Annotated in this window: 56 protein-coding genes and 1 pseudogene (1 of these 57 running past the window's edge); 28 read left to right on the top strand and 29 right to left on the bottom strand. The window is 58.8% G+C overall.

Going from position 1 to position 55118, the window contains the following annotated elements; translation table 11 throughout:
• A protein-coding gene (locus BK667_RS15345; protein WP_123598123.1) for a tyrosine-type recombinase/integrase crosses the window boundary here: on the bottom strand, positions 1-1005 show its 5' portion. Its footprint begins 366 nt before the window's first position; 1005 of the gene's 1371 nt are visible here — the first part of the coding sequence; its start codon is at positions 1003-1005; its stop codon lies beyond the left edge, outside the window.
• Positions 1006-1349: 344 nt separating this feature from the next.
• Between BK667_RS15345 and BK667_RS15340 the strand changes: the two genes are divergently transcribed.
• Positions 1350-2180, top strand: a complete 831-nt coding sequence (locus BK667_RS15340) for a hypothetical protein (RefSeq protein ID WP_123598122.1) — start codon at positions 1350-1352, stop codon at positions 2178-2180.
• A gap of 214 nt (positions 2181-2394) precedes the next feature.
• Here BK667_RS15340 and BK667_RS15335 read toward each other — a convergent pair whose 3' ends face one another.
• Genes BK667_RS15335 through BK667_RS15325 form a run of 3 tightly spaced genes read right to left on the bottom strand, consistent with a single transcriptional unit; the run spans position 2395 to position 4023 of the window.
• Positions 2395-3105 (bottom strand): SDR family NAD(P)-dependent oxidoreductase, encoded by a 711-nt coding sequence (locus BK667_RS15335; RefSeq protein ID WP_123598121.1) that lies wholly within the window; start codon positions 3103-3105, stop codon positions 2395-2397.
• A 43-nt stretch (positions 3106-3148) separates the two neighbouring features.
• Positions 3149-3805, bottom strand: coding sequence for a DsbA family oxidoreductase (locus BK667_RS15330; RefSeq protein ID WP_123598120.1), 657 nt, complete (start codon positions 3803-3805; stop codon positions 3149-3151).
• Positions 3802-4023 carry a tautomerase family protein gene (locus BK667_RS15325; protein ID WP_123598119.1) on the bottom strand — a complete coding sequence of 74 codons (222 nt, stop codon included), beginning with the start codon at positions 4021-4023 and terminating at the stop codon, positions 3802-3804. The genes BK667_RS15330 and BK667_RS15325 overlap by 4 nt, the downstream gene beginning before the upstream one ends.
• A 216-nt stretch (positions 4024-4239) precedes the next feature.
• Between BK667_RS15325 and BK667_RS15320 the strand changes: the two genes are divergently transcribed.
• Positions 4240-4437, top strand: a complete 198-nt coding sequence (locus tag BK667_RS15320; RefSeq protein WP_123598118.1) for a hypothetical protein — start codon at positions 4240-4242, stop codon at positions 4435-4437.
• 84 nt (positions 4438-4521) lie between these two features.
• On the opposite strand, the gene BK667_RS33265 is transcribed toward BK667_RS15320, so the two are convergent.
• The gene (locus BK667_RS33265; RefSeq protein WP_185058222.1) at positions 4522-4689 is read right to left on the bottom strand and encodes a hypothetical protein; all 168 of its coding nucleotides are present in this window, start codon (positions 4687-4689) and stop codon (positions 4522-4524) included.
• 494 nt (positions 4690-5183) lie between these two features.
• On the opposite strand from BK667_RS33265, the gene BK667_RS15315 reads away from it, so the two are divergent.
• Positions 5184-5468, top strand: a complete 285-nt coding sequence (locus BK667_RS15315; protein WP_123598117.1) for a DUF3077 domain-containing protein — start codon at positions 5184-5186, stop codon at positions 5466-5468.
• A gap of 190 nt (positions 5469-5658) precedes the next feature.
• Here the strand turns inward: BK667_RS15315 and BK667_RS15310 are convergent, their stop codons facing one another.
• The gene (locus BK667_RS15310) at positions 5659-6336 is read right to left on the bottom strand and encodes an RES family NAD+ phosphorylase (RefSeq protein WP_123598116.1); all 678 of its coding nucleotides are present in this window, start codon (positions 6334-6336) and stop codon (positions 5659-5661) included.
• Entirely contained in the window at positions 6336-6746 is a 411-nt protein-coding gene (locus BK667_RS15305) for an MbcA/ParS/Xre antitoxin family protein (RefSeq protein ID WP_123598115.1), read from the bottom strand. The genes BK667_RS15310 and BK667_RS15305 overlap by 1 nt, the downstream gene beginning before the upstream one ends.
• A 318-nt stretch (positions 6747-7064) precedes the next feature.
• Here BK667_RS15305 and BK667_RS15300 point away from each other — a divergent pair, with 318 nt between their 5' ends.
• On the top strand, positions 7065-7991 hold the full coding sequence (locus BK667_RS15300; protein ID WP_123511301.1) for a LysR family transcriptional regulator: 927 nt from the start codon (positions 7065-7067) through the stop codon (positions 7989-7991).
• Here the strand turns inward: BK667_RS15300 and BK667_RS15295 are convergent.
• From BK667_RS15295 to BK667_RS15250, 10 genes are all read right to left on the bottom strand, one after another.
• Positions 7908-8225 carry a branched-chain amino acid transport AzlD family protein gene (locus tag BK667_RS15295; protein ID WP_123598114.1) on the bottom strand — a complete coding sequence of 106 codons (318 nt, stop codon included), beginning with the start codon at positions 8223-8225 and terminating at the stop codon, positions 7908-7910. The two genes, BK667_RS15300 and BK667_RS15295, sit on opposite strands and share 84 nt — an antisense overlap.
• The gene (locus tag BK667_RS15290) at positions 8204-8920 is read right to left on the bottom strand and encodes an AzlC family ABC transporter permease (protein ID WP_123511303.1); all 717 of its coding nucleotides are present in this window, start codon (positions 8918-8920) and stop codon (positions 8204-8206) included. Before BK667_RS15290 ends, BK667_RS15295 begins: the two co-directional genes overlap by 22 nt.
• Positions 8917-9354 (bottom strand): GNAT family N-acetyltransferase, encoded by a 438-nt coding sequence (locus BK667_RS15285; RefSeq protein WP_185058221.1) that lies wholly within the window; start codon positions 9352-9354, stop codon positions 8917-8919. Before BK667_RS15285 ends, BK667_RS15290 begins: the two co-directional genes overlap by 4 nt.
• A gap of 13 nt (positions 9355-9367) precedes the next feature.
• Positions 9368-10114 (bottom strand): 2OG-Fe dioxygenase family protein, encoded by a 747-nt coding sequence (locus tag BK667_RS15280; RefSeq protein WP_123511305.1) that lies wholly within the window; start codon positions 10112-10114, stop codon positions 9368-9370.
• Positions 10115-10345: 231 nt separating this feature from the next.
• Positions 10346-11632, bottom strand: coding sequence for an OprD family porin (locus BK667_RS15275; protein ID WP_123598113.1), 1287 nt, complete (start codon positions 11630-11632; stop codon positions 10346-10348).
• Between the two features lie 277 nt (positions 11633-11909).
• Complete coding sequence (locus tag BK667_RS15270; protein WP_123598112.1) at positions 11910-12581, bottom strand: DsbA family protein; 672 nt, start codon at positions 12579-12581, stop codon at positions 11910-11912.
• A gap of 337 nt (positions 12582-12918) precedes the next feature.
• Complete coding sequence (locus BK667_RS15265; RefSeq protein WP_123598111.1) at positions 12919-13131, bottom strand: hypothetical protein; 213 nt, start codon at positions 13129-13131, stop codon at positions 12919-12921.
• 244 nt (positions 13132-13375) lie between these two features.
• On the bottom strand, positions 13376-14482 hold the full coding sequence (gene aguA / locus BK667_RS15260) for an agmatine deiminase (RefSeq protein WP_123598110.1): 1107 nt from the start codon (positions 14480-14482) through the stop codon (positions 13376-13378).
• A 4-nt stretch (positions 14483-14486) separates the two neighbouring features.
• Positions 14487-15365 (bottom strand): N-carbamoylputrescine amidase, encoded by an 879-nt coding sequence (gene aguB, locus BK667_RS15255; protein WP_123598109.1) that lies wholly within the window; start codon positions 15363-15365, stop codon positions 14487-14489.
• 255 nt (positions 15366-15620) lie between these two features.
• Positions 15621-18533 (bottom strand): aminotransferase, encoded by a 2913-nt coding sequence (locus tag BK667_RS15250; RefSeq protein WP_123598108.1) that lies wholly within the window; start codon positions 18531-18533, stop codon positions 15621-15623.
• A 228-nt stretch (positions 18534-18761) separates the two neighbouring features.
• Here BK667_RS15250 and rfbB point away from each other — a divergent pair, with 228 nt between their 5' ends.
• From rfbB to BK667_RS15215, 7 genes are read left to right on the top strand one after another with little or no spacing between them, the layout of a single operon-like run.
• Positions 18762-19844 (top strand): dTDP-glucose 4,6-dehydratase, encoded by a 1083-nt coding sequence (rfbB, locus tag BK667_RS15245; RefSeq protein WP_123598107.1) that lies wholly within the window; start codon positions 18762-18764, stop codon positions 19842-19844.
• Positions 19841-20716 (top strand): glucose-1-phosphate thymidylyltransferase RfbA, encoded by an 876-nt coding sequence (gene rfbA / locus BK667_RS15240; protein ID WP_123598106.1) that lies wholly within the window; start codon positions 19841-19843, stop codon positions 20714-20716. Before rfbB ends, rfbA begins: the two co-directional genes overlap by 4 nt.
• A complete protein-coding gene (gene rfbC, locus BK667_RS15235; RefSeq protein WP_123598105.1) occupies positions 20713-21258 on the top strand; it encodes a dTDP-4-dehydrorhamnose 3,5-epimerase in 546 nt (181 codons plus the stop codon). Before rfbA ends, rfbC begins: the two co-directional genes overlap by 4 nt.
• The gene (gene rfbD, locus BK667_RS15230) at positions 21255-22124 is read left to right on the top strand and encodes a dTDP-4-dehydrorhamnose reductase (protein WP_123598104.1); all 870 of its coding nucleotides are present in this window, start codon (positions 21255-21257) and stop codon (positions 22122-22124) included. The genes rfbC and rfbD overlap by 4 nt, the downstream gene beginning before the upstream one ends.
• A gap of 36 nt (positions 22125-22160) precedes the next feature.
• Positions 22161-23969, top strand: coding sequence for a sensor histidine kinase (locus BK667_RS15225; protein WP_123598103.1), 1809 nt, complete (start codon positions 22161-22163; stop codon positions 23967-23969).
• Positions 23966-25360: a sigma-54-dependent transcriptional regulator gene (locus BK667_RS15220; RefSeq protein ID WP_123598102.1), complete on the top strand. Its 1395-nt coding sequence runs from the start codon at positions 23966-23968 to the stop codon at positions 25358-25360. The genes BK667_RS15225 and BK667_RS15220 overlap by 4 nt, the downstream gene beginning before the upstream one ends.
• Before the next feature lie 40 nt (positions 25361-25400).
• Positions 25401-25856 (top strand): YiiD C-terminal domain-containing protein, encoded by a 456-nt coding sequence (locus BK667_RS15215; protein WP_123598101.1) that lies wholly within the window; start codon positions 25401-25403, stop codon positions 25854-25856.
• Positions 25857-25966: 110 nt separating this feature from the next.
• Here BK667_RS15215 and cysQ read toward each other — a convergent pair whose 3' ends face one another.
• On the bottom strand, positions 25967-26794 hold the full coding sequence (gene cysQ / locus BK667_RS15210) for a 3'(2'),5'-bisphosphate nucleotidase CysQ (protein WP_123598100.1): 828 nt from the start codon (positions 26792-26794) through the stop codon (positions 25967-25969).
• A complete protein-coding gene (gene nudE / locus BK667_RS15205) occupies positions 26791-27357 on the bottom strand; it encodes an ADP compounds hydrolase NudE (RefSeq protein ID WP_054047735.1) in 567 nt (188 codons plus the stop codon). The genes cysQ and nudE overlap by 4 nt, the downstream gene beginning before the upstream one ends.
• A 90-nt stretch (positions 27358-27447) precedes the next feature.
• Here nudE and yrfG point away from each other — a divergent pair, with 90 nt between their 5' ends.
• A complete protein-coding gene (gene yrfG, locus BK667_RS15200; protein ID WP_123402663.1) occupies positions 27448-28110 on the top strand; it encodes a GMP/IMP nucleotidase in 663 nt (220 codons plus the stop codon).
• Between the two features lie 146 nt (positions 28111-28256).
• Here the strand turns inward: yrfG and lysM are convergent, their stop codons facing one another.
• Positions 28257-28706, bottom strand: a complete 450-nt coding sequence (lysM, locus tag BK667_RS15195; RefSeq protein ID WP_123511337.1) for a peptidoglycan-binding protein LysM — start codon at positions 28704-28706, stop codon at positions 28257-28259.
• Positions 28707-28842: 136 nt separating this feature from the next.
• On the opposite strand from lysM, the gene BK667_RS15190 reads away from it, so the two are divergent.
• The 4 genes from BK667_RS15190 (at position 28843) to BK667_RS15175 (ending at position 33850) form a co-directional block, all read left to right on the top strand.
• Positions 28843-29730, top strand: a complete 888-nt coding sequence (locus BK667_RS15190) for a LysR family transcriptional regulator (protein ID WP_123511339.1) — start codon at positions 28843-28845, stop codon at positions 29728-29730.
• Positions 29731-29822: 92 nt separating this feature from the next.
• Positions 29823-30662, top strand: a complete 840-nt coding sequence (fdhD, locus tag BK667_RS15185; protein WP_123511341.1) for a formate dehydrogenase accessory sulfurtransferase FdhD — start codon at positions 29823-29825, stop codon at positions 30660-30662.
• Positions 30659-33007, top strand: a complete 2349-nt coding sequence (locus BK667_RS15180; protein WP_123598099.1) for an FdhF/YdeP family oxidoreductase — start codon at positions 30659-30661, stop codon at positions 33005-33007. Before fdhD ends, BK667_RS15180 begins: the two co-directional genes overlap by 4 nt.
• Before the next feature lie 357 nt (positions 33008-33364).
• On the top strand, positions 33365-33850 hold the full coding sequence (locus tag BK667_RS15175; protein WP_123511345.1) for a glycine zipper domain-containing protein: 486 nt from the start codon (positions 33365-33367) through the stop codon (positions 33848-33850).
• A gap of 121 nt (positions 33851-33971) precedes the next feature.
• On the opposite strand, the gene BK667_RS15170 is transcribed toward BK667_RS15175, so the two are convergent.
• The 3 genes from BK667_RS15170 to BK667_RS15155 form a co-directional block, all read right to left on the bottom strand.
• The gene (locus BK667_RS15170) at positions 33972-34391 is read right to left on the bottom strand and encodes an acyl-CoA thioesterase (protein WP_123511347.1); all 420 of its coding nucleotides are present in this window, start codon (positions 34389-34391) and stop codon (positions 33972-33974) included.
• A 136-nt stretch (positions 34392-34527) separates the two neighbouring features.
• Positions 34528-35754, bottom strand: a complete 1227-nt coding sequence (locus BK667_RS15165; protein ID WP_123598098.1) for a 3-hydroxyacyl-CoA dehydrogenase — start codon at positions 35752-35754, stop codon at positions 34528-34530.
• Between the two features lie 231 nt (positions 35755-35985).
• A complete protein-coding gene (locus BK667_RS15155) occupies positions 35986-37920 on the bottom strand; it encodes a RecQ family ATP-dependent DNA helicase (RefSeq protein ID WP_123598096.1) in 1935 nt (644 codons plus the stop codon).
• A 267-nt stretch (positions 37921-38187) separates the two neighbouring features.
• Here BK667_RS15155 and BK667_RS15150 point away from each other — a divergent pair, with 267 nt between their 5' ends.
• Entirely contained in the window at positions 38188-39240 is a 1053-nt protein-coding gene (locus BK667_RS15150; protein ID WP_259698042.1) for a S8 family peptidase, read from the top strand.
• Between the two features lie 10 nt (positions 39241-39250).
• On the opposite strand, the gene BK667_RS15145 is transcribed toward BK667_RS15150, so the two are convergent.
• A complete protein-coding gene (locus BK667_RS15145) occupies positions 39251-39754 on the bottom strand; it encodes a polysaccharide deacetylase (protein WP_123511371.1) in 504 nt (167 codons plus the stop codon).
• 297 nt (positions 39755-40051) lie between these two features.
• Here BK667_RS15145 and BK667_RS15140 point away from each other — a divergent pair, with 297 nt between their 5' ends.
• The 5 genes and pseudogenes from BK667_RS15140 to BK667_RS15115 all read left to right on the top strand — a co-directional run bounded on the left by BK667_RS15140 (position 40052) and on the right by BK667_RS15115 (position 42989).
• The gene (locus BK667_RS15140) at positions 40052-40333 is read left to right on the top strand and encodes a hypothetical protein (RefSeq protein ID WP_123511373.1); all 282 of its coding nucleotides are present in this window, start codon (positions 40052-40054) and stop codon (positions 40331-40333) included.
• A gap of 86 nt (positions 40334-40419) precedes the next feature.
• Positions 40420-41550, top strand: a complete 1131-nt coding sequence (locus tag BK667_RS15135) for a hypothetical protein (protein ID WP_123598094.1) — start codon at positions 40420-40422, stop codon at positions 41548-41550.
• Between the two features lie 192 nt (positions 41551-41742).
• A complete protein-coding gene (locus BK667_RS15130; RefSeq protein ID WP_123598093.1) occupies positions 41743-42039 on the top strand; it encodes a hypothetical protein in 297 nt (98 codons plus the stop codon).
• Positions 42040-42390: 351 nt separating this feature from the next.
• Positions 42391-42546 (top strand): annotated as a pseudogene (locus BK667_RS33840) (YhfG family protein); the annotation flags it as partial.
• Positions 42547-42635: 89 nt separating this feature from the next.
• Positions 42636-42989 (top strand): DUF1493 family protein, encoded by a 354-nt coding sequence (locus tag BK667_RS15115; RefSeq protein WP_123598092.1) that lies wholly within the window; start codon positions 42636-42638, stop codon positions 42987-42989.
• 142 nt (positions 42990-43131) lie between these two features.
• Here the strand turns inward: BK667_RS15115 and BK667_RS15110 are convergent, their stop codons facing one another.
• Both BK667_RS15110 and hslO read right to left on the bottom strand, forming a co-directional pair.
• Positions 43132-44673 (bottom strand): phosphoenolpyruvate carboxykinase, encoded by a 1542-nt coding sequence (locus tag BK667_RS15110; protein ID WP_123515850.1) that lies wholly within the window; start codon positions 44671-44673, stop codon positions 43132-43134.
• Between the two features lie 182 nt (positions 44674-44855).
• Positions 44856-45758 carry an Hsp33 family molecular chaperone HslO gene (gene hslO, locus BK667_RS15105; protein WP_123598091.1) on the bottom strand — a complete coding sequence of 301 codons (903 nt, stop codon included), beginning with the start codon at positions 45756-45758 and terminating at the stop codon, positions 44856-44858.
• A gap of 103 nt (positions 45759-45861) precedes the next feature.
• Here hslO and BK667_RS15100 point away from each other — a divergent pair, with 103 nt between their 5' ends.
• Positions 45862-46665 carry a phosphatase PAP2 family protein gene (locus BK667_RS15100; RefSeq protein ID WP_123598090.1) on the top strand — a complete coding sequence of 268 codons (804 nt, stop codon included), beginning with the start codon at positions 45862-45864 and terminating at the stop codon, positions 46663-46665.
• A gap of 117 nt (positions 46666-46782) precedes the next feature.
• Here BK667_RS15100 and BK667_RS15095 read toward each other — a convergent pair whose 3' ends face one another.
• Complete coding sequence (locus BK667_RS15095) at positions 46783-47190, bottom strand: Hsp15 family ribosome-associated heat shock protein (protein ID WP_123402683.1); 408 nt, start codon at positions 47188-47190, stop codon at positions 46783-46785.
• Between the two features lie 118 nt (positions 47191-47308).
• Here BK667_RS15095 and rimA point away from each other — a divergent pair, with 118 nt between their 5' ends.
• The 3 genes from rimA to rimK are packed head-to-tail and all read left to right on the top strand — an operon-like array spanning position 47309 to position 49487.
• Positions 47309-48088, top strand: a complete 780-nt coding sequence (gene rimA / locus BK667_RS15090) for a S6 modification regulatory phosphodiesterase RimA (protein ID WP_123515856.1) — start codon at positions 47309-47311, stop codon at positions 48086-48088.
• Positions 48089-48105: 17 nt separating this feature from the next.
• Positions 48106-48585, top strand: coding sequence for a retropepsin-like aspartic endopeptidase RimB (gene rimB / locus BK667_RS15085; RefSeq protein WP_054047776.1), 480 nt, complete (start codon positions 48106-48108; stop codon positions 48583-48585).
• Positions 48582-49487 (top strand): 30S ribosomal protein S6--L-glutamate ligase, encoded by a 906-nt coding sequence (gene rimK, locus BK667_RS15080; protein WP_054047778.1) that lies wholly within the window; start codon positions 48582-48584, stop codon positions 49485-49487. The genes rimB and rimK overlap by 4 nt, the downstream gene beginning before the upstream one ends.
• Before the next feature lie 120 nt (positions 49488-49607).
• Here rimK and BK667_RS15075 read toward each other — a convergent pair whose 3' ends face one another.
• Both BK667_RS15075 and ompR read right to left on the bottom strand, forming a co-directional pair.
• On the bottom strand, positions 49608-50921 hold the full coding sequence (locus BK667_RS15075; protein ID WP_123515858.1) for an ATP-binding protein: 1314 nt from the start codon (positions 50919-50921) through the stop codon (positions 49608-49610).
• Between the two features lie 102 nt (positions 50922-51023).
• Positions 51024-51764 carry an osmolarity response regulator transcription factor OmpR gene (gene ompR / locus BK667_RS15070; RefSeq protein WP_064675389.1) on the bottom strand — a complete coding sequence of 247 codons (741 nt, stop codon included), beginning with the start codon at positions 51762-51764 and terminating at the stop codon, positions 51024-51026.
• Between the two features lie 361 nt (positions 51765-52125).
• Between ompR and BK667_RS15065 the strand changes: the two genes are divergently transcribed.
• Together BK667_RS15065 and BK667_RS15060 are read left to right on the top strand one after the other, a co-directional pair.
• Positions 52126-54450, top strand: coding sequence for a Tex family protein (locus BK667_RS15065; protein ID WP_123598089.1), 2325 nt, complete (start codon positions 52126-52128; stop codon positions 54448-54450).
• Positions 54450-54833: a PaaI family thioesterase gene (locus BK667_RS15060; RefSeq protein ID WP_123402688.1), complete on the top strand. Its 384-nt coding sequence runs from the start codon at positions 54450-54452 to the stop codon at positions 54831-54833. The genes BK667_RS15065 and BK667_RS15060 overlap by 1 nt, the downstream gene beginning before the upstream one ends.
• Positions 54834-55118 lie beyond the last annotated feature (285 nt).

Below are 55118 nucleotides of genomic sequence, written 5' to 3'. Positions count from 1 at the left end.
CTTGCCGAGTCCGCCCAGATGATCGAGTAGGCGGCGCAGACTTGCGCGCAGCAGGACAGCGGCCCATGCCTTCTTCGGCTCCACCAGATGGCCAGTCTTACCCTCGCCGGGAAACACGAAAGGAGAAGTGCCAGTCGTGAGTTTGCGGGCCTTGAGTGCGGCCACAGCTTCAGGCGATAAAGTGACGTTCTGCGGTGTGCCGTTCTTGGTCATCTCGATACGCCAGACGCGTGCCATCAGGTCGAGGTCGCGCCAGGCCATTGCTTGTACGTTCGAGCGGCGCGCACCAGTGAGCAGCGCCAGCAGAAAGAAGTCGCTCAAACTCGACTCGCCGATGGCGGCGAACAAATAGGGCAGCTCGGTGGCCTGCGCGAAGCGGTCACGCGACACCACCATGTTTTTCTGAATGCGGATAGCCGGGTTGGTGCCGCTGAAATGTTCATGGTCGGTTGCGTAATTGAAGACCGACGAAATGATGGCGACGGCTTTGTCAGCTTGGCGTGCGCTTTTCTTGCTCACCTTGCTATGAATCGCCTTCACCTCGGATCGGTTGATATGCGACAGCTTGCTATTAGCGATGGCCACCATGTGAAGACGTGCGTTGTCGAGGTAGTCCTTTTTCGTGCGCTCGCTGATTGGAGAGCCGTCACGCTTTTTCTTCTTCTCCAGCATCTCGGCCAACATCTCGGCAAAGATCGGCTCTTCGCGGATGGCCCGGCGAACGGCAGCCGGATTAGCCCCGGCCTCAATCTCGGCATTGATGACAGTGGCCTGCTTGCGTGCTTGTTCGACCGTCATAGTAGGGAAGCGGCCAAGCGTGACGCGCTCGGGCTGGCCCCCTTTCATGCGGCGATAGACGGAAAAGGTTTTGACGCCGGTGAACGACACTCGAAGCTGTAGCCCCTGAATCTTGGTGTCGTGATAAGTGGCGCGCTTTCCGGCCTCCGGCGTCGGCAATGCGGTCAGTCGTTCCTTGCTGAATGAGATATGGCTTTCGCTGCTCATGTCTTCCTCGCCGGGTACGGGGTTACGCCGGGGTTACGCTAGAGATCGAAAATGGTAAATTTTCGTGTAACCCCATAAAGACAAGAATAGGCTGAACGCCCTGCTGTGTATAGGCTTATAGAGTTTCGTAAATCAGTGGGTATCATAGAACCCTCTGACTTGTAATCAGTAGGTCCCGGGTTCGACTCCTGGTGCCGGCACCATACAAAACAAAGGCTCGCAGCTATGCGGGCCTTTTTTTTTTGCCGTATACGTCATAACAGACGTAATAAGGCTTGCTGTACACCCTGGTCGAGGGTGGACGTCGAACGCGCAATGATGTTCATTCGGAAAAGGAGCTACCTGTGACTTGGAAGACTTGGGACTGGAAGTTTGTGGCCACTATAGCGATCACGATCGCCAGCCTCGTCATTCCCTTGTTCATCTGGCAGGTTGATTTATCATCCCGCTCGATTACCGTGAGATTGGTCTCAACGTCTCCGTTGCAGCCCGCTGCGAACATCCAAAATCTTCAGATTTCAATAAACGGCCAAAATATTGAATCGCCGTATCTCTCTACGTTGGAGCTGGAAAATACCGGTTCGAAGCCCATTCTGACTGCCGAGTTCGATACTCCACTTGAGATTTTCGTGAAAGGTGGGGCTAAATTTATCAGCGCTGAAATTGCGAATACGGCCCCGAAAAATATCCCGGTTAAGATCAGTAGCCTTGGGCAGGAAGCTTCCATTTCGCCGTTCCTGGCGAACCCTAAAGATAAAATAACCATTTCCGTTATTACGTCAGGCCCCGCCCCTGAGTTCGAACCCCGTGCACGGATTGCAGGCATTAACGAAGTGGGCTACGAGGACACCTCGCTCAAGAAGACAAGCTATTGGAGAGATGCCTATAACATCGCCATCTCATGCTCGCTGCTCTTCATCTACTTCATCTATTTGCCGAATGGTTTACGAAGTGGCGGACTCAAAGTTTCTCGCGGCTTCGCAATCTTCACCGCGATGGCAAGCGCGTTCGCTGCTCTTGCTTTGACAAAGCCCGCATTCGAATTCCTGAACTCCTTGCCATACGCAGGATTATTGAAATTCTTAGCTACAGTGGCGTTGACCATTTTTGTTGCCTTTATTGCACTCCGATACAACAGGGCCCTGAGAAGGAAGAACCTTTCCGCCCCTAGTTAGATTCCCCCCTCCCAAGCTGATAACGAGGGTTCGAGTCCCTTCACCCGCTCCACTGTTTTCAAAGCCTCCAGCGGTGCATGTACATGCATTCGGCCAGTAAAGGGGACGGATTTATTTTTCGTTCAAGTTCGATTCCTGGTTTCGGCACCAGACAAAAAAAGCCCTCGCATTTCTGCGAGGGCTTTGTTGTTTCTGCAGTTTGTAAAATCAGATCTTAGTGACCCGCACTCTGCCCACCATCCACATGCAGAATTTCACCAGTAACAAAATTCGCAGTATCGAGATAGACAATCGCCTGTGTAATGTCGTGAACTTCGCCCATGTGCCCGACCGGATGCAGTGCACCAAGGGCCGCGTGAGTTTCCTCACTGTGCATCGGCGTTTTAATGATGCCCGGCGAAACAGCATTCACCCGAATCCCACGTTTGGCGTACTCAATCGCCAGTGACTTGGTCGCCGCATTCAAGCCACCCTTGGTCAACGAAGCCAGTACCGAAGGCACACCATCAATCGCATGGTCCACCAAACTGGTGGTGATGCTGACCACATGACCGCTGCCCTGCTTTTCCATCTCGGTAATTGCAAGTTGGGTGATGTAGAAGAAGCCATTCAAATTCACCGACAGTACCGCGGCGTAATCTTCTGGGGTGTAAGCGGTGAATGGCTTGGCGACGAAGATCCCGGCATTGTTGACCAGCGTATCTACACGACCAAAACGCTCAATCGCTTCACGGATAACGCGCTGGGCAACCGCGGGATCACCGATGTCGCCGGCAACTGTGTGAATGTCCGGGTCAGTGGACGGTTTGATCGAACGCGAAGTGGCGACGACTTTGTAATCCAGTTCACGAAACGCCTTGACCATGCCAGCGCCGAGACCTTGGGAAGCGCCAGTGATAACGATGACTTTCTTCGAATTGCTCATGATGAACCTCAACTAATAAATGATGGTTTGAAAAAGTGATGAATCAGGCTTCAACAGGCGCCTGCGCCATTTGTCGCAACATCTGTTCGTAGTACTCGACCGACTGTGAACCGGACACCAGGTGACGACCGTTCAGCACCATGGCCGGGACCGAGTTGATGCCGCGCTCGCGGTAAAACTCCTCAAGATCACGCACTTCCGTGGCGAACGCCCCGGACGCCAGCACCTCGCGGGCTGCAGCCGCATCCAGCCCCACTTCCGCCGCCAGTCGAACCAGCGTCTCGCGATCACTCAGGTTCTGGCCGTCAGAGAAATAACCACGCAGCAAGGCTTTCTTCAGTGCGACCTGCCGCCCTTCCCGCAACGCCCACGTCAGCAACCGGTGCGCATCAAAGGTGTTGTAGAAGTGGCTGCGTTTCTCCAGATCGAACTTGAACCCGATGGCCTCACCGCGAGCGATCTGCATCGCTTTGCCAGCAGCGACGTCTTCGGCGGTGCGTCCATATTTGCGCATCAAGTGCTCGACAGCGTTTTCGCCGACTGCCGGCATGTCCGGGTTCAACTCGAAAGGCTTGTAAGTCAGCTCGACCGAGACTTCACCGGCCACGTTCTCAATCGCTTGCTCCAGCGCCGTCGCACCTAACGCACACCACGGGCACACCACGTCGGAGATGAAATCGATAGAAACGGACGCGGTCACGATTTGCCCTCCGCGTCAGCCAGTTGCTTGCGGTACTGGGTGGTGGTAATCCCGGCGTAACCCCAGTTATCGGTGTCGACTTCTTCGATCACGATGTGGGTCAGGTGCGGATCCTTCTTGAGGACGCGCTGCAGGGTTTCAGTGATTTCGGCGATCACCTGAGCTTTCTGCTCCGAGGTAACGCCATCGCGGGTGATGCGAACGCTTACGAAAGGCATGAGGAATCTCCAGTGACCTGCCCCGTCGGGATGATGGGGAGGCGTTGGAGATAAATGTAGGAGGTTGGGTCAGGGGGATAAAGGTGGGGGCGGGTACTTCATTAGTTACTTGGTGTAATGATTACGCCAGCGGCAGGCGCTAAAACTGTTTGCGTCAAAAATGTTGAATCGGCCAATCTCCATTTTTTCGCAATCATTAGATATAGGAAAATGCTCATGACAATTCAATACTTCTACAGTCCTTTCCATGTCACGCATGACGGGGAAGTCGCTAGCATAATCGCGGGGGAAATGGAGCTTTCAATACTCGCCGATTGCATCAACAACCCGGACGTAAAAGAGGATGAAGGTGCAGCTGGATTAGACGTGATCGATTCGCGTGCTTCCGAGCTCGCAACGGGTAAGATCGAGTAATTGCGATCGATGCAGGGGCGTTAACAGTCGACACCGACTGTGGGGCTCATCTCCGTTTCATGTAATCCGCTAGGTTACGTGTCGCTATTTCTCAGCTTTTTCGACGCGTTCTGGCGACGTGTCTCTGCGCGATTCGAACCGTTTCTCACCGTTTAAGTCTTCTTTCTCAGCGGCAGGAAGGACTTGTCTCGTTTTCATCTGACGCACAGATTCCAGAAAATCCTTCTGAAACTGATTCAGTTCTACATCCATTGCTGATGCTCCTCGAGCAAATCGACAACCCTATTGGTAGGTCATCCAAATTATCAAAATTATGCCCGGCCAATAATTATTGCTCAGCCATAAAAAACACTAAACCGTTCACCCCACGCCACCACCTCGCCACGATTGCGCATCCTCCCGCCTCAAGCTACCTTCAAGCCGTCGCTGCCGATTCAGCGACCGGGCCTGAGAACCCGGGTAATATGTAGGCGCACGAGCGCCACCAAATCACGATTGTCGGCGTTTTTTTGTGCCTGCATTTCCGTGTTATGGCGGCTGTGCGTGGGAGGCCTTCGGGTCTGCCGGTTTCCTACATTTCCGGTTCTCAGCCTGCGCACAGCTGTCACCCATTCGCCTGAGAACGAACGTGGCAGCTCTCACTTATATGTAGGAGTTTTGCTAATGCTTGCCATCAGTCCGTCCAAAGTTTGCGCCACTGCTGCACCGGTCATAACCCACCACCGCCCAAAAACCGGAGGTGCCCAATGACCATCCCTCAAGACCTGAAAACCATCGGCCTCACCCCGTTCTCCTACCACGCCAACGAAGCGCTGTTTCGCATCAACTCCGGTGTCCCGGTGATCGAAGCCCTTTCCCACGCTTCCAACCTGCTCCACGTCGCCAAACTGCTCGCCTCTGACGCTGCTATGGTTCGCGAAACCGACCGGCATGCCTGGGCGTCGTATTATTTGCAGGAAATGAGCAAGGCGATCATTGATGACGTGGTGAAGGTTCTCGACGCACCGTGTAACAACCGCCGTCCAACGTAGTCGCGCACGCATAAAAAAGCCCCGAACCAATCGGGGCTTTTTGCTTGTCGGAAATCGTTAAGAATTTGAGCTCCGTGCATAAAATCGACTCTCCCTGCATAAAAACGATCATAAAACCGACCTTTTGCATAAAAACGATTAGAAATCGGCCAAAATCGTCGCAATTTCTAACAATTTTGGGACTCACTGCTCATACTTCACTCACCTCAAACACAAACGAAATCCGCCGACTGCTCGCACTCCAAACATACCGAATGTGCTTCCCCTGCTTCGGAATCGACACCGCCGGCGGGCGAAACGCCGCAACACATTCATGCCCAGGCAACCGAACGCTGTTGTAGAGCAATCCCCACGACATAGCTTCACGCAACTGCCGAGCAAAAGCCTGGGACGGGCCGTAAGCAGTCGGGTCTGGATCATGAAGCTGCGGATAGTTTTGGCGAATGTCATGCAACGGTTTGACGACTTTGTTGACGTAAGTCCGCATGGTCAACTCAAGGTCTGGCTCATTGGTCGCAGCGAGAAATCGTTCCTGGTGATAACTCGTCTCGGCGATAGCCGCAGCCTGGCTGCTAGCGGCGTAGTAGACGCCAAACGTGCCATCGGTGAAGCGACTGGTTTTGCCGATGTGAGTGAACGCTGCCATCACCGGAGTAGAACCAGGCCCGGAGATTCGGTCTTCGGGCCGCACGCGAGAAAGCACGCCGGCCTCTTCCATCAACCGATCATTGGTCAATGCTTCCAGCGCATAAGCGGTGGGCAAGTCTTCCGGATCGAGCACATCTTCAAACAACGAGATCGGCGGGAAACAACTGTTAACGATCCGATAGGCCCGCGGCCACTGCGGATCGGCCAGTTCCGGCGCCATCAACCGCGTACTCCGTCGAGGTAGCGGCGTACATCAGCGATGTCTACGACGCGGCCGACCAGCATGTAGTCCAGCGCGGTTTGGCCATTGAACGGCGCGGCGGTGTTCGGGCTGCTGACCCATTTGTAGGCGCGCTCGCGGCTGTTGCTGAAGATGATGCTCAGCGCTTTGTGGATGCCCATCAGGTAGGAAATGCGCTCCAGAGTGTCGTGGGGCAAACGCACGTTGGGTGGCAGATGTTTGTACTTGTAGAACGTGGTGTTGCCGACTTTGCCCAGCAGCGTGCGTTGTTGCTCGGCGCTGCAACCCCAGCGTTCCATGAGGTTGAAGAAGAACTTAAGCGCGACGCGGCCGGCTTCTGGGGAGTCGAGTTGTTGCTGTGGGCTGAGGGCGGGGGATGAGATAGACATGGGATCGCCTCCGTAGCAATGTCTGGATTCAGACTAGTACAGATACGGATGAATATGTGAATTTAATCCATAAGCGAATAAAGAGCCTTCATTCACCCAACCGAAAAGTCGCACACCTCCCGCGTTTTTTTGATCCCAATCACCTCACCACCACCAAAAACCCCGATCCTGTGTAAGCCTCCAGCCATCGGCTGCGGAATCAATTCGCTACTAAACCCGCGACAACTATGCTCAGGTGCAGGAATATAGCCGGCATAGGCGCAGGATCGGCCGCTAAGTACACAACAATTGCCAGCCCACTTTAGAGGGCATTACCCCATGGATAGCAGAACCTTACGCAACCTCATGCGCATTGTGCAGACCGGCTCGTTGTCGGCGGCGGCAGAGCATTCCTGTTTGACGGTGCAGGCGTTGGCCGCGCAGTTGAACAAGGTCGAAGAGCAGTTTGGTTTTCGCCTGTTTCGACGTTCCAACAAGGGCCTGACCCTGACGGCGCAGGGCACCGAGCTCACGCCGTATATGGACAAAGTCCTGGTCGCCACGCGGCAGATGGAAGAGAAAGTCGCTGCATTGAAGGTGCCCGGTCAGCGCACGCTGAAGGTGGCGTTGAATACCACGCTGTCGGAAGACTTCAATCGGCGCATGATCGGACGCCTGTTTGAGGTGTTTCCTGATCATCAACTGGAGTTCTCCTACGCAGAGTCGATGGAAAACCTCAGCAAGCTGAAGAATGAAGATTTCGACCTGGCCGTGTTGATCGGCCCGCAAAAGCCAGGGCTGCCGAGCATTTTGCTGCCGGATGTGCACGTTCAGGTGGTCGGTGCGCATTGCGGCCAGGAGAACGATCCGCTGGTGTTGCTGGGCGACAAGCTTCAGGTGCGTCCGGCAGACGATTGTCCGTACTCCAACAGCTTCCTGCGCTTTCTCGACGCGGGACTGGGTAATTACGAAACCGGCCAACGGACGATTTACTCATGCAGCGAGACCCTGACCTTGTCGCTGATCCCGCAAATGGACGGCATCGGCATGGTGTCCCGCGACGCCGCCCAGCGTAACGGCTTGACCATTTTCCCGGATTTCGAGGACTTCCTCGAAGTGCGGCTGGCGGTCAATAACCCCGAGTTGTCGGGCCAGGCGTTGAGCGACGTGGTCGACCTGCGCCTACATGAACGAGCCGAGCGCAATGTACGCAGCCGTCCCAACCGCCACACTGAGAAAGAGGTTTTTGCTGAAATACGCACATAACAACGTCGGAATCGCGGCATAGAATTCCGGGCGATCGAGCTGCACATGCTGGTCCTTGATCAACAAGGGCGTAAGGCTGATCGCAGCGACGATCGCCACCGGCAAGTATTCCAGCGCCCTGGCGACGAAGGGCGGCCAGTGGTCGGTGTTGACTTGCAGCGGGAGTGCGCGCGGCAGGAAGGTCACGGTCATCATCAGCACAACGACCAGAATCAGGAACGTTTGGTCAGGCATACACCCACCCCGCAACCCACGAATGTGGCGATAAACACGTTGAACGGCGAGCTGCCGACCAGGCTCAAGGCGCCCATGCAGGCGACCGCGGCCATGGCGGCGATCAGCTTATTGCGGGTGTTGCACAGCGACACCAGCACGTAGAGCATCATCGCGGTCAGAGCGTAATCGAGTTGGTATTTGATCAGGTGCGAGGCGTACTGCGCGCAAATCGCCCCCAGCAAACCGCCAATCACCCACGAGGTGTGGCAAAACAGGTTGAAGCCGATCAGGTAACGCACGTTGACCGGCGCGCCGCTGCCCAGTTTCACGCTGTGGAAGGCGAACGATTCATCGGTCAGTCCGCCGGCATAACACCAACGTTCAAAACGACTGAGCCCCAACGCCCGCAAGGCCTTGGCCATGTAGACCGACATCAGCATGTGCCGCGCGTTGATCAGGAAGGTGGTGAGGATAATCGTGGTCAGCGAAGCGCCGCTGGAGATCAACGCCAACGCGGCGAACTGCGAAGCGCCGGCATACACAAACAGGCACATCGCGACCGGCAGCCACACGGGCAACCCGGCGTTGACGGCCATCAAACCAAACACAAACGACACCGTGAAGTAACCGGCCACCACCGGGCTGGCTTCTGCAAAGGTGCGCGAAGGCTGCGGCTCGACCATCAGCGGCTGGCTGCTGGACGTCTCATTCATAGGTCCCTCTCAAAGGTCGTTTCGCCACGCGGCTCGCAAAAACCCTGGGCAGTCCAAAAACGTTTGCCGGCAAGGTTAGCATCGTCGACAAACAGGAACATCCGCAGTACACCGACGCGTTTCATGTCCGCCGAAGCGGCTTCCACCAAACGCTGGCCCACGCCCTGGGCGCGATACAGCGGGCTTACCGCCAGATGGTTGATGGTGCCGCGACTGCCGAGCATGCCGCCCAGCACCGCGCCGACCACTTCACCACTGAGGTCGAGCGCCAGGTACGCGGTGGTGGTCTTCTGTACCAACACGCCGCGCAGGCATTTGGCGTCCTGCCAGTCGCAGAACGACACTTCGTCGAACTGCCGGAAAAAGCGCTCCAGGCGCAGCGCATCCTTGGCATTGGCCCGCCACAGCATCACTGATGCCGAGGCGCTGTCCATGGGGTCAAGCTGTTCAGCGAACAATGTCGAAAGCGGTCCCGGGCCGCGAGAATGAAATCGCCAGGATTTGCCGGTACGCCATGTCGTGGGAATGGACATTGCGCGCCGGGGTCACGTAGTGGCGCATATCGCGATCGAGGAAGAAGGTGGTGTCGAGGATTTCCTGATAGGTCGTCGAGGCCAACTGTTCTTCATGGGTACTGTAAAGACGACTCTCGGCACCCTCCACATTGTTGCGTCCCCAGAAGTGCACACCGCTGAACGGGTAGCCATCGCAATGGATGCCTTCAGGGGTGATTTCCAGCTGCTTGCCCGGTTTGATCTCGATGCGGATCTGATGGATCTGGCATTGCCAGATCTCGTCGTGCAACTCCGGCGGCAGGACGTTTTTGTACACTTCAAAGTCGATGTCGATGAGGCTGCGCATCACCGGCGAATTAATCACTTCTTCGGAGAAATCCTGGAAGTGACGAATCATGCCGCCGACGTAGCTGTTGTTGGCCTTGGACTGAACATAGGCGCGGTGTTCCAGCTGCGTCAGTTCGCGGGTCACCGGGTTGTATTCAAAATCGCTGTAGCGACGGAAGCGCATACCGGATTCGGCCTGGCCGTAGTAGCTGTCCGGCTCCATGTTCTCCCAACTTTTGGTCAGTCTGACGAAGTCGGCGAAATGACCGTAGAGATTGAAGTCACCACCCTGGACGTTGACAAATTTGTCGCGCCTTAGCGATTCGCCAACTTCTCTGTTTAAAACGATCATTACTAGTCTCCGCTGCATTTAGCGGCTCAATCTAGTAGCTGTAGGATTTTTGGCCCATGAGAAAGAATTTCAGGCATATCAAGCGTTGCTTGAAGCGCCATAAAAATATCTTTTGAATCGACGTTTTTATGCCAAAAAAAGCGCTTTTAGAACGTTTTAACCAAAATTCAGCCAAAAAAAACCCCGAACCAGTCGGGGTTTTTTAGTGAGTTTTATCAACTCAAGCGATCATCAGAAGATGTTGATCGGGTAATCCACGAACACACGCACTTCGTTGCCGCTGACGTTGTACTCGCTGGATTTCTGCGACACCCGCAGGATCGAGCTGCGCAATTTCACGCTCAGGTCTTTGGCCGGGCCACTTTGCACGACGTACTTGAACTGGTTGAAGATCTCGCGCTCGGTGCCGCCTTCGCTGGTGGACGTGGTGATGTTGTCACCGCGTACATAGGCGAAGTTATAGCTCAGACCCGGAACGCCGAAGGTGCTGAAGTCCAGGCCATAGCCCAGCTGCCAGCTGCGTTCGTCTTCAGCGTTGAAGTCAGACCAGTAGGAGTTGGCCAGGTAGATGGTGTTGCCGCCGTCGCCGACACGGTTTTGGTCGCGCTGATAGCCGCCGTAGGCGTAGCCCAAGTTGCTGTCGCCGGTGCTGCGTTGGTGAGCGAGGGTGAACGAGTGCGGGCCGGTGGCGAACGTCGCTGCCAGGCTCCAGATCTTGTTGTCGTCGCCGGTGATACCGTTTTCGCGGACGTAGGAATTGTCCAGCTTGGTGCGATAGCCGTTGAAGTCCAGGGTCAGGGACTGATCCTTGTCGATCGGGAACACGTAGTTGGCGTTCACGTATTGCTTCTTCAGCACGTCTTCGACGTCGGAGGCGTAGACCGCAGCCTTGAACTGTTCGGTGAACTGGTAGCTGCCGCCCAAGACGTTGATCGACTTCAAGCCACCGCTGTCACGGCCTTCAGCGCTTTTACGCGATTCGGCGGTGAAACGACCGGCGTTCAGGACCAGGCCTTTGATCTCTTTGGAGGTGATCAAAGTGCCGGTGTAGCTTTCCGGCAGCAGGCGCGAGTTGTCGTAGTTCAGCACCGGCAATTCCGGCATCTGGTCGCCGTAGGTCAGCGTGGTGCTGGACAGACGGAATTTGACGGCGGCGCCGCCCTTGGACAGGTCATTGGCCGGGTTGCCGCTGTTGCCCTTCTTGAAGAAGTCGATGCCTTGGGCACCGCTGCGGTCTTCACTGCGCTCAAGATTGAGTGCGTACAGACCGAAAGCGTCGACGCCGACACCGACGGTGCCTTGGGTGAAACCGGACGAGAACGTACCGATGGCCGCTTGGCCCCACTCGGATTTGTCCGGGTTGCCGTCCTTGTAGTCACGATTGATGTAGGCATTGCGCAGCAGCACTTTGAGGCTGCTGTCTTCAACAAATCCCTTGGCTTCGGCCTGGTCGTTAGCCATGGCCTGTGTAGCGCTCAACATCCCCAGAGCGATCAGGCTGATTCGCTTATTCAACATTTTGTTTTCCTTATTACCGGTTGATACGCGCTGTGCCGAACGGCTGAAACGGCGCTGTTGCGCTCTTTTTTCACCCTGAAACAAAAAGGCCCGCCCACGAGAAATCGCGGCGGGCCTTTTATTGTTTTGTGAGTCGTGGCGGTTGGCCACAGGCGTTGGCGCGAATCCTATCCGCGCCCTCAAGGTTATGTCAATTTCATGAATCGTCTGAGATTAGGCAAAAATCATCTAAGAAATCAGTTATCGCTTAGCGTCAGTTGCAGGAATTCGCGGGAATTCAGTGGATGCAGCCATCGAGGCCACAGGCTTGAAATTCGGTCGCCGAGGCTTGGGCCGGCAGCGATTGACTCAACCAGGCGGCGAAGGCTTCTGGTTTGCCCAGCCACGGGCCGATGTCGATCAAGGTGAATTGGCCGTTGTGTTCCAGGGCGAAGGTCGGGAAGCCTTGGCCGCCTACATTGGCCAGGAGTGCACGGCTTGCCTTGATGTGGCGCTCGGTGTCGGCTTCTTGAAAAGCGCTTTGGAAAACTTGCTGTTCGAGACCGATGGCGTTCGCCAGCTCCAGCAGAACCGCTTCGTCAGCAATGCGGCGCCCTTCCAGGTAATGAGCCGTCTGCAAACGCCCCAGCAATTCCAGTCCACGGCCGGCGATCTGCTCGGCAGCCAGCACCGCTGCAATCGGTGGTGTGGAATCGAAGACAGCGGTTTCGTCGCGCAACAAACCTTCGAAATATGCCTCGCCAAACGGCTGGCCGGTGAATTCAGCGATGCGCCGGTCGTGGGGCATCACGTAGTTACGCAGTTGTGGCGAAACGGTCTGGCGGTTGGCGCCGGTCATCATGCCGCCGCCATGGGCGATCACCGGCAGTATGGCTTGGGCGGCTAGCACCAGCGGTTTGGCGCCGTAGCACCAGCCGCACAACGGGTCGTAAATGTAGTGAAGGTTCATGGGAAGACTCCGGCGAAGAGGTGGGCAAAATCGATGCCGGCAGACTAGCCCTCAGACCGTTTCGGAAAAACGCTGGAATGGCTTTCAGTCTGTTTCATGAATCGGTCGAATGCGTTGGCTTGGCCAAAATGTTCACTGCCAGACACCATAAAAACCCTGTGGGAGCGGGCTTGCTCGCGAAAGCGGTGTGCCAGTCAACAACATTGCTGAATGACACACCCCATTCGCGAGCAAGCCCGCTCCCACATTTTTAATCTCCACGGGTCGCAAAAAAGTGTCGCCCATAAAAAAGCGCCGCCCTCCCGGCAGCGCTTTTATCAATCCGTTGTTTTTCTTCTTATCCTTCCATCACATCCCACAACGCTTCCAGTTCCGCTTCGCTGAATAAACCAGCGGGGTAGCGCTCGATCATCATCCGGCGCGGATCAGGTTCCCTGATCTGACGCGTTCCATTGGATTTCAACCAGTGCGCAAGGATCTGCAGCGATTCGCTATTGACTGCCAGGGGATGCAATGTCCGCTCGCTCACTACATTCACTTCGGCGTTCATTTCGGCGCTCTCTCCCGGTTTGTGAGCGGCTAACTTATCCAAGGTTTATGACAGAACATCGCAGTTCTCCCCTCCCTGTTTTGCCCCATGACAGATACAAGAGCTGTGCCAATGTTTCCGACCTGTCGATGAGCGGATACAAAAAAGCCCGCAGTCCTGACGGGCTGCGGGCTTTCTCTCAAGCGCTATGGGGCAAACGCTGCTGAGTTGAATAAGCAATCAACTCAAGCTGTTACAACCCCACTCACTCATTGTGCGGCGCGGGCTGTTGTTGAGTAAGGCAGTGGATATTACCGCCGCCCAGTAACAGTTCACGGCCTGGCACCATCACCACTTCGTGCTGCGGGAACAGGCTTTGCAAAATCTCTTTGGCCGGGCCGTCCAGCGGATCGTCGAAGCTCGGCGCGATGATGCCGCCGTTGACGATCAGGAAATTCACGTAGGAACCGGCCAGACGAACGGTAGGATTACGCTCCTGGGTGCCGTCCACCGGATCGACACCGGCACACTCTTCTTCAGTCGCATACAGCGGCCCCGGAATCGGCATCTTGTGCACCGTGAATGGGCGACCTTTTGCGTCGGTGCTGCTTTCCAGCACTTTCATCGCCGCCTGGCAACGTGGGTAGTTCGGGTCCTGTGGGTCATCGGTCCAGGCCAGCAATACTTCGCCCGGGCGCACGTAGCAGCAGAAGTTATCCACATGGCCGTCGGTTTCGTCGTTGAACAAACCGTCCGGCAGCCAGATGATCTTATCCACAGCCAGATTCGCGCTGAGCACCGCTTCGATATCGGCACGCTTGAGGTGCGGATTGCGATTGCGGTTGAGCAGGCATTCTTCGGTGGTGATAAGGGTGCCTTCACCATCGACATGAATCGAACCGCCTTCGAGCACGAAGCCCTCGGTGCGGTAGCGTTGGCTGCGTTCGATCTCGAGGATCTTGCCGCCGACCTGGGAATCACGGTTCCACGGCGAGTACAAACCACCGTCAAAACCGCCCCAGGAGTTGAAGTCCCAGTTCACGCCACGGAATTCGCCGCTGTTATTGATCACGAAGGTCGGGCCGGTGTCGCGAACCCAGGCGTCATCGCTGGACATCTCGACTACGCGGATATTCGGCACGTCGAGACGGGCACGGGCGTTTTCGTACTGGCCGGCGGAAACTGCCACGGTCACCGGTTCGAAACGGGCAATGGCCTTGGCCACCGCGACGTGCGCAGCTTGCGCCGGTTTGCCGCCCAGACGCCAGTTGTCCGGGCGCTCGGGCCAGATCATCCAGGTCTGGGTTTGCGGCGCCCACTCGGCGGGCATGTAGAAGCCGTCGGCGCGCGGGGTGCTGTTTAAAGTGGTCATGCGATCAGGACTCCAGGGAACCGTCGAGGGTTTTGAGCGCATTGTATAGGTTCGGACGACGATCACGGAACGAGCCCCATGCACTGCGAATGTGCTCCAGCTCATCAAGGTCAAAACTCTGGACCAGCACGCCTTCTTCCGTCTGGTTGAGTTCCTGAACCTTCTCGCCGAACTGGTTGGCGATGAACGACGAGCCATAGAAGGTAATGTCGTAGCCGTCCTGCTCTTCGTTGCCAATACGGTTGCTGGCGATCAGCGGCATCAGGTTGGCGCCGGCATGACCCTGTTGCACGCGCTGCCAGTGGTCGCGGGACGAGATGGTCTTGTCGTGGGGCTCGCTGCCGATGGCGGTCGGGTAAAACAGGATTTCCGCGCCGAGCAGCGCCATGCTGCGGGCGCATTCCGGGAACCACTGGTCCCAACAAATGCCCACGCCGATTTTCGCGTAACGGGTGTTCCAGACTTTGAAGCCGGTATCGCCCGGGTTGAAGTAATACTTTTCGTGGTAGCCCGGGCCGTCCGGGATGTGGCTTTTCCGATAAATCCCGAGGTTGGAGCCGTCGGCATCGATGATCGCAATGCTGTTGAAACGCGCACGGCCGGCCAGTTCGTAGAAGCTGATCGGCAGTACCACTTGCAGTTCCCTGGCGACTTTCTGGAAGTGCTTGATCGCGACGTTGTCTTCAACGGTCGTGGCCAGTTGCAGGTATTGCGGGTTTGGTTTCTGGCAGAAGTACGGCGCCTCGAACAATTCCTGGATCAGGATGATCTGCGCACCTTTGGCCGCGGCCTCACGGACCAGTTTCTCAGCGATCTCGATGTTGGCTTCGAGATCCCAGGAACAAGCCATCTGGGTGGCGGCGACGGTAACGATACGGCTCATGAATCATCTCCTGGATCTTTTTATTGGTAGGCAATGGCGACTTTATAGCCGATAAATATCGGCTTTAAAAGTCACACAAACGCCATCCATCTAAAAAAACCCAGAAAATACCGATAACAATCGATATTTTGCATCGCACTCGAAGACGCCTTCGCGGGCAAGCCTCGCTCCTACAGGGGCGGTGTCGTTCGCGAAAAATGAGTGCGACATAAGACCTGTAGGAGCAAGGCTTGCCCGCGAAAGCGATCTAAAGTCCTACAAACCTTCACCCAACACCTTCGAAAGCATGTCCACAAAGAAATCCACGCTCCGGCGCGTGGTCACCATTGGCGGTTTAATCTTGAGCACGTTCAGATAATCCCCCGTCGGTTGCATGAAGATCCCCAGTTCGCGCAAGCGATCACACAGCGCCGTGGTTTCTTCGGTCGCCGGCTCGAGGGTTTCGCGGTCGCGGATCAACTCGACGCCCAGGTAGAAACCGGAACCATGCACCGCGCCCACCAGCGGATGACGATCGATCAGCGCCTCAAGCCGTTTCTTGAAATAGCCGCCCACGATCTGCGCGTTTTCCCAGAGTTTTTCTTCCTCCATGACATCCAGCACCGCCATGCCGATCTGGCAACTCACCGGACTGCCGCCCGCCGACGAGAAGAAGTAACCCTCCGCCTCCAGCGCTTCGGCGATTTCCCGGCGGGTGATCACGGCGCCCAAGGGTTGGCCATTGCCCATGCCCTTGGCCATGGTGATGATGTCCGGCACCACACCCTGCTCTTCAAAGCCCCAGAAGAAGTGGCCCATGCGCCCGTAACCGACCTGCACTTCGTCGGCGATGCACACGCCGCCCTGGGCGCGGACCCGTGCATACACCTGCTGCAAATACCCCGGCGGCAGGGAGATACCGCCGGCATTGCCGTACACCGGCTCACAGATAAAACCGGCCAACTGGCGTTTCTGTTCAGCGATTTTCGCCAGGTTGTGCTCGACGCTGCGCACGTAGTCCGGCGCACTGTCCGGGCCGCGGAATTCGCCGCGATAGGTGTTCGGCGCGATCACCGGATGCACCCAGTCCGGGCGGCTGCTCAAGGCCTTGGGGTTGTCGGCAATCGAAGTCGACACCGCGTCCGCGCCCACCGTCCAGCCGTGATACGCCTCAAGCACGCTGAGCATGTCGCGCCCGCCGCTGTAGGCCCACGCCAGGCGTATCGCCAGGTCGTTGGCCTCGCTACCGCTGTTGACCAGGAACACCCGGTCCATGGAGTCCGGTGCCAACTTCAACAACCGCTCGGAAAACTCGGCCACCGCCGCGTAGTTAAACCGAGAGTTGGTATTGAGCAGCGACCATTGGCGACTGGCGACGGCGGCCATGCGCGGATGACCGTGACCGAGCACCGCAACGTTGTTGAGCATGTCGAGGTAAGAGCGGCCCTGCATGTCGATCAGGTGATTGCGCCAGCCGCGCTCGATGCGGGGCGGATCGACGTAATAGTGTTTTTGCGTGCGAGCGAAACTCGCATCGCGACGCGCCAGCAGGGTCTGGGCATCGAGTTCTTTTTCAGCGTCACACGCCAGTCCCAGCAGCACCGCCGGCGACGGGCACAACGCTTGCCAGGCCAATGCGCGGGACGGCGTGCAAAACAACGGCGCATTCAAAGAAGCGCCTCGACACAACTGCACCACCAGCGGCCCGTTGACCGAACCCAGCACCTGGCCTTTGACCAGCGCCGCACCGGTGTGCAGCGATGGGGTCACGCCCCACAGACGCACACTCAGTTGCGGACCGTCGAGTTGCAACACCCCCGCCGACAGCTGGTGAACAACGCCGGCAAACGGCGACTCAACAGCGGTGCCGTGGGGCACACGCAACTCCACGTGCAAGGGGTAGGTGTCCGGTTCCGTGGCCATGTCCGGGCGGGTCCGGGACAAACGGTATTGGCCATAACGACTGGCCGCCAGACCGTGGGCCGCAGCGGCTTGCGTCAGCAGACGCTGATCGATCCCTTCCTGCTCCCAGTTACCAGCCTCGAAATGCGGGCTGAGTATGCCCAGGTCGATCAAGGCAAACTCACGCCCGACCAGGCTTGGCAGCAACGGCGCGAAACCTTCACCGCCAATACTTGGCAGGTTCTGTCCGACGGCGGTCAGGATTGCCGCTTCCATCAGCTCCAGCGGCACCGAGGTGGCGACGCGGAAAATTTCCCACTCGTGGGTCAGGTTGTCGCGGCTGTATTCGTTGCCCGGATCAATGCTGACCTGCTGTTCACCACTGAGCACCAGCACCGCCGCCCGGGCCACGATCAGCGGCCACAGCGCCTGCAACTCTTCAGGCTGCAACGGATTGACCGCGTGATAGGCCTGGACCGCGGGCAAGATGTAGAACGGATCACCATCGGCGTGATGCAACAATGCCGCGCAGGTCACCGACAGATCGGTAATGCGCCAGGTTCGGATCAGGTCGCCAAAATCGATCACACCTTGCAACTGCCACTGGCGTTGCGAATCCCGCCGCCAGACCACGTTGTCGTCGGTGATGTCCATGTGAATTGCCTGTATTGGCAGCTTCGCCACCAACGGCAGCAAGCGTCGCTCGGCCTTTTCGGCGGCTTCGGCAATCAACCCGCGTTGCTGGTCATCTTCGATAACGGGCAGCAAATGGGCGATCAATGCATTGGCGTGGCGGGCATCCCATTGCAGCGTACGTTCAAGCCCAACATGGTCGAAACCGGCCAGGGCCAGGTCCATTTCACCGCAGAGCCGACCGAAACCGGCGACCACTGAACCCGGCAAATGATCGAGGTGGGTCAGCGACTGGCCTTCGATGTAATCCAGCAGGCGCACATGCACGGCCTGACCGCCGACTTCCAGCGACAGCAAGTCTTCGCCATTACGCGCCGGGATCACCCGAGGCACCTGCACGTCGCCCTGTTTGGCCAGATGCTTGAGCCCGGCGTGCTGGGCCTGCAATTCCGGGACAGCGTAGTCACCCCGGCAGATTTTCAGGACAAAACGGCCGCGCTCACTGTCGACGCGAAAGTTGAGGTCTTGCTGGCTGCCCAGGGACTGCAATGACCCGCTCAACCCGTAATGTGCCTGCAACAGCTCTAGCGCTTGCTCCGCAGACACTTGCGGGCTGGGCAGACTGGCGCGGTGAATCAACGTGGCGAGCGGCATACAACGACCCCTGAGATTTTATTAGGCGCTTATATCGCCACTGCATCGGTTGATAATCAACCCCCGGGGATCAGTGGCCCTCGCCGTTGGCCGGTCCGCGGGTCGATTACTTGCTGATAAAGGGCTGCAAAACCTAAATACGACCAACAACCCTCTTGCACCACGTCCCGCCTGCCGACAAGCTATGCTCCACTCGCTTTATCGTCTTACGGAAAAAGGCCAACGAACATGCGTATTCTCATCACCGGCGGCGCCGGATTCATAGGCTCTGCTCTGGTCCGTCACTTGATTCGGAACACCGAACATGAAGTGCTCAACTTGGACAAGCTGACCTATGCTGGCAATCTTGAGTCGCTGACCAGCATTGCCAGCGACACTCGCTACGAGTTCGTTCAGGCCGACATCGTCGATCAAGCCGCGATGAGCGCGGTACTGACTCGTTTCCAGCCTCACGCAATCATGCACTTGGCTGCTGAATCCCACGTAGACCGCTCCATTGACGGTCCGTCGGATTTCATCCAGACCAATATTGTCGGCACCTACAGCTTGCTGGAAGCCACCCGCGCCTACTGGCAAACCCTGGCCGAGCCTGAAAAAAGTGCCTTCCGCTTCCATCACATTTCCACAGATGAGGTCTATGGCGACCTGCATGGTGTCGATGACCTGTTCACTGAAACGACGCCTTACGCACCCAGCTCACCGTATTCTGCCAGCAAGGCAGCGTCCGACCACCTGGTCCGTGCCTGGCAGCGCACCTATGGTCTGCCGGTCTTGCTGACTAACTGCTCGAACAACTACGGACCGTTCCACTTCCCGGAAAAGCTGATCCCGTTGGTGATTCTCAACGCCCTGGCCGGCAAACCCCTGCCGGTGTATGGCAATGGCCTGCAAGTAAGAGACTGGCTGTTTGTCGAAGATCACGCCCGTGCGCTGTTCAAGGTTGTCACCGAGGGCGTGGTCGGCGAGACCTACAACATCGGCGGTCATAACGAGCAAAAGAACATCGACGTGGTTCGCGGCATTTGCGCACTGCTGGAAGAGCTGGCACCAGGCAAACCTGAGGGCGTCGCGCACTTCACTGACCTGATCACCTTCGTCCAGGATCGCCCTGGCCACGACCTGCGTTACGCCATCGACGCCAGCAAGATAGAGCGCGAACTGGGCTGGGTTCCTGAAGAAACTTTCGAAACCGGCCTGCGCAAAACCGTTCAGTGGTACCTGGATAACCTTGAATGGTGCCGCCGGGTTCAGGATGGCAGCTATCAGGGTGAGCGACTGGGCTTCACAGAGATCAAGGATTTGATCGCATGATGAAAGGAATTGTACTGGCGGGCGGCTCGGGCACGCGCTTGCACCCGATCACCCTCGGTGTCTCCAAACAGCTGTTGCCGGTCTACGACAAACCGATGATCTACTATCCGATCTCGGTCCTGATGCTGGCTGGCATCAAAGACATTCTGTTGATCTCCACGCCTCAGGATCTGCCGCAATACCGCAATCTGCTGGGCGATGGCAGCCAGTTCGGAGTGAATTTCAACTATGCCGAACAGCCGTCCCCGGACGGCCTGGCCCAGGCGTTTCTGATTGGCGAAGAATTCATCGGCGATGACCCGGTGTGTCTGATCCTGGGCGACAACATTTTCCACGGCCAGCACTTCGGCGAACAACTGCAAAGCGCCGCCAGGCAACGCAGCGGCGCGACCGTGTTCGGTTACTGGGTCAAGGATCCGGAGCGCTTTGGCGTGATCGACTTCGACAGCGAGGGCCGTGCACTTTCGATCGAAGAAAAACCGGTCAAGCCGAAGTCCAGCTACGCGGTCACCGGGTTGTATTTCTACGACAACGACGTGATCAAGATCGCCAAGGCCGTCAAGCCTTCTCCCCGTGGCGAGCTGGAAATCACTGACATCAACAATGCTTATCTGCAACGCGGCGACTTGCAGGTCGAGCGCTTTGGTCGTGGCTTTGCCTGGCTCGATACAGGCACCCACGACAGCCTGCTCGAAGCCTCGCAATATGTGCAAACCATTGAACATCGCCAGGGTTTGAAAGTGGCCTGCCTGGAAGAGATTGCCTACCAGAACGGCTGGATCAATCGTGAATACTTGCTTGAGCGCGCGCAGTACTTTGGCAAAACCGGGTATGGTCAGTATCTGTTCAAGATCGCTGGAGAAGATCAATGAATGTCACGTCCACTGATTTGCCGGGTGTTTTGATTATCGAGCCCAAGGTTTTCGGTGATGAACGGGGGTTTTTCTACGAAAGTTTTAATGCCCGGGCCTTCGAACAAGCCACGGGCCTTAAAAAAGCCTTCGTTCAGGACAATCATTCGCGCTCGCGAAAAGGTGTACTGCGTGGCTTGCACTATCAGCTGGAACACACCCAGGGCAAGCTGGTTCGTGTGACCGCCGGTGAAGTACTGGACGTCGCCGTGGACATCCGCCGCAGCTCGCCAAATTTCGGGCGCTGGGCCAGCGTGCGCCTGTCGGCACAGAACAATCGTCAGCTATGGATTCCGGAAGGATTTGCCCACGGTTTCATGGTGCTGAGCGATTTCGCCGAGTTCCTCTATAAAACCACCGACTACTACGAACCCAGCGCCGAGCGCTGCATTCGCTGGGACGATCCGACCCTGGCCATCGATTGGCAACTGGAAGAACCTCCCCAGTTATCGGAAAAGGATCAGCACGGTAAAAGCTGGCTAGAGGCCGACCTGTTCCCATGAGAATCCTCATCAGTGGTCAACACGGTCAGGTCAGCCGTGAATTGCAGCGTCGCCTGGGCGGGCTTGGCGAGTTGATCGTGCTCGGTCGCGATCAGCTCGACCTGGCTCAGCCAGAACAGATTCGTCAGCATGTGCAAAAGCTCCGCCCCGACCTGATCATCAACGCCGCGGCGCACACCGCTGTCGATCAGGCGGAAAGCGAACCGGAGCTGGCGTTTGCGATCAACGCCACCGCGCCCGGAATACTGGCCCGGGAAGCCCGTGAGCTGGATATTCCATTGATTCACTACTCCACCGATTACGTGTTCGATGGCAGTAAAGCCGCGCCGTACAACGAAGACGACGCGCCCAACCCGCTTGGCGTCTACGGCAAAAGCAAACTGGCTGGCGAACACGCGATCACCGAGGTGCAAGGCCAGCATCTGATCCTGCGCACCAGTTGGGTCTACTCGACCCACGGCCGCAATTTCCTGCTGACCATGCAACGCCTGCTGCAAGAAAAACCGGAGTTGCGCATTGTCGCGGATCAGATCGGCGCGCCGACCTGGGCCGGCACGATCGCCAGCAGCACCGTTGCCCTGATCGAACGCTGGCAGGCAGGACAGGCCGGCGCATGGGGCACTTATCACCTGACGGCCCAGGGTGAAACGTCCTGGTTCGGTTTCGCCCAGGCCATCGGCGACGCATTGCGGGCACAGGGCAAGCCTTGCGCGACCCTGTTGCCGATTCCCTCCAGCGACTATCCGACACCGGCCGCCCGCCCGTTGAATTCACGCCTGGACTGCACTCGCCTGCAGCGGGAATGGGGCGTCAGCCAGCCAGACTGGCAAACCGCGCTACGCGAGTGTCTTGCCGAACAACCCTAGGCATAATGCGCCTGTCCCCCCAGGCGCTCGATGCCCATGACTCCGACCCTCCCCCGCAGACCCCGCTGGCGCAGCCTCGCCCTGCTTGCCCTGTGCCTGGCGCCGTTGCTGTGGCCGTTGCAGCATCTGGCCGAGCGTTACTACCGCAGCGAACTGGCCGGGCAGAACCGTCAGACCCTCGACCTCTACGTCGCCAACCTGCTGGGCACCCTGCACCGTTATGAAGTGTTGCCGCAGATCCTCGGCGACCTGCCCGCCCTGCGCGCCGTGCTCGGTGCGCCTGACGATAGCGTCACCCAAGGCAACGCCAATCGCTTGCTGAAAAACATCAGCGCCCAGACCGGCGCCGAAGTCATGTACCTGATGGACACCAGCGGCAAGACCCTGGCGGCGTCCAACTGGGACAAACACGACAGTTTCGTCGGGCGTAATTTTTCCTTCCGGCCGTATTTCAGCGAAGCCATGGCCGGACGGCTCGGACGCTTTTTCGGGCTGGGCACCACCTCGGCCAAACGCGGTTACTTCTTCGCCGCCGCCGTGCGCGAGGGTGAGAAAGTCATCGGCGTGCTGGTGGTCAAGGTCGATCTCGATCACACCGAAAGCCTCTGGGGTAAAACCCCGGAACAACTGCTGCTGACCGATCACAACGGCGTGGTCATTCTCACCTCGCGGCCCGAGTGGCGTTTTCGCTCCACCCGCGTCTTGAGTGACGAAGAGAACAAGGCCATCGGCACGATCCAACCGTACCCGACACGCAATCCGAAACCGTTGAAACTCAACCCCAACGCCTGGCTGACCCAGACCCAGTCGATTGCGGAAACCGGCTGGAACGTGAGCATCCTTGCGCCCCGCACCTTGATTGATCGCCCGGTGCGCACGGTCCTGGCCATCGGTGGTGCGACGCTGCTGGTATTGATGCTGCTGCTCGGTCTGATGATGCAGCGCCGCCGCCATTATCTGGAGCGCATCGCCTTCGAAGCCAAGGCCCGCCGCGAACTGGAAGGCCGGGTGGCCGAGCGCACCAGCGACCTCGAAGGCCTCAACCGACGCCTGAAACAGGAAGTGCTGGAGCGCGAACAGGCCCAGCAAGAACTGGTGCGCGCCCAGGATGATCTGGTGCAGGCCGGCAAGCTGTCGGCGCTGGGGACGATGTCGGCGAGCATCAGTCATGAACTCAATCAACCGCTGGCGGCGATTCGCAGCTACGCGGAAAACGCTGAAGTGCTGCTCGATCACCAACGCACCGACGATGCCCGTGGCAATCTCAAGCTGATCAGCGAGCTGACCGGGCGCATGGCCTCGATCATTGCGCATCTGCGTGCCTTCGCTCGCCGTGATCGCCACGCCCCGGAAAGCGTCGCCCTGCAACCGGCACTGGACGATGCCCTGGCCTTGCTGGCCAAACGTCGCCGCAGCATGGAAGTCGAGCTGATCCGCGATTTGCCGGCCGCCACGTTGTGGGTCGAGGCCGGGGAAACCCGTTTGCGTCAGGTGCTCGGCAACCTGCTGGCCAACGCCCTCGACGCCCTGACCGAAAAAGGCCCGCCGCGCAAACTCTGGTTGAGTGCCCAATCCACCACTGACGGCGTCAACCTGTACATTCGCGACAACGGCCCGGGGTTTTGCATGGAAGCCCTGGGTCGCGCCAGCGAACCCTTCTATACCACCAAGACCCGCACCCAGGGCCTTGGGCTGGGGCTGGCGATCTGCGACACCCTGATGCGCGCCTTCGGTGGTGAACTGTCGTTCTCCAACCACAAGGAGGGCGGCGCCCTGATTACCCTGAAGCTACGCGCCGGCGCACCGGGTGTAAGCCTGCAACCGTCCGAGGACCGAAGTGCATGACCATCGATAACCGCATCCAGGTCGTGTTGATCGACGACGATCCGCATTTGCGTCAGGCCCTGAGCCAGACGCTGGATTTGGCGGGTCTGAAAATCCTGCCGCTGTCTGAAGCCAAGGGCGTGGTCGGGCAACTGGAACGCGACTGGCCGGGCGTGGTGGTCAGTGACATCCGCATGCCCGGCATGGACGGCCTCGAGCTGCTGACCGAACTGCATGCCCAGGACCCGGAGCTGCCGGTGCTGCTGATCACCGGTCACGGCGATGTACCGCTGGCGGTGCAAGCGATGCGCGCCGGGGCCTATGACTTTCTGGAAAAGCCCTTCGCCAGCGATGCCCTGCTCGACAGCGTGCGCCGCGCCCTCGCCCTGCGCCGGTTGGTACTGGACAACCGCAGCCTGCGTCTGGCCCTGAGCGACCGCAATGAACTGAGCACTCGGCTGGTCGGGCAGTCGGCGCCGATGCTGCGTTTGCGCGAGCAAATCGGCGCCCTGGCGGCGACCAAGGCTGACGTGCTGATCCTGGGTGAAACCGGTGCCGGTAAAGAAGTGGTGGCCCGGGCGCTGCACGATTTGTCGAGTCGGCGTAACGGTCCGTTCGTGGCGATCAATGCCGGGGCGCTGGCCGAATCGGTGGTGGAAAGCGAGTTGTTCGGTCACGAGCCCGGCGCGTTTACCGGCGCGCAAAAACGCCGCATCGGCAAGTTCGAATTCGCCAACGGCGGCACGCTGTTCCTCGATGAAATCGAAAGCATGAGCCTGGATGTGCAGGTCAAATTGCTGCGCATGTTGCAGGAGCGAGTGGTCGAGCGCCTGGGCGGCAATCAACTGATCCCGCTGGACATCCGCGTCATCGCCGCCACCAAGGAAGACCTGCGCCAGGCCGCCGATCAGGGCCGGTTTCGGGCCGACTTGTATTACCGACTGAACGTCGCGCCACTGCGCATTCCGCCACTGCGCGAACGCGGCGAAGATGCGCTGATGCTATTCCAGCATTTCGCCGACGAAGCCAGCGCCCGTCACGGCTTGCCGCCCCACGAACTGCAACCGGGGCAACGGGCCTTACTGCTGCGTCACTCCTGGCCGGGCAACGTGCGCGAACTGCAAAACGCTGCCGAACGCTTTGCCCTCGGGTTGGAACTGGCGCTGGACAACAGCGCGCCGGATGGCGGCGTCAGCACCACGGTGGAAGTGGTCAGCGGCGGTCTGAGCGAGCAGGTGGAAAACTTCGAAAAAACCCTGATCGCCGCCGAACTGGCTCGCCCCCACAGCTCGGTGCGCAGCCTCGCCGAAGCCTTGGGCATTCCGCGCAAGACCTTGCACGACAAGCTGCGCAAGCATGGGCTGAACTTCGCGGACAGCGGTGCTCACAGCCACACTGACGAGCTCGATTGAGCTACCGTCAAATCATCACTTCCAAACAAGAGACCCGTGAATGAGCCGCGACAGTCGTCACCTGGAATCCGTTCTCCATCGCGACATACCCTTGACGCGGGACATGGGCGTCACAGTGCTCGACTGGCACGACCAGCAGCTGCGCCTGCACTTGCCGCTGGACCCCAACGTCAATCACAAAAGCACCATGTTCGGCGGCAGCCTGTATTGCGGCGCGGTGCTGGCGGGTTGGGGCTGGCTGCATTTGCGTCTGCGGGAAGAGGGAATTGAAGACGGGCATATCGTGATTCACGAAGGGCAGATCAACTATCCGCTGCCGGTGACCACCGACGCCACGGCGATTTGCCAGGCGCCGAGTGCGGTCGTCTGGAAGAAGTTTCTGGCGATGTATAAACGCTACGGAAAAGCGCGGCTGACGCTGCATTCGCGGATTGTGAATGTGGGGACGGAGGAAGATGCGGTGACGTTTACCGGGCAGTACGTCCTGCACCGCTGACAACTGATCGTTCCCACGCTCTGCGTGGGAATGCAGCCCGGGACGCTCCGCGTCCCATTGGTACGCGGAGCGTCCCTTGAGGCATTCCCACGTGGAGCGTGGGAACGATCTTAGTTACGAGCTAACTCCAGCAATTTCTCGCGCCAAGCAGCCTTGGCGGGCAACGCCAAGAAGTACTCATTCAACAACGATTCCCGCGCCGGATAGCAAAACGGCGCACCGCTCAAATCCAGCACCTCACCGCCCGCCCCTTCCAGTACACCTTGCGCCGCTGCGGTGTCCCACTGGGAGGTCGGCGCCAGACGCGGATAACAGTCCGCCGCCCCCTCCGCCAACATGCAAAATTTCAGCGAACTGCCGAAATTCGCCAATTGCAGCTCACCCAAACTGGCACTCAACCCCGCCAACAAACGCTCCTGCTCAGGGCTGGAATGCCGACGACTGGCCACCACGGTGAACGCTTCGCCCGCCGCCGGTACATCGCGAACCTGAATCGGCAGCGGCGTCGCGCCATGATCGCCACGCCAGGCGCCCAACCCGGCGCCACCGACATAGAAGCGGCCGTTGGTCGGCATCGACACCACGCCAAACACCACGCGGCCCTGCTCGATCAACGCGATGTTGACGGTAAATTCTTCACTGCCGGAGATAAATTCCTTGGTCCCGTCCAGCGGATCCACCAGCCACCAGCGCTGCCACCCGGCGCGCACGCTCTGGGGGATATTGGCGTCTTCTTCGGACAGCACCGGGATGCTCGGGTCCAATGCCGTCAACCCGTCGAGGATCACATGGTGAGCCGCCAAATCAGCGGCCGTGACCGGTGAATCATCGGACTTGGCGGTCACCGCTGTGCCGGTGCGCCAGAACGGCAGGATGACTTCGCCAGCCCTCAACGCCAGCTCAACCACCGGCGCCATCAACGGATGGGGGAAATTCATGGCAGGAACACCCCACGCTGAGTCAGCAGATCCCGGGCCAGGTACAGCGCCGCCAAGGCACGGCCCTCGGTGAATTGCGGGTTCTGGGCCAGGGCCGACAGCTCGCGCAGGTTGACCTTGTCCACCCTCATCGGCTCGGGCTCGTCACCCTCCAGGCTTTCCTCGTACAGATCGGTGGCCAACACCACCTGGATCTTCTGGCTCATGTAACCGGGTGACAACGACAGCTCGGTCAAATGCTCCAACTGCCGCGCGCCATACCCGGCCTCTTCCTTGAGTTCCCGCTCGGCCGCCGCCAGCACGTCTTCGCCGGGCTCGATCAAGCCTTTGGGCAAGGACAGCTCATATTCATCGGTGCCGCCGCAATATTCTTCGACCAACACCGCGTGGTCCGCATCGAGCATCGCCACGATCATCACCGCGCCATACCCGGCGCCTTTGCCGACCAAACGCTCGTACGTGCGCTCCACGCCATTGGAAAAGCGCAATTTCAGCTCTTCGACGCAGAATAAACGGCTGGTGGCGACAATCTCGCGGGCAAGTACGGTGGGTTTCTGGCGCATAAGCGGCTCCTTGGCGATAGCGGGTTACTATACCCGGCCTATCCTGATTGTTTGAGCCGGATATCTTTTTTACCGCTGGAGAAGTTTTTTATGTCCCTGCTGCCCTGGCGCGACATCGACACCGTTCTGCTGGACATGGACGGCACGCTGCTGGACCTGCACTACGACAACCATTTCTGGATGGAGCACCTGCCTCAGCGTTATGCCGAGTTGCACGGGGTGAGCCGGGCCATGGCCGAGATGGAATTGCAGCCATTGTTCGAACGCAATGCCGGCCAGTTGCAGTGGTACTGCCTGGACTTCTGGAGCGCCGAACTGAAAATCCCGGTGCGCGAGCTGAAACTGGAAACCGCGCACCTGATCGCCCTGCGCCCGGATGCGGACACCTTCCTGGCGGCGATCAAACAGGCCGGCAAGCGGGTGGTGATGATCACCAATGCCCATCGTGATTCGCTGTCATTGAAGCTGGAGCGGATTGAACTGGCGCCGTATTTCGAGCGGTTGATCAGCTCCCACGATTACGGGTTCGCCAAGGAGAATCCGCAGTTCTGGGATGCCTTGCAGGCGGACATCGGTTTCGATCCGGCACGCAGTCTGTTCATCGACGATACGTTGCCGATCCTGCGCAGTGCGCGCAATTTTGGCGTGGCGCATTTGTTGGCCGTAAGCGAGCCGGATAGTCGTAAAGGGCCGAAAGACACGGCGGAGTTCGCGGCGGTGGTCGATTATCGCGAGTTGATTGCCGGGTTGTAGATAGATCGAATTGCCTGCACCTGATCGTTCCCACGCTCCGCGTGGGAATGCAGCCCGGGACGCTCCGCGTCCCTTTTAGAGCCAAACGCGGAGCGTCCGCGGAGGCATTCCCACGCGGAGCGTGGGAACGATCGACGGGCCTCACATTATTCGGGAATCCGCAGCGACTGCCCCGGGTAGATCTTGTTCGGGTCCTTGAGCAGCGGCTTGTTGGCCTCGAAGATCTTTTGATACTTGTTGGGATCGCCATACACACGCTTGGAAATCGCGCTGAGCGTGTCGCCCTTCTCGACCGTGACGAATTTCGCGGCGGTTGCGACTGGCCCAGTCACAGTGATCTGGTCATCAACACCACTGATACCGGCCACGTTACCGAGGGCCAGCAGGATTTTTTCTTTCTCCTCCTGACTCGAAGCCTCGCCCGTGGCGATGATTTTCTCGCCCTCGACCTTCACTTGAATCTTGGAAGTGTCGATTCCCTTCAATGCATCTTGTACGTGCTTGGTCAACGCTTCGCCATTGGCCTCGGCCTTGTCCGGCGTCAGCGCATCGAGGATTTTTTCACCGGCTTCTTTGATAAAGCTGAAAAGGCTCATCGTGTTCTCTCCATGGGATAAGGGTCCAGACGCAAAAGACTAGACCAAGCCCACAGACCCTGGTTCCAACCCGACCAATGACCCCACCCCGCGCAAGCGCTAGAATCGCAAACCCTGCCCGCGCCCTGGAGCGAAGATGGACATCAAGCAGCTCAAATTCCTCATCGCCCTCGACGAAACCCGGCACTTCGGCCAAGCCGCCGCGCGCTGTCACATCACCCAACCGACCCTGTCCATGCGCCTGCGCAGCCTTGAAGAAGAGCTGGAATTGCCGCTGGTCAATCGCGGCCAGCGCTTCGAAGGCTTCACCGCGCCAGGCGAGCGGGTGCTGGCCTGGGCGCGCACGGTGCTGGCGGCTTATGACGGTTTGCAGGCCGAAGCCGCAGCCTGTCGCGGCAATCTGGTGGGTACGTTGCGCTTGGGCGTGGTGCCGCTATCGAGTTTCGATCCGCTGCCCCTGATGCAACGCCTGCACGCCGAGCACCCGAACCTGCGCTTCGAGCTCTCGGCCCTGAGTTCCGAGCAAATCCTCGAACAATTGGCGAACAACCGTCTGGACCTCGGCGTGTCCTATCTGGAGCGTCTCGACGGCGAGCGTTTCGATTCCCTGGCCTTCAGCGAAACCCGCATGGGCCTGCTCTACGATCAACGTTTTCACACATTCGGCGAGGCGCCACTGAGTTGGGAATCGCTGATCGAACTGCCCCTGGGCATGCTCACCAGCGGCATGCACTTTCGCCAATCCATCGACCACAATTTCCACAGTCGCGGGCTGACGCCACAACCGTTGCTGCAAACCGATGCGGTGCACCAATTGTTACAAGCGGTGCACGGCGGTTTCTGCTGCGCCGTAATGCCGTTGGACAGCGGCCTGGAAAACCTCACCGACCATTTGCGCCTGCACCCCATCGAAAACGCGCAAACCCTCAGCCGGCTTGGACTGATCATGCGTCGCAGTGCCCCGCGCTCGGCGTTGGCGGAAGCCTGCTTCGCGATCTATCAGAAATCACAGACAGAGTCTTGATCGACGGCATCTATCGGCAGATCAGTAATAGCGATTAGACGCGACAAGTTGACGCGCTTACGCTTAGGGCTGATCAAACCGTCGGTGATGCCATGAACGCCAAGCGCCCTTCAAGCGCGGCGCCCGCACTCGAAACGCCCGCGCCAGACGCAAGCCAGACTTACAGTTACAGCGACCTTCAATACACCGAATCGGACAGCACCGCGCTGGCCGAGGAAGTGGCGTTGGCGATCGCTTATAACGGCATCAGCCAGGCTGTGATGCTGGTCACGCCGACGGATCTTGAAGACTTTATCGTCGGTTTCAGCCTCGGCAGCGGCATCATCGAAGACGCCACCGACATCTATGACCTGCAACTCAGCGGCACGGGTTCGGCGCAATACGCGCAAGTGACCATCGCCAACCGCGCCTTCTGGAACCTCAAGCAGCAACGTCGGCAACTGGCCGGCACCAGCGGTTGCGGGCTCTGCGGCGTGGAAGCGGTCGAGCAGGCGTTGCCTGACCTTAAAGTGCTGCCCGGTGCACCGCTGCCACCCGCCGCATGGCTCGATGGTTTGCGCCAGCGCATCGGCGCGTTCCAGCCACTGGGCCAGCATTGCGGCGCGGTGCACGCGGCGGTGTTCATGAACGACCAGGGCGAGTTGCTGCTGGGCCGCGAAGACATCGGCCGGCACAACGCCCTCGACAAGCTGATCGGTGGCCTGATCCGGCAGAACATCCCGACGGCCGGCGGCCTGGCGATTGTCACCAGCCGTTGCAGCCTCGAACTGATCCAGAAAGTACTGCGTGCAGGCATCCAGACCCTCGTCAGCCTGTCATCGCCCACGGGCCTTGCCGTGCAATGGGCCCGTCGTCACAACCTCAATCTCATCCACCTGCCGCAAAAAAGTGCGCCGCGGGTCTACAGCCCTGCGTTGGAGAATCAAGCGTGAGTCAACACAATCAAGCCGACCAGACACCCGTTCCGCGCTACAAGCCCTACAAAGGTCCGGCCGGTGGTTGGGGCGCGCTGGCCAGCGTTGCCCGGGCGTGGTTGTCCAGTGACAACGCCCTGAAAAACCTGCGCATGATGCTCAAGACCAACAAGAATGGCGGGTTCGACTGCCCCGGTTGTGCCTGGGGCGATTCCAACGAAGCCGGCATGGTGGCGTTCTGTGAGAACGGCGCTAAAGCGGTGAACTGGGAAGCGACCAAACGGCGTGTCGATGGCGCGTTCTTCGCCAAGCACAGCGTTAGCTCTTTGCTGGAGCAAAGTGACTATTGGCTCGAATACCAAGGCCGTTTGACCGAGCCGATGAGCTACGACGCCGAAACCGATCGCTACAAGCCGATCAGTTGGGAAGCCGCGTTCTCCTTGATCGCCAAACATTTGCAGGGACTGTCGAGCCCGAATCAGGCCGAGTTCTACACCTCGGGCCGCGCCAGCAACGAAGCGGCGTACCTCTATCAATTGTTCGTGCGCGCCTATGGCACCAACAACTTCCCCGACTGCTCGAACATGTGCCACGAAGCCAGCGGTGTGGCGTTGGCGCAAAGTGTCGGCGTCGGCAAAGGCACCGTGACCTTCGACGATTTCGAACACGCCGATGCAATTTTTGTCTGGGGCCAGAACCCCGGCACCAACCACCCGCGGATGCTCGAACCGCTGCGCGAAGCGGTGAAACGCGGCGCTCAGGTGGTGTGCATCAACCCGCTGAAAGAGCGCGGCCTCGAACGTTTCCAGCACCCGCAACACCCGATCGAAATGCTCACCAACGGCGACAAGCCGACCAACACCGCGTATTTCCGTCCGGCGTTGGGCGGCGACATGGCGCTGCTGCGCGGCATGGCGAAATTCCTGCTGCACTGGGAGCGCGAAGCGCAGCAGACCGGCCAGCCTTCGGTGCTCGATCACGACTTCCTCAATGAACACAGCGCCAACGTGCTGGAATACCTGGGCGCAATCGACGACACGCCGTGGGCGCAGATCGTCGAGCAGTCCGGCCTGACCCTGGTGGACATCGAGCAAGCGGCGCGCATGTACGCCAAAGGCAAGAACGTGATCATGTGCTGGGCGATGGGCATCACCCAGCATCGCCATTCGGTGGCGACCATTCAGGAAATCGCCAACCTGATGCTGTTGCGCGGCAACATCGGTCGTCCGGGTGCCGGCCTGTGCCCGGTGCGCGGCCACAGTAACGTGCAGGGCGACCGCACCATGGGCATCAATGAGCGCCCACCGGTGGCGTTTCTCGATTCTCTGGAACGCCGCTTCCAGTTCAAAGTGCCCCGTGAAAACGGCCACAACGTGGTCGAGGCGATTCACGCCATGGCCGACGGCCGCGCCAAAGTGTTTATCGGCCTGGGCGGCAACTTTGCCCAAGCCACCCCGGACAGCCCACGCACCTTCCAGGCCCTGAGCAATTGCGACCTGACCGTGCAAATCAGCACCAAGCTCAACCGCAGCCATTTGGCTCACGGTAAAGACGCGCTGATCCTGCCGTGCCTGGGCCGCACTGACATCGACATCCAGACCGAAGGCCCGCAAGCGGTGACCGTTGAAGACTCCTTCAGCATGGTCCACGCCTCCAACGGCCAGTTGCAGGCCCTGTCGAACCAGATGCGCTCGGAGCCTGCAATCATCGCCGGCATCGCCGCCGCGACCCTGGGCAGCAAACCGGTGGACTGGAACTGGCTGGTGGCCGATTACGACCGCATCCGCGACCTGATTGCCGACACCATTCCGGGTTTCCGCGACTTCAATGAGCGGGTCAAGCACCCGGGCGGGTTCTACCTCGGCAACAGCGCCGGCGCGCGCAAGTGGAACACGCCGTCGGGCCGGGCCAATTTCCGTCCGAACGTGCTGCCCAAAGACCTGGTGCACGAACGCACGCGCGCCACGGGGGTGTTGCCGGACCTGATCATGCAGTCGATGCGCTCCCACGATCAGTACAACACCACGATTTATGGTCTTGATGACCGTTATCGCGGGGTGAAGGGCCAGCGGGATGTGTTGTTTGTGAACGAGGCGGACATCATTCGCCTGGGGTTCAAACCGGGGCAGAAGGCCGACATCGTTTCGATCTGGGACGATGGTCGTGAGCGTCGGGTGAAAGGGTTTACGCTGTTGGCGTTTGATATTCCTGCGGGGCAGGCGGCGGCGTATTACCCGGAAGTGAATCCATTGGTGCCGCTGGAAAGCACCGGGGATGGCAGCCATACGCCGACGTCGAAGTTTGTGGCGATCCGGTTGGAAATGGCCAGTGAGACGGGATTGATTTTCGCCAAGTCGGCTTGATGTGGCGGCAGGTCCGGCCTCTTCGCGGGCAAGCCTCGCTCCTACAGGTTAGAGTCGTCCACAAATTATGTGAACGACGCCCCCCTGTAGGAGCGAGGCTTGCCCGCGAAGGCGTCCGAACTTTGAAATGCCTGTATCGGCCCCCTTCGAACACTTTCCAATCGCCCACAAAAAAGGCCGTTTCTGCATAGAAACGGCCTGTCCGAAGTAGCTAAAGACCGGCGAAAAACCCTTAAGTTCCGCCCAAAAAACAGCAACTTATAGAATTGTGTACAAGTCGTGTTACTCGTCGGAATTCGATTGTCACAATCAGGACACAGCCTCAGGATCGCGCCGTCATCCCCTTGAGGTTCCTCTATGAAGTTCTCCTCGATTCTCTTGTTGTCCCTTAGCCTGGCCAGTGGCTTAGCTTCTGCCGGAGGCACCACCGAAGCAGGTGTGGGCGGCGCATTGGGCGGGGTTTTGGGCTCGGTCGTCGGTCAGTCACTAGGCGGCAATACAGGTTCCACCATCGGCGCGGCCCTGGGCGGCGCGGGTGGTAGCGCCGTCGGCGCCGACAAACACAGCCGTGGCCAAGCCGCCATTGGCGGTGCGTTGGGCGCAGCGGGCGGCAACGTGGTCGGTCGCAGCCTGGGCGGCAGCACCGGCAGCCTGATCGGCTCGGCAGCCGGCGGTGGCGCCGGTGGCGCGCTGGGCAACTACATGGGCAACTCGAGTAACGACGATGATCGTCGTTCCTATCGTGGCGGCCATGATGATCGTCGCTACTACCGTGATGACCACCGGGGCCGGGGTCATGCCTATGGCCACCGTAAGCATCACAGATACTATCGTGATCGTTGATTGCTGATTGCTGATTGCTGATTGCCCGGCAAGATGATCAAAAGATCGCAGCCTTCGGCAACTCCTACGGGTGTACACAAATCCCTGTAGGAGCTGCCGGAGGCTGCGATCTTTTTTCGTTTCAGACCACCAATCGCTCCAACGCCCCGCGCAACCCGGCGGGAATCGTCACCGGCTCATTTGAAGCCCGATCCACAAACACATGCACGAAACGCCCGGCCGCACAGGCTTCGTCGTCCCCTTGCTTAAATACCGCCAGTTCATATTGCACCGAGCTGTTGCCCAACTTGCCAACCCGCAGGCCGATCTCGATCCGATCCGGAAACGCGATGGACGCAAAGTAATCGCACGCCGAACTCACCACAAAACCCACGACTTCACCGTCATGGATATCCAGCCCACCGACCTCAATCAGATAAGTGTTCACCGCCGTGTCGAAAAAGCTGTAGTAGGTGACGTTGTTCACGTGGCCATAGGCATCGTTGTCGTGCCAGCGGGTGGTGATGGGTTGGAAGTGCGGGTAGTCGGTGCGTTGGTTCATGGGTTCTCATCATAATGATCGTTCCCGCGCTCTGCGTGGGAATGCAGCCCGGGACGCTCCGCGCCCCAACAGCGGACGCAGAGCGTCCATGGAGGCGTTCCCACGCAGAGCATGGGAGCGATCGAATCGGTGGAGTTTACTTGTCAGCAAACCCCTTCCCAACAGCCGCCAACTCCCCAATCAACCGCGCCGGTTTCCACTGGTCCCCCTGCCGGGTCTCCAGCGCCAGCAACCGCTGATGAATATCCGCCAACCCCTGCTGATCCGCCCAGGCCATCGGCCCGCCCTTGTCCGCCGGGAAGCCATAGCCATTGAGGTAAACCAGATCAATGTCATGGGCCGACCCGGCAATGCCTTCCTCAAGAATCTTCGCCCCTTCGTTGACCAGCGCCAGCAAACAGCGCTCCAGAATCTCCTCAGGGCTTATCTCACGCCGCTGGAAGCCCAAACCCTCGCTGACCTCCAAGACCAGCGCATCGACTTCCACATCGTGCTCAGCCTGGCGACTGCCCGGCTCGTAGTGGTAATAACCGTCACCGCTTTTCTGACCGAAACGCCCGAGTTCGCATAGCCGATTGTCGACCTGAACCTCCGGCGCATCCTGACCTTTGCCAGCCAGTTCGCGGGCACGCCATCCCAGATCAATACCGACCACGTCGTACATACGGAACGGCCCCATGGCGAAACCGAAACCTTGCAGCGCAGCGTCCACTTGATAAGGGAATGCGCCTTCAAGCAGCATCTTGCGCGCCTCGAGCACATAGGTATTGAGCATGCGGTTGCCGATAAAACCATGGCAATTGCCCGCCACCACGCTGACTTTGCCCATGCGCTTGCCCAGCGCCTGCGCCGCTTCGAGCACCGCCGGAGCGGTTTGCGCGCCGCGGACGATTTCCAGCAATTTCATGATGTGCGCCGGGCTGAAGAAGTGCAGGCCCAAGACTTGTTGCGGGCGACGCGTGGCAGCGGCAATCGCGTCGATGTCCAGCGCCGAGGTATTGCTGGCCAGGATCGCTTCGGGCTTGAGCAAACCGTCGAGTTCGCGGAAGATTTTCTGCTTCAGCTCAAGGTTTTCGTACACCGCTTCAATCACCAGATCGACATCGCGAATCGCCGCGTAATCAGCCGCGCTGGTCACTCGCGCCAGGCGGGCGTCGGCTTCGGCCTGATCGATCCGGCCCTGGCGCACATTGTGGGCGTAGGTGTCGGCGACAGCGGCCAATGCCTGCTCCAGCATCTGCGGATTGTTATCGACCCACTGCACTGGCACCCCGGCATTGGCCAGGCACATGACAATCCCACGGCCCATGGTGCCCGCGCCGATCACGGCGGCGCGCTGAATATTGAACGGCGTCTGGCTCATTGTTGTTCTCTTGTTGGCGATCCAAAGACTGCCTTCACCATAGTCAGCCGCCAGGGGTTTTTGAAATTTATTCCTGTGATGGGAGACATTCAGGGGATGGATGCGCCCGTAGATACACCACAAATCCCTGTGGGAGCGGGCTTGCTCGCGAAGGCGGTGTGTCAATCAGTGGTGATGTTGGCTGACACTCCGCCTTCGCGAGCAAGCCCGCTCCCACAAGGGGTCCATGTTTCAACTGGGTAAATGCGCTTGGGCCCACTCCCGCACTTCGGCATATGGGTAATCCTCCAGCGCACCCGACCCCGGAATCGTCCGCGCCTTGAGCTTGGTGAACAACGGCACACTAATCCCGCAGAGGAAACGCGTCACCCGCTCCGCTGACGGCAGGCTCCCGGTGTAGTGCTCATGCCTGTGGATAAAATCACCACACAGCGCTTCAAAGTTTTTATCCACAAGCGCTGGCAACTCCGGCGGTGCGGGCAGTCGCGCCACATCACCATGGCATACCGAGCAATGCCCGCACTGCCGAGGCGCGTTTTCATCGCCGAAGTACTCGGCCAGGCGATAGCCCAAACAATGATCGGTGGCGAACAGATCAAGCATTGCGTGAATACGCGCGATCTCGGTTTGTTCATGGCGGGTGAAATAAGCGTGCAATTCTTCGCTCAAAGCCTGGGGGTCAAACCCGGTTTGCAGGAGGCTATAGACCTCGGTCATCTGCTTGCTTTCAAGTTCGACCCAGCCCTTCTCCTGGAAATAATCCAGCGCCTTGACCACCCGATTACGCTCGGCCGAATGCTGCTCGTACAGCGCGTCAAAATCCACTGTCGCCCAGGTCCGTGCGCGCGTAGAGGTCTGGATGATCGCCGCAACGAAGTCCCTGCGCTCACCCTCGAAACGGGCGAGCAATGCCTCGGGCTCCTGCAAGTATTTGAAACGGTATTCCGCGTAATAGGCGTAACGCGGGGCGATGATCCCGCGCAGTTCCAATTGCACCAGCAAGGTCTTGAGCGGCAATTGGCGAATGTTGCTCTGATCCGCCAACGGCCCCAGCAGAAACTCCCACTGCCCTTGGGGAGCGGCAGCTTGTAACTCGTCGAGCACGCAGCGAATGCCGTCCAGTTCCGGCGTGTCACCGTAGACGAAGTTTTCCAGCACGTTGAGGCTGTCGCGATTGGCCAATACCAGGCAGTCGGAAGGCTGCCCGTCACGTCCGGCGCGACCGATTTCCTGGCTGTAGTTTTCGATGGATTTGGGCAGGTCGAAATGCACGACGTTGCGGATGTCGCTCTTGTCGATGCCCATGCCAAACGCGATGGTGGCGACGATGCAATTCGACTGCCCGCCCATGAAGCGCTTCTGAATGCCTTCCCGTTGTTCATGGGGCAAACCGGCGTGATAGGCCTCGGCCTGAATGCCGTTGCGGCCCAGATGCTCGGCGATGTGTTCGGCGGTTTTCTGCAGGGTGACGTAGACGATGCTCGGCTGGCCGGGACGCTGGCTCATCCACTCGACGAGACGGCGGCGTTTGTCCTGGCCGCGCACCGGTTCCACCAGCAGGTTGAGGTTGGGGCGATAGAAACCGGTGGTGACCACGTCCTCGGGGGCGATGGCGAATTTCGCTTCCATGTCCGCGATGACTTTGGGGGTCGCCGTGGCGGTCAGCAGCAAGGCTTGGGGGATGTTGAACTGGCGCTGGTAGTCCGGGAGCTTGAGGTAGTCGGGGCGGAAGTTATGACCCCACTCCGAGATGCAATGCGCTTCATCCACCACCAGCAGCGAGATCGGTACCTGCTGCAAGAAATTGCGGAAGCGCTCGTTCTTCAAGCGCTCTACAGAGATCATCAAAATTTTCAACTCGCCCGACTTGGCCCGGGCCATCACGTCACTGGCGTCGTCGCGGCTCTGGGCCGAATCGATACTGCCTGCCGAAATGCCGTGGCGTTGCAGAAACGCCAACTGATCCTGCATCAACGCCAACAACGGCGACACCACCAACGTCAGGTGCGGCAGCAGCAATGCCGGCAATTGATAACACAGGGACTTGCCCGAGCCAGTGGGAAAAATCGCCGCCGCCGAGCGCCCGGCCAACACCGCGCTGACCGCCGCCTCCTGACCGGGCCGAAACTGTGGATAACCGAAAACCTGTTCCAGGGTGTTGTGCATAAGCTGTCACTCCGTTGACTGCTGCGATGCCAAAAGCCTAGCCGGCGATTGCAGCGAGTCGAGAAAAGGTCGGGGACCAAAACGATACGGGATGATACAGCCTTGCCGCCCTGAGCCTTTGCCACAGGATGAAACAAACGAAACACTTTTGGCCCTCGCGGCGCCACCCGTTCTGCAGGTAATGTTCGCCCTCACAAAACCACTGTCCGCGCATCTCTCATCATGGCAGGACGCCTGATACGCGCGGATCCAGACGAAGGAACGACCATGCTACCCACCCCCTTTTATCCAATAGCCCTTGCCTCTCTGCTGCTCAGCGGTTGTATGCAACTCCCCGAAGATCCACCGTTCCTCGCCACGTTCGAAACCCCGGAATATCAGGCCCAGAAAGGCCTCGCAGTCATTAATGCCGCAAGCCTCTACGCACGCGGCGGCACCGGTCAGGGCGTGTCGGTTGCGCTGGTCGACTCAGGCCTGAACAGCCTGCTGCCGGAGTTTCAAGGGCGGGTTCGTGACCCGGGATTCGACTACGTCGAGCAAAGGGTCGGCACCATTGACCGGGTCGGTCACGGCACTCAAATGGCCGGTATTCTCGCGGCCAACAAGGATGATCAGGGCATGCACGGGGTCGCGTACAACGCGCAACTGATCCCCTTCCGATTCGGCGACGACAATGAGCCGTTTTTTTTCGACAGTGAAATCGCGCGTTCCTGGCAGTCGGGTTTCGATAAAGGCGCACGGATTTTCAGTAACTCGTGGGCCAATGCGATTCCGGCGACAGCGATCAACAAGGCGCGTTATCGCCAGGTAATGCCCAAATCGATGACGACCGCGCAAAAGCTTGTGCAGGAAGGCGCGGTGTTTGTGTTCCCGACCGGCAACGAACTGAAAAGAGAACCGTTGGCCGAGCCCGGTTTACCCATTGCGTTACCCGAGCTGGAGAAGGGATGGCTGGCGGTGGTCGCGCTGAAAAATGACGGCAGCGCCATCAATGCCCAATCCAATTACTGCGGCGTAGCAGCAGACTGGTGCATCGCCGTACCCGGTGGCGACTCTGGTGAAGAATACGGCTTGTTGACGACCAGCAAGGACGGCAAATATGTACAAACCGCGGGCACGTCTCCTGCCACTGCATTGGTCAGCGGCGCGCTGGCAGCCCTGCAAAGCCACTATCCCGAACTCAGCACTCAGCAAGTGCGCGATCACCTGTTGGCGACCGCAAATCGGACCGGCATCTACGCCAACAGTGAAGCTTATGGCAGAGGTCTGCTGGACCTTGACGCTGCATCGCGCCAGTCTCCGAAACAGATGAATAATTGATTCAAGCTGCTTAAGGAATCAACACCGCCACCCGCAGTTGTTCATTCAATGCCTGCTCGTGAAACACCCGGCTCTTGCTCGCCCATGCCGCATAAGCCGGGCTGATTTCGCCGGTGAACGCCGCCGCCAACTGACGCAAATCCGCGACGCTGCGCACGCGCGGGCAGAAGGGTTCGCTATCACAGTTCTGGCTGGCATTGCGGTAAGTGCTGAGCAACCGATCCCACAAGCCGTCACGCACTTGTCGCACAGACTTGAGCTTCACAGCCTGCACGCCCAGACGTTGTCGCAGACCGGGTTCATCCAGCGTTTCGCTGTCCAGCAACGCCTTGCCGACCATCAGCACTTCGGCGCGGGACGCGGTATCGACTTCAGCCTGGGTGGTGAGGGCATCCGGCCAACCGGTGCGATCCATATTGGCCTGCACCATCGAGCCCCCAGCATCAGTGCCGCCCGCCACACGGCAAACACCGGCCCACAACAACAAAATCGAGGCCATACGTAGCCATTGCATACCTAATTCCCTTTAAGCGTGTGTCAGACGTTTGGAAACGCCCTACGGATTCTGGCGCGCACCATACAGAGGTTTGCCGCGCAATGCCTGACAAACCCGTGGGAAATTTAACCCGTAAGGGTTTTTCCATAAAAATACTCGGGAAACGCGTAGGCCAAATCCTAAAACACGGGTAAAACCCCTACGAATCCTGTCCATCGCAGTCCTATTGCCGCGCCGCGTGATGCCCTTTTATAGTCTTTGGCGCGGCTGAATCAGTGTCTCGGCCTGCCGTGATTTCGCACAGGACAAACCTCAATGAATACGCTTCAATCACAGACCAAACGCTATCGCCCGCTCAAGACCAGCTACAGCAATACCCCGGTGCTGGTCATCGATACCGAAGCCGACCCGCACGAAATTCTCGACGCCGCCCGCCAACGCATCCGCGCCGCCAGCGACTTGCTTGAGACACTTTATTGCCAGAGTTACAACGAGGCGGATATCAAAGACATTCCACATATCATTAATGCACTTTACCTATTAACCCAAGACGGACACCAACTGCTTGAAGTTGCAAAAACAAGAATCAAACCTTAATACAAAACCAGCAACAACTAACGGCTTTATCATTCACCCAGCCGAAACTAGTCTGCAGACTCTTTTAATCAATCAAGAGTTTAACAATGACTACATTAACTATTTTCTTTTGCGGTACCGGCTCGACTAAGTTCGACAATCAGAATCCTGCTTACTGGGACGGCGAACTGGTTTCGACACTGGCCTCCCATCATGCCGGTCGCGAGTTTGCCGAGTGGATCGTGGTCGACGGCCCGGGCACCAGCAACCTGCAAGCCGACGAACTGTTCACCCAATCCAAGGACTACGGCCTTAGCGGCACCCTGTTCGGCAAGGGCTGGGAAGAAAACGTCAAGCACGCGACCAATATCATCATCGGCCGCTGTGACTGGCAGCGGGAACAACTGACCGAGACTGAATACAACCGTCTCAAAGCGGCGGGCATTCCCATCGATGATGTGAAAATCGAGGGTTCCTGGATGTGGCGTAAATACAACTACGGCGACCGAAGTGTCACTCAGCAAAAGTTACAGGAACAGATTATTAAAACGTTCCGCAAGGACGGGGTTATCCCTACTCAAATCAACTTGGTCGGCTGGAGCCGTGGCGGCATTAGTTGCCACATGCTGGCCAACGCACTGTACAACGACATTCAACTGCGAGACATTCCAGTCAATATCTTTGCCATTGACCCCGTACCGGGCATTTCCAACTTCCAGAACGACAAAGTCAAACTGGACAAGAACGTCAAAGAGTACGTCGCCTTCTACGCCCGCGACGAACGCTCCAAAGGCTTCTGCTGTGTCATCCCCGAAACCTCCGCCCTCACCAAAACCCACATCTACCCCATGCCCGGCCGCCACGGCACCCTGGTCTGCAACGCCTCCGCCGATGGCGTCAGCGGCCCGAAAGTGCTGGCCGAACCGGGTCTGATCGTCCGCCACTTCGCTGAAGTCTGCCTGAAGCGTTGGGGCGTAACGCTGAACAAAACCCTGAACCTGAGCCAGGCGCAACTGGAGAACTACCACAACGCCATCGCGGCCGCAGAAGCGGAGTACGTGGCAATGCAGAAGTGCTCGTACACGTACTTCACGGACCTGGATCAGGGCGAGCGCTACGTTTCGCTGGGGAGCAAAGGGGTTAATTTTTCGGCGGTGAAGGGTGTGGGTTATGCGCCGGCGACAGGGTTGGCGGCGGGGTTGAAGATGGATGAGGGGTCGTATCAGGATATTCGTTGAAATGGCCTGTTGGTCTGTAGGAATGGTCTTATCGAATCTTCGTCCAGCTCCTACAAGAGAAGACGTCTCGTCTTCTATCGCTGCCTTTAGCTGAATACATATAGTTCTGACGTCGCTGAGAATTCAGCGACTCGGGCTTGGTCACCCGAAAAGAGAGGACGCATATTTCCAACTCAATAGAGGTGTTCCTCAGTGACATCGTTAAATTCGTTGCTTGATCGCTACCGTCCACTCCAAACCAACCTCACCGACTCCCCGCCCCTGATCATCGACACAGAGGCTAACCCCCAGGACATCCTCGAAGCCGCCCTCCAGCGAATCCGAGCCTCCAGCGACCTCCTCAAAACCCTGCACTGCACCTGCTTCAAACACGGCGACGTCGAAGACATCCCCCACATCACCCACGCGCTCTACCTGCTGAATCAGGACGGCTGCGACCTACTCAAAGTCGCCCAGCAACGCATGATGGGCTGGAAAGCACCCACCTGACGCCAGCAAAGATCGTTCCCACGCTCCGCGTGGGAATGCCTCAACGGACGCTCCGCGTTCGGCTCTGGGACGCAGAGCGTCCCGGGCTGCATTCCCACGCAGAGCGTGGGAACGATCAATCAAAACCTGAGAATAACCATGAGCAAGTTTTTTGATGAGCTAATGGAAAGCGTGCAACAGATGAACGAAATCCTGCGCGGTGAAGGCCAGCCTATAGATCATTCCCATGCTCCGCGTGGAAACGCCTCTTCGGACGCTCCGCGTTCGGCTCTTGGGACACAGAGCGTCCCAGGCTGCATTCCCACGCAGAGCGTAGGAAAGATCAAGCCTTCAACGCCTGAGACAATCGAGATGTCTAAATTAACGTTCAAACACAAACAAGCGCACTACGAAAAGGTCCGCCGCTCTAATTACCTAGCCAGTCTGCATCTCGCTGGTTTCGACACATCACCGGCAGACCTCGACATACCACTTCCTACGCGAGAGGAAGCGCTCGCCAAATACCAACAAGACAAACCGTCGCAACCCGCTCCCGCCCTTCCCCACAAGCCTGACGATCAATAAGATCCATCCAAGCCCAACCGGACACCCCCGCAATGAACCTCGCCCCCAACTTCCCCAACGACCATGCCATGCATCTGCTCATGCAGTTGCTGCACGAAGAACTCGGCCTCCCCGAACGCAAAACCATCAGCCTCACCACCTCGATCAACCTCGACCTGGGCTGCGACGGCACCGATGCGCGACATTTGTTGGAGGCGCTGGAAGAACAGTTTGAGATCGACTTCATCGACTACGACGCCTACCGCTACTTCCAGCCCGAAGGGTTCGATGTGCATCTCAAGCGCAGGGCAAAGGGGCGCGAAGACAAAGTCCCGCTGACCATTGGCATGCTTTACCAAGCGGTCAAAGTGCAGCGCTGGGACACGCAATCTTTGGAAGGTCTCTAACGAATCCATAAGTGGCAATATTCTGGCTGTTTATCGCGAATTCAGTTGGAATAATGGCAGTTATCGCAACGCTGCTCGCCTGACCAGCGCCCACAAAAAAGCCGCCCCGAAGGACGGCTTTTTCATTTCGCTAAACCAAGCCTTACAACTTAGGCCCAGCCGCCTTGATCGCATCACTCACTTCAAACTTCTTGAAGTTTTCAACGAACAACCCAGCCAACGCCTTAGCCGCTTCGTCGTAAGCAGCCTTGTCAGCCCAGGTATTACGCGGGTTCAACAAACCAGTCTCAACACCAGGAACAGCCAACGGCACGTCCAGGTTGATGGTGTCCAGGTGCTCGGTTTCAACACCAATCAACGCGCCGCTCTGGATCGCTGCAATTACGCCACGGGTGGTCGGGATGTTGAAGCGTTTGCCAACGCCGTAGCCGCCGCCGGTCCAACCGGTGTTGACCAGGTAAACCTTGGAGCCGAAGCCGCGGATGCGTTTGATCAGCAGTTCTGCGTATTCGCCGGCCGGACGCGGGAAGAACGGTGCGCCGAAGCAGGTGGAGAAGGTGGATTTGATGCCGCTGCCGGAACCCATTTCGGTCGAGCCCACCAGTGCGGTGTAGCCGGACAGGAAGTGGTAGGCCGCTTGTTCTTCGCTGAGGATCGAGACTGGCGGCAGGACGCCGGTCAGGTCGCAGGTCAGGAAGATTACGGCGTTTGGCTCACCACCGAGGTTGTGCTCGGAACGCTTGGCAACGTGCTCCAGCGGGTAGGCGGCGCGGCTGTTCTGGGTCAGGCTGACATCGGCGTAGTCGGCGTGCTTGGCGTCGTCGATGACGACGTTTTCCAGGACTGCACCGTGCTTGATGGCTTTCCAGATGACCGGCTCGTTCTTCTCGGAGAGGTCGATGCACTTGGCGTAGCAGCCGCCTTCGATGTTGAAGACAACGCCTTCGCCCCAGCCGTGTTCGTCGTCACCGATCAGGTAACGGCTTTCGTCAGCGGACAGTGTGGTTTTGCCGGTGCCGGACAGACCGAAGAACAAGGTCACGTCGCCTGCTTCGCCGATGTTGGCGGCGCAGTGCATTGGCAGCACGTCCGAGGCCGGCAGCAGGTAGTTCTGCACGGAGAACATGGCTTTTTTCATTTCACCGGCGTAACGCATGCCGGCGATCAGCACTTTTTTCTGTGCGAAGTTGAGGATCACGCAACCGTCGGAGTTGGTGCCGTCACGCTCAGGCACGCACTCGAAGTTGGCTACGTTGAGCACTTGCCACTCATCACGACCGGCCGGGTTGTACTTCTGCGGGTTGATGAACAGGCAACGACCGAACAGATTCTGCCAGGCAGTCTGGGTGGTCATCTTCACGGCCAGGTAGTGGTCTTCAGCCGCACCTACATGCACGTGGGAAACGAAATGCTCTTGCGCGTTGTTGAACGCCTCGACGCGAGTCCACAGGGCATCGAACTTGTCGGCCGGGAACTTGCGGTTGATCGGGCCCCAGGCGATGGAAGCCGAAGTGGACGGCTCGTCAACGATGAAACGATCGACTGGCGAGCGGCCGGTGCGGTGACCAGTGCGAACAACCAGCGCGCCGGTATCGGCAAGCTCGCCTTCACCGCGATTCAAGGCTTCTTTTACCAGATCATCAACACTCAGATCGGTGTACACGGCGTTATTGGCTTGCGTCATGAGATTCCCCGTCGGCCAGTGGCCGAGTGTGCTCCAAACGTTTTGTAGTAGAAAGTCGTGCACTACTACCGCGACAAAAAGTGGGCCGGATTATGCCAGAAACGCCCAAAAATAGTAGGGCCCTCCCGTCGTAACGGCGTTATTCCGGCGCTAACCAGTGAATTTACCTGCGCTGAACCGTTTTAGTGCCGGGTATCTGACGGCGTATCGACACCCGCGCCAGCGAACAATTGAGTGATATCCGCGGCATCAAACAGGTAGCGCTGGTTGCAAAACTGGCAATCGATCTCGATGTGGCCGCCGTGTTCGATCACCAGCGACTGGGCATCTTCCAGACCCAAGCTGACCAGCGCATTGGCAGAACGTTCGCGCGAGCAACTGCAACGGAAACGCAGTTTCTGCACGTCGAATAGGCGAACCTGCTCTTCGTGATAGAGGCGATGGAGCACGGTTTCGTTGTCCAGGCTCAGCAATTCGTCGGCGGTCAGGGTGCTGCCCAGCGCGGTAATGTGCTGCCAGCTGGCGGCGCGTTCTTCTTCGTCTTTCAGACGGTCGGCAGGCAATTGCTGCAGCAACAGGCCTCGGGCGCGACGGCCATCGGCGTACAGCCAGAAGCGCGTGCCGACCTGCTGGGACATGACGAAATAGTTGGTGAAGCACTCAGACAGGGTTTTGCCGTCGAGGTCAACGATGCCTTGGTAACGCTGGCCCTGAGTCGGGTCGACGGTCAGTGCCAGCACGCCGTTGGGCATGAGGTCGGCGAGGGTCGCATCGGGGGCGATCTGGTCGGCTTCATAACGGGCCAAGCCACGGATTTCACGCTCGCTGGAACACTCGATCATCAGCAGCGGGATCGGGCCATCGGAACGCGCTTGCAGGATCAGCAGTCCATCGAACTTAAGGGTGCCAACCAGCAACGCGGCGGCGGCCATCAGTTCGCCCAGCAGTTGCGCGACCGGCTCTGGGTAGGGGTGTTTGGCCAGCACTTCGGCATAGCTTCGTTCCAACGCCACCAGCTCGCCGCGGGTGTCGCTGTCATCGAAGATGAAGCGTTGGGTGAAGTCGGAATCCGGTAGATCGGTCATAGGTCTGGGTATCTGAAGTGATGACAATTTAGTTACAGGTAGTGACAATTACGTCTTCGCGGCACTGTTTTGGTGCGCAATGTTCAGCCATTGGAGGCATTTTATGAACAATCCGGGTTTGTTCCAAGCAAGGTGGAACCTCCGCCGGTTGGTACTGTGCAATGTGGTGCCTTTGGCGCTGCTGGCATTCTGGTTATGGCCCACAGGTCAGATGTTGTGCGTGATTTTCGACGAGTGGCTGTTTCACCGGCTCAATGCTCCACTTACCAGCAACCCGATATGGCTCCACATCTGGGCAATTGCAAGTCTGCGTCCGTTTGACGCGGTGGTCGGGGTGATTTTGCTGACGTTGCTTATCAAGGGTGATTGGGTGTTTGACGCCATGGATGTACGCCGGGCGTTTTTCGGCTTTCTGGCAATCCTGCTGTTATTGCTGTTTATCCGCATGCTGTTTTCTAAATTCGCCGATTACATGGACTGGCAGCACAGCAGTCCGTCGATGATGATCAACGGCGCCGTGCACATGAGCGACTATTTTCCTGAGCTTGAGAAAACGTGGCAACTGAAGGATCGCTCAAGCCAGAGCTTCCCTGGCGACCATGCTTCCGTGCTGTTGATCTGGGCGATGTTCATGACAGTGTTCAGCCGTGGTACCGGGCGAACCCTGACAATCTGGGGCCTGGCGTTGCTGTTCATGATGCCGCGGCTGGTGGCGGGCGCGCATTGGGGTCAGGACGATTACATCGGTGGCGTGTTGCTGGCGGTGTGGGGGTTGGGCTGGGGTTACTACACGCCGTTTGCGTATCACGTTTCGGAGTTTTTCCTGAAAGTGACCGCGCCGCTGTTTGGGCTGCTGGAGAAATTGCCGGTGGTTTCGCGGATGAGTGTGGTGCGAACTGCAAGTTGAAGCTTGATCGTTCCCACGCTCTGCGTGGGAATGCAGCCCGGGACGCTCCGCGTCCCAAACCGGACGCAGAGCGTCCATTGAGGCATTCCCACGCAGAGCGTGGGAACGATCCTTGAATCACTCGTCGTTGCTACTACCCCGAAACTTGAACAAATCCCGCCGCTGCTTCTTGCTCGGCTTGCCATCGGTGCTCACACCCAGCGACCCAGCCTTGCGCATCGCCGCGGCCGCTTCACGCTTGGCGACGCTCGCTTCGGTTTCCGCATACAACGTCTGAGCCTCCGGTGCGCCACGGCGCACAATCGACAGCGCCTGCACCACTACGGTCTTTTCTTCGAACCCGACGCGGATCTGAAACTCGTCGCCGATACGCGGCTCCTTGCCCGGTTTGCAGCGCTCGCCCCGACAATGCACCTTGCCACTCTCGATCGCCGACTTGGCCAACGCACGTGTTTTATAAAAACGCGCGGCCCACAACCATTTATCGAGACGGACCTTGTCGTCCTCTTCCTGTTTTTGTGCCATATGAATTCTCTTCCTTCAGCCAGTAGTCAGAACTGTACTACCGATTGCGTCGGACGCAAGAACCCCACCCGCCAGCTAGAATGGGGGCTCGGCCGGATCACCGGCATGGAGTGATCGTGTGACTATATTTCCGTCTTCACTGACTTCGCCTAATCCCGGTTGCCAAGGCTGCCAGCAGAGCGAGCCGCTGGGCTTCGATTTTGCCTTCGCCTTCCAACCCATCGTCGACTTGCGCGACCAGTCGATTTTCGCCCACGAAGCCCTGGTCCGTGGCCTGGCCGGTGAGGGCGCGTTGTCCGTGTTAGATCAGGTTACAGAAGAGAACCGCTACCGCTTCGACCAGCGCTGCCGGACCCGCGCCATCGAAGGTGCGGCCAATCTAAATATGCAGACACACTTGTCGATCAACTTCATGCCCAACGCCGTCTATCGTCCGGAGCTATGCATTCGCAGCACCCTGGAGGCGGCAAAAAAACACAATTTCCCGATCAACCGGCTGATTTTCGAAACACTGGAAAGCGAGCACGTAGATAACTATCGCCATTTGACCAATATTCTGCGTGAATACCGCGAATTCGGCTTCAAGACCGCCATCGACGATTTCGGTGCCGGTTATTCGGGGCTCAATCTGCTGGCTGATTTCCAACCGGACCTGATCAAACTCGACATGGCGCTGATCCGCGATGTCGATCGCGACCGTGTTCGTCAGGCTATCGTTCGGGGGGTTGTCACAATCTGTGCGGAGTTGAACGTTACAGTCATTGCCGAAGGCATCGAGAGCGCCGGTGAACGGGACTTCCTGGCGGACTGTGGAATATTTCTGATGCAGGGTTACTGGTTCGCCAAACCTGCATTCAAAGCGTTGCCTCCGGTATCACCTGAGGCCTGGACGCGTTAATCGCTGGTTTTTTCCTATTGAAGACATTTGACCATTTGACCGTTGTCGGTCTGCGCGAGTGGGTGGCGCTCCCGGATTTGGGAGTCGCAGGCCTTCGGGCAAAAATCGACACCGGCGCCAGCACCTCCAGCCTGCACGCCACCGACATCGAGACGTTCGAGCGCGACGGCCAGGAATGGGTGCGCTTCACCGCGCACCTGGGCACGGTGGTGCAATTGCGCCACCGGCGCTGCGAGGCGCCGCTGGTGACGATGAAAACCATTAAAAGCTCCAACGGCCACGCGCAGATGCGCTACGTGGTCAGCACCACCCTGGCCCTCGGTGATCGAGTCTGGCGGGTCGAGTTCACCCTCGCCTGCCGCAAGTCCATGCGTTATCGCCTGTTACTCGGTTCCAAAGCCCTGATCGACGGCCAGTTGGTGGTCAATCCGGGGATTAAATATGTACAAGACAAGCCGGTGTTCCCGGTATCTACCTCTTCCACAGGTGTTGCATGAAGATCGCTGTGCTGTCGCGGAACCCGCGTCTGTATTCCACCCGTCGTCTGGTCGAAGCCGGTATCGAGCGTGGCCATGAAATGGTGGTGATCGACACCTTGCGCGCCTACATGAACATTGCCAGCCACAAGCCGCAGATCCACTACCGCGGCAAACCGCTGGAAGGTTTCGATGCGGTGATCCCACGGATCGGTGCGTCGGTGACGTTTTATGGCTGCGCGGTGTTGCGCCAGTTCGAAATGATGGGCGTGTTCCCGCTCAACGAGTCGGTGGCCATCGCCCGTTCGCGGGACAAATTGCGTTCGCTGCAATTGCTGTCGCGCCGGGGGATCGGTTTGCCGGTCACCGGATTTGCCCACTCGCCGGATGACATTCCCGACCTGATCGACATGGTCAACGGCGCGCCGCTGGTGATCAAGGTGCTGGAAGGCACCCAGGGCATCGGTGTGGTGCTGTGTGAAACGGCGACGGCGGCGGAGTCGGTGATTGAAGCGTTCATGGGCCTGAAGCAGAACATCATGGTTCAGGAGTACATCAAGGAAGCCGGCGGCGCGGACATTCGCTGCTTCGTGGTCGGTGACAAAGTGATCGCGGCGATGAAGCGCCAGGCCAAGCCTGGGGAGTTCCGCTCCAACCTGCATCGCGGCGGCAGCGCCAGCCTGATCAAAATCACCCCGGAAGAACGCATGACCGCATTGCGGGCAGCGAAGGTGATGGGCCTGGCGGTGGCCGGAGTGGATATCCTGCGTTCCAATCACGGGCCGCTGGTGATGGAAGTGAACTCGTCGCCGGGGCTGGAAGGGATTGAGACCACCACAGGGAAGAATGTAGCGGGGATCATCATCGAGCATCTTGAGAAAAATGGTGGGCCGAATATGACGCGCACCAAGGGCAAAGGCTGACACACCGATCGTTCCCACGCTCTGCGTGGGAACGCCTCAACGGACGCTCTGCGTTCGGCTGTGGATGGGACGCGGAGCGTCCCGGGCTGCATTCCCACGCGGAGCGTGGGAACGATCGGGTTAGACGGCGTCTCTAGGCAACATCAACCCCAGCGGCAACCGAACCCGAGCCTCAAGCCCGCCACCCGACCGGTTACGCAATTCAACATTCCCGCCATGCATCGAAGCAATCCGCTTCACGATCGCCAAGCCTAACCCGGTGCCTTTCCCGCCCCGTGCCCGATCACCCCGGGTAAACGGATTGAAGATCGCCTCCAGCTCCGACGGATCAATCCCCGCCCCACGGTCCATCACACTCAGCACCACATACGGCGCACTGGTGTCCCCGGATACATAGGCCGCGACTTCAACGCCGTTGCCGGCATGGTGCAAGGCGTTGCCGATCAGGTTGTTCAGCAAGCGTTTCATCGACACCCGACGCAACGGAAACGGCTGGATCGGTTCCAGACGCAAGCGCACTTTCTCTTCGTTCTGGTTGTACGGCGCAGCGACTTCGCGCACCAGGTCGCTCAGGTCCACCTCTTCCACCGACTCGTCACGACCGTCGCGAATGAATGCCAGGAACTGATCGAGAATCGCGTCCATGTCTTCGATGTCGCGCACCATGTCGTCCGACAGATCGCTATGGTCGCCCATCAATTCCAGAGACAGCCGCAAACGGGTCAACGGCGTGCGTAAATCGTGGGACACCCCGGCCAGCATCAACTCACGTTCGCGACCGGCCTGTTCGACATCTTCGGCCATCTGGTTGAAGGCGCGGTAAACCTCGGCCATCTCGCTCGGCGTGTCGCTGATCGGCAGGCGCACGCTGCGACCCTGGCCGAGTTGCCTTGCGGCATAGACCAGACGTTTCAGAGGTTGGTTGAGCTGGCTGACGAAGATCCATGCCGAAGCAGTGGACAGCAAACCGATGGCGAGGAACCAGCCCAGCACGTTCCAGATTTTCTGACCACGCAGTGGATGCGGGTACAGCGGCACCTTCAACCAGCCATCGCCCAGGCTCGGCGCCCGGACCCACAGCGCCGGCGGCGAGTGCATGCGTAATCGAACCTCGGTGTCGGCACCCAGTTCCGCCTGCATTTGGCGCTGATAGATCTCGCTGTACGGCCAGTGTTGTTCGCCTTCCGGCACACCGGCACCGACCACCCGGATCAGGGTCGCTGCGTCGGCGATTTTCGTGCGGTTTTCTTCATCGGCGGCCCAATAGGCGCGCAGCGTCAGGGCGACGCCGTGGCTGTATTGGCGGTCCACCAGCACGTCTTCGTTCATCAACAGATAAACCAGGGTCAGCGCCTTGGAGAACAGGACGACAATCAGCACCAGCCACAGGGTGCGGGAGAAGAAACTCTGGGGGAACCAAACGGGGGTTTTCATGAATAACCGCTACACACTTGCAGGAGCGAGCGATGCTCGCATATTGCGGATCGCGAGTCTGCGGACAACGTCGTCCGCAAACCCGCTCCTACAAATCGCCGATCACTTGGTGGCGGCGCCATCCGGAACGAACACGTAACCCACACCCCAAACGGTCTGGATGTAGCGCGGTTTGGATGGATCGGGTTCGATCATCCGGCGCAGACGGGAGATCTGCACGTCGATGGAACGCTCCAGGGCATCCCACTCCCGGCCACGGGCCAGGTTCATCAGCTTGTCGCGGGTCAGCGGCTGACGGGCGTTCATGACCAGGGCCTTGAGCACCGCAAACTCACCGGTGGTGAGCATGTGCACTTCATCGCCGCGTTTCAGTTCGCGGGTGGCCAGGGACAGTTCGTAGTCACCGAAGGTCACGCTTTCGTCTTCGCTGCCCGGCGCACCCGGCACTGGCGCAGCCTGACGGCGCAGGACCGCTTTGACCCGCGCCATCAGCTCGTCCGGGTTGAACGGCTTGGCCAGGTAATCGTCGGCGCCCAGTTCCAGGCCCTTGATGCGGCTCAGCTCATCACCCTTGGCGGTGAGCATGATGATCGGAATCTGATTGTTCGCACCGCGCAGACGGCGGCAGGCGGTCAAACCGTCTTCGCCGGGCAGCATCAGGTCGAGGACGACCAGGTTGAACACTTCGCGCGCCAGCAGGCGGTCCATTTGTTCAGTGTTCGGTACGGCGCGGGCGCGGTAGCCCTTGCTGACGAAAAAGCGTTCCAGCAGGCTGCTCAGCCCTGGATCGTCATCAACAATAAGAATTTTTTCGCCTTCAGCAATGTTTGCAGTGCTGCTCATTAGATGCTCCTTTTAGCTCGGCGCGCATTATGGCGTAGCTGCCGTTATACGCACCGTGTGCATTGTTAGCAGATTTTTCCTTCACTGCCAGAAAACCGGCCTTTTTGCCTACAGAGTGCAATGCCCCCGAATGACAGAACGCTGGTTATAATGCGCGGCGTTTTGTGTCAGGCAACGTCTGATCGTTACTGTAGTAGGCCGCTTTTTATTTTTCCGGCGTGCGCAGTAATTGTTCGATTTCACGGGTCAACGGGATGCCTGTTGACCCAGGTAGCGGCGCAGGCCAGGCCGCTCAACCAGTCTCGCCGAGCCTTTAACCCTGCGCCTGCGAGCCTGCTTTCACAATTTGTCAGGTGGTTTTATGGACAGCATCAACAGCCGCATCGCCGAGGAACTCGGTGTACGCCCACAACAGGTCGAAGCGGCCGTCGCGCTACTCGATGAAGGGTCTACCGTTCCCTTCATCGCCCGCTACCGGAAAGAAGTGACCGGCAGCCTCGATGACATCCAGTTGCGGCACCTGGAAGAGCGTCTGCGCTACCTGCGAGAACTCGACGAACGGCGCATCAGCATCCTTGCCAGCATTCAAGAGCAAGGCAAGCTGACCCCGCAACTCGAGCGCGACATCAAACTCGCCGACACCAAGACCCGCCTCGAAGACTTGTACCTGCCGTACAAGCAGAAGCGCCGCACCAAGGGCCAGATCGCCCTGGAAGCCGGCCTCGGCGACCTGGCCGACGGCCTGTTCAACGACCCAAGCCTGACGCCAGACGCCGAAGCCGCACGCTTCGTCGACGCCGAAAAAGGCGTGGCGGATGTGAAGGCAGCCCTTGAAGGCGCCAAATACATCCTGATGGAACGCTTCGCCGAAGACGCCGGCCTGCTGGGCAAGCTGCGCAGCTACCTCAAGCAGGAAGCCACTCTCAGCGCCCGCGTGATTGCCGGCAAGGAAGAGGAAGGCGCCAAGTTCCGCGACTATTTCGAACACGATGAACCGCTCAAAAGCATGCCGTCGCACCGCGCCCTGGCGATTTTCCGTGGCCGCAACGAAGGCATTCTCAGCTCCGCGCTGAAAGTCGGCGACGAACTGCCAGGCACCATGCACCCGTGCGAAGGCATGATCGGCCAGCAATTCGGCATCCAGAACCAGAACCGCGCCGCCGACAAATGGCTGGGCGAAGTGGTGCGCTGGACCTGGAAAGTGAAGCTCTACACGCATTTGGAAACCGATCTGCTGGGCGAACTGCGCGATGGCGCGGAAACCGAAGCAATCAACGTGTTCGCCCACAACCTGCACGACTTGCTGCTGTCGGCCCCGGCCGGCCCGCGCGCCACCCTGGGCCTCGACCCAGGCCTGCGCACCGGTTGCAAGGTCGCCGTGGTCGATTCCACCGGCAAACTGCTGGATCACGCCACGGTTTACCCGCACGTGCCGCACAACAAGTGGGACCAGACCATCGCGATCCTCGCCGCCCTGTGCGCCAAGCACGCGGTGGACTTGATCGCCATCGGCAACGGCACCGCCAGCCGCGAAACCGACAAACTGGCCGCTGAGCTGATCAAAAAATACCCAGCCATGAAGATGACCAAGGTCATGGTCTCCGAGGCCGGTGCATCGGTTTACTCGGCGTCGGAACTGGCTTCCAAGGAATTCCCGGACCTCGACGTGTCGATCCGTGGCGCGGTGTCGATTGCCCGTCGCTTGCAGGATCCACTGGCTGAACTGGTGAAGATCGATCCGAAATCCATCGGTGTCGGCCAGTACCAGCACGACGTGTCGCAGCTAAAACTGGCGCGCGGCCTGGATGCGGTGGTCGAGGACTGCGTAAACGCCGTGGGCGTGGACGTAAACACTGCTTCGGTAGCGCTGCTGGCCCGTATCTCCGGCCTGAACGCGACACTGGCGCAGAACATCGTCAGCCACCGCGACGAGCACGGCGCGTTCAAAACCCGTGCGGCGTTGAAGAAAGTCGCGCGTCTGGGCGAAAAAACCTTCGAACAGGCTGCCGGTTTCCTACGCGTGATGAACGGCGACAATCCGCTGGATTCCTCCGCTGTTCACCCGGAAGCCTATCCACTGGTGCAGCGCATTGCCGCTGAAACCGACCGTGATATCCGCTCGCTGATCGGCGACGCAAGCTTCCTCAAGCGCCTCGATCCGAAGAAGTACACCGACGAAACATTCGGTCTGCCAACGGTCACCGACATCCTGCAAGAGCTGGAAAAACCTGGCCGTGACCCGCGTCCCGAGTTCAAGACCGCCGAGTTCCAGGAAGGCGTCGAAGACCTCAAGGACTTGCAACTGGGGATGATCCTCGAAGGCGTGGTGACCAACGTGACCAACTTCGGCGCATTCGTCGACATCGGCGTGCATCAGGACGGCTTGGTGCACATCTCTGCGCTTTCGGAGAAGTTCATCAAAGATCCACGCGAAGCGGTGAAGGCCGGTGATGTGGTGAAAGTGAAGGTCATGGAAATCGATATCCCGCGCAAACGCGTAGGCCTGTCGATGCGCATGAGCGACACCCCGGGCGAGAAAATCGACGGTGCTCGTGGTGCACGTCCGGGTTCGGCCCCGCGCCAATCCCAGAGCAACGCACCGCGCAAGGAAACCACCGCAGCGGCCCCGGCCAACAACGCCATGGCTTCGCTGTTCGCCAACGCCAAGCAGTTGAAGAAACGCTGATGGAAATCCCCGCCGGCCTGACCGAAAGCGCTTTTTTCAAGCTGCTGGGGTGTCGTTTGCACAGCCTGGAAACCGGGGTGGCGCAAGTCGCCCTGGCACTTGAGCCAGAACTGCGCAATCGCGGCGGCAAGCTGCACGGCGGGGCTTTGTTCAGTCTGGTGGACATTGCCATGGGGCTGGCCTGCTCAAGCACCCACGGCTTTGACCAGCAGAGCGCGACCATCGAATGCAAGATCAACTACATTCGCGCCGTGTCCGAGGGCGAAGTGATGTGCACGGCACGGGTCATCCACCCGGGCCGCCGCACGCTGGTGGTCGAGGCCGACGTGATGCAAGGCGACAAACTGGTCGCAAAAGCACAAGGCACGTTCGCTGTCCTGTAGATGAAAGCCATCATTTTGAGTTAATTTCAGCGCTGTGACCGCAGCGCCGAAATTCCCTGTGGGAGCGAGCCTGCTCGCGAAGACGGTTTGTCAGCTGACTTAAATGTTAGCTGACAAACCGTCTTCGCGAGCAGGCTCGCTCCCACAGGGGGTTGGCGGCTAGCACTCACTGGCTGGCTTTCACCCGTCCAGTGCGGTCCGAAAACCAGGCGAAAACGCCAGTTTTAACTTCACCCTTGTAGACCGTCTTCCCCACCCCCTTATTTGGGCGACTGACGCGTGAAG

It is taken from the genome of Pseudomonas frederiksbergensis (assembly GCF_003732705.1).
Lineage (GTDB): Bacteria > Pseudomonadota > Gammaproteobacteria > Pseudomonadales > Pseudomonadaceae > Aquipseudomonas > Aquipseudomonas frederiksbergensis_F.
Note: the sequence above shows the minus strand (reverse complement) of the source record. Positions and strands in the feature narration are given on the sequence as shown.

Excerpts from the sequence above, each read along its gene's own strand:
- BK667_RS15335 (WP_123598121.1), bottom strand. The coding sequence starts at position 3,105 with ATGAGCAATTCGAAGAAAGTCATCGTTATCACTGGCGCTTCCCAAGGT.
- BK667_RS15325 (WP_123598119.1), bottom strand. The coding sequence starts at position 4,023 with ATGCCTTTCGTAAGCGTTCGCATCACCCGCGATGGCGTTACCTCGGAG.
- BK667_RS15320 (WP_123598118.1), top strand. The coding sequence starts at position 4,240 with ATGACAATTCAATACTTCTACAGTCCTTTCCATGTCACGCATGACGGG.
- BK667_RS33265 (WP_185058222.1), bottom strand. The coding sequence starts at position 4,689 with ATGGATGTAGAACTGAATCAGTTTCAGAAGGATTTTCTGGAATCTGTG.
- BK667_RS15315 (WP_123598117.1), top strand. The coding sequence starts at position 5,184 with ATGACCATCCCTCAAGACCTGAAAACCATCGGCCTCACCCCGTTCTCC.
- BK667_RS15310 (WP_123598116.1), bottom strand. The coding sequence starts at position 6,336 with ATGGCGCCGGAACTGGCCGATCCGCAGTGGCCGCGGGCCTATCGGATC.
- BK667_RS15305 (WP_123598115.1), bottom strand. The coding sequence starts at position 6,746 with ATGTCTATCTCATCCCCCGCCCTCAGCCCACAGCAACAACTCGACTCC.
- BK667_RS15300 (WP_123511301.1), top strand. The coding sequence starts at position 7,065 with ATGGATAGCAGAACCTTACGCAACCTCATGCGCATTGTGCAGACCGGC.
- BK667_RS15295 (WP_123598114.1), bottom strand. The coding sequence starts at position 8,225 with ATGCCTGACCAAACGTTCCTGATTCTGGTCGTTGTGCTGATGATGACC.
- BK667_RS15290 (WP_123511303.1), bottom strand. The coding sequence starts at position 8,920 with ATGAATGAGACGTCCAGCAGCCAGCCGCTGATGGTCGAGCCGCAGCCT.
- BK667_RS15285 (WP_185058221.1), bottom strand. The coding sequence starts at position 9,354 with ATGGACAGCGCCTCGGCATCAGTGATGCTGTGGCGGGCCAATGCCAAG.
- BK667_RS15280 (WP_123511305.1), bottom strand. The coding sequence starts at position 10,114 with ATGATCGTTTTAAACAGAGAAGTTGGCGAATCGCTAAGGCGCGACAAA.
- BK667_RS15275 (WP_123598113.1), bottom strand. The coding sequence starts at position 11,632 with ATGTTGAATAAGCGAATCAGCCTGATCGCTCTGGGGATGTTGAGCGCT.
- BK667_RS15270 (WP_123598112.1), bottom strand. The coding sequence starts at position 12,581 with ATGAACCTTCACTACATTTACGACCCGTTGTGCGGCTGGTGCTACGGC.
- BK667_RS15265 (WP_123598111.1), bottom strand. The coding sequence starts at position 13,131 with ATGAACGCCGAAGTGAATGTAGTGAGCGAGCGGACATTGCATCCCCTG.
- aguA (WP_123598110.1), bottom strand. The coding sequence starts at position 14,482 with ATGACCACTTTAAACAGCACCCCGCGCGCCGACGGCTTCTACATGCCC.
- aguB (WP_123598109.1), bottom strand. The coding sequence starts at position 15,365 with ATGAGCCGTATCGTTACCGTCGCCGCCACCCAGATGGCTTGTTCCTGG.
- BK667_RS15250 (WP_123598108.1), bottom strand. The coding sequence starts at position 18,533 with ATGCCGCTCGCCACGTTGATTCACCGCGCCAGTCTGCCCAGCCCGCAA.
- rfbB (WP_123598107.1), top strand. The coding sequence starts at position 18,762 with ATGCGTATTCTCATCACCGGCGGCGCCGGATTCATAGGCTCTGCTCTG.
- rfbA (WP_123598106.1), top strand. The coding sequence starts at position 19,841 with ATGATGAAAGGAATTGTACTGGCGGGCGGCTCGGGCACGCGCTTGCAC.
- rfbC (WP_123598105.1), top strand. The coding sequence starts at position 20,713 with ATGAATGTCACGTCCACTGATTTGCCGGGTGTTTTGATTATCGAGCCC.
- rfbD (WP_123598104.1), top strand. The coding sequence starts at position 21,255 with ATGAGAATCCTCATCAGTGGTCAACACGGTCAGGTCAGCCGTGAATTG.
- BK667_RS15225 (WP_123598103.1), top strand. The coding sequence starts at position 22,161 with ATGACTCCGACCCTCCCCCGCAGACCCCGCTGGCGCAGCCTCGCCCTG.
- BK667_RS15220 (WP_123598102.1), top strand. The coding sequence starts at position 23,966 with ATGACCATCGATAACCGCATCCAGGTCGTGTTGATCGACGACGATCCG.
- BK667_RS15215 (WP_123598101.1), top strand. The coding sequence starts at position 25,401 with ATGAGCCGCGACAGTCGTCACCTGGAATCCGTTCTCCATCGCGACATA.
- cysQ (WP_123598100.1), bottom strand. The coding sequence starts at position 26,794 with ATGAATTTCCCCCATCCGTTGATGGCGCCGGTGGTTGAGCTGGCGTTG.
- nudE (WP_054047735.1), bottom strand. The coding sequence starts at position 27,357 with ATGCGCCAGAAACCCACCGTACTTGCCCGCGAGATTGTCGCCACCAGC.
- yrfG (WP_123402663.1), top strand. The coding sequence starts at position 27,448 with ATGTCCCTGCTGCCCTGGCGCGACATCGACACCGTTCTGCTGGACATG.
- lysM (WP_123511337.1), bottom strand. The coding sequence starts at position 28,706 with ATGAGCCTTTTCAGCTTTATCAAAGAAGCCGGTGAAAAAATCCTCGAT.
- BK667_RS15190 (WP_123511339.1), top strand. The coding sequence starts at position 28,843 with ATGGACATCAAGCAGCTCAAATTCCTCATCGCCCTCGACGAAACCCGG.
- fdhD (WP_123511341.1), top strand. The coding sequence starts at position 29,823 with ATGAACGCCAAGCGCCCTTCAAGCGCGGCGCCCGCACTCGAAACGCCC.
- BK667_RS15175 (WP_123511345.1), top strand. The coding sequence starts at position 33,365 with ATGAAGTTCTCCTCGATTCTCTTGTTGTCCCTTAGCCTGGCCAGTGGC.
- BK667_RS15170 (WP_123511347.1), bottom strand. The coding sequence starts at position 34,391 with ATGAACCAACGCACCGACTACCCGCACTTCCAACCCATCACCACCCGC.
- BK667_RS15165 (WP_123598098.1), bottom strand. The coding sequence starts at position 35,754 with ATGAGCCAGACGCCGTTCAATATTCAGCGCGCCGCCGTGATCGGCGCG.
- BK667_RS15155 (WP_123598096.1), bottom strand. The coding sequence starts at position 37,920 with ATGCACAACACCCTGGAACAGGTTTTCGGTTATCCACAGTTTCGGCCC.
- BK667_RS15150 (WP_259698042.1), top strand. The coding sequence starts at position 38,188 with ATGCTACCCACCCCCTTTTATCCAATAGCCCTTGCCTCTCTGCTGCTC.
- BK667_RS15145 (WP_123511371.1), bottom strand. The coding sequence starts at position 39,754 with ATGCAATGGCTACGTATGGCCTCGATTTTGTTGTTGTGGGCCGGTGTT.
- BK667_RS15140 (WP_123511373.1), top strand. The coding sequence starts at position 40,052 with ATGAATACGCTTCAATCACAGACCAAACGCTATCGCCCGCTCAAGACC.
- BK667_RS15135 (WP_123598094.1), top strand. The coding sequence starts at position 40,420 with ATGACTACATTAACTATTTTCTTTTGCGGTACCGGCTCGACTAAGTTC.
- BK667_RS15115 (WP_123598092.1), top strand. The coding sequence starts at position 42,636 with ATGAACCTCGCCCCCAACTTCCCCAACGACCATGCCATGCATCTGCTC.
- BK667_RS15110 (WP_123515850.1), bottom strand. The coding sequence starts at position 44,673 with ATGACGCAAGCCAATAACGCCGTGTACACCGATCTGAGTGTTGATGAT.
- hslO (WP_123598091.1), bottom strand. The coding sequence starts at position 45,758 with ATGACCGATCTACCGGATTCCGACTTCACCCAACGCTTCATCTTCGAT.
- BK667_RS15100 (WP_123598090.1), top strand. The coding sequence starts at position 45,862 with ATGAACAATCCGGGTTTGTTCCAAGCAAGGTGGAACCTCCGCCGGTTG.
- BK667_RS15095 (WP_123402683.1), bottom strand. The coding sequence starts at position 47,190 with ATGGCACAAAAACAGGAAGAGGACGACAAGGTCCGTCTCGATAAATGG.
- rimK (WP_054047778.1), top strand. The coding sequence starts at position 48,582 with ATGAAGATCGCTGTGCTGTCGCGGAACCCGCGTCTGTATTCCACCCGT.
- BK667_RS15075 (WP_123515858.1), bottom strand. The coding sequence starts at position 50,921 with ATGAAAACCCCCGTTTGGTTCCCCCAGAGTTTCTTCTCCCGCACCCTG.
- ompR (WP_064675389.1), bottom strand. The coding sequence starts at position 51,764 with ATGAGCAGCACTGCAAACATTGCTGAAGGCGAAAAAATTCTTATTGTT.
- BK667_RS15065 (WP_123598089.1), top strand. The coding sequence starts at position 52,126 with ATGGACAGCATCAACAGCCGCATCGCCGAGGAACTCGGTGTACGCCCA.
- BK667_RS15060 (WP_123402688.1), top strand. The coding sequence starts at position 54,450 with ATGGAAATCCCCGCCGGCCTGACCGAAAGCGCTTTTTTCAAGCTGCTG.